Below are 54,648 nucleotides of genomic sequence, written 5' to 3'. Positions count from 1 at the left end.
TCTTCGCAACATCAGCCTGTGCTTCTTTTTTTGTCTTATACCCAGAAAACCACTTCTGTCTTCTTTTTCCTGTCTCTGGATCAGGTCCAATGTCGACCACAATACAATATTTATTTCCTCTTTTTCGAATATGTCCTTTCACTTAAAACACTCCTTCATTTGGTTTTGAATCATGTTGTATAAGTCTAGTTGTAATTTTGCTGCTATGAAAATTACAAAGTTGGACATATCAGCGATGGATACATTTTACCATATATGAACAAATTCAGTTATAGGATATGATTGTCAGTAGATGTTAAATAATAGTAGAATATTAATAGATTCAGATGAAGGGAGGGGAGAACATGGGAGAATTCACGAAAGACCCGGGTGGTCACAGAGTAATTGATCCTGGTGTAGGTTGGCATAACGAACCAGGCGGTGGTGGCTGGAAAGTAAGTTTAGACCCAGGAACGGGGATTTGAAAGATTAAAAAACACAGTGACAATCAGCACTGTGCTTTTTTGTTTACAGGAATCTACTTTTCAAGTTTATCTTCGTATGAAATCAATTATGCTAACCGCTTCTGCAATTGAATTCTATTGTGAATTTGCACAAGACGTTTTGTACATAATTCAGGAGTTACATGAAATATTTTGGACATATCAGCAATAACATTCTTTTCGGAAGGGATATAAGGTAACATATGCGCGGGAATTGCTGCATACCTGGTAAAACGTATCGCATCCCACTCTTGCAACTCACGAAAAGCTGCTGGCATTATTCCTTGCATACCAGCATGACGAAGAACATGGCAAAGCTCATGGAAGAATACTTCACGTTGCTGTTCTTGAGATAGGCGTGCGTCGAGAACAATCAACCTAATAAAATCATTCGCTATGTAGTATGAATCAATATTTTCTTTCAAAAGAACGATATTGCATTTGTGTGCGATTTTATCAATACATAGATCACTTGGTGTTCGTATACCGAGATTTTGATAAAATGCTGTAATCCAATCTTCTAGTAGAGTTGTTTGGTATGAAAAATTCAAGTATTTCACCTCATTGTTAAAAATAGGAACAGTTGTTCTTATTTTACTACAAAAAGAAAAGCCTGTTAAGGGCATGCGGTGTTACCGGTGAAATTAATTCAAGCCTAGTAAATCTTTTGTTATAATATACAAAATAGCATTCGGAAGGCGGGATGAATCATGCTGGAAAGTATACTAAAAAGAATTAAAAGGCTCGAAAATGTTTATTTGCATAGCAAAGCAGAACGCATGATATTTAAAAGAGAGTTAATGAATCCTAAGGTCCCTGAATGGGCTAAAGATGCATACGATGCCTATAAAGCAGCTGGATATGATTTTGATGAACGTGGGCAAAGTATGGATTTTTATAGGATTATTACTCTTCTTCATCAAAAGAAGATGTTGTGAGTAATGCAATTAATTGATCTGCTATTTCTTCAATTGCCATGTTGTCTGATTGTAAGGCAGTTATATCGGCTAGAGGAGGGCTGAATTTTTTCACTTCTTCATAGCCCACATTGTGCCAGATAGGTAATATTAAGTCATGTTTTTCAGATACGTTTCTTCCAACAAGTCCGTCAAGCTCATAATTTGTCCAACCTTTCCGAAAGAAGTGCTCAGATAATACGACTATACCGAATCGACATTTCGCCAAACCTTTATCAATAGAACGTCTTGTAGGTTTACCCCAAGTGAGTTTATATTCGTCATACCAAACTGCTACTCCAGAATCTTTTAAAAGGGCAGCCAATGGTTCAACAAATCCTTGTTTATCATCACTAGCATGCGAAATAAAGACATCATACTGTTCTTCATCGTGATTGAGATCTAGTTGAGATGTATGAATGTCGATAGCTTCTTTATACTTATATAATTCATCAAGTAACAATTGCTGATTTTGGTGTTGCTCTTGCTCCATCTGTGTTCTGGCGGCATTAGTTTGTTTAAGTGCTGCCATTTCTTTCTTCAATAGCTGCTCTTCATAACGGTGTAACTTTTTTTCCACATCCACAATCTTTTTGTTTAAAGTCGATTGCTCTTTTGTTGTTTTTTCTATGGTTTTATTTAATCGATCAAGTTTAGTTAGTTTACTTCTAATAGTTGACTGTGAAGATGTTCGACTAATTTCTTTTTTGACTTTCAAGATATCCTTTATAGTTTTTGCATAATCGTCCTGTTCTTTTGATAATTTTTTTCTTAAATTTGTTATGTTTGTTTTTGCTTTTCTGATATTACTTTGAGTAATTGAAATAGACACGTCCAGTTACCTCCAATGAAATGTATGTTCTGTTTTGTGATTTAAAAGAAAAGCCCGTGAAGAGGGCTTTTTTATTTGTAAAAATCTTTTGATTCATTAAAACAAAACCATTGAATTTCAATACTTTTGCTTAAGCTACTTTTGATTATTTTGTATTGCTTTAAATACGACATAATCAAAGTGCTTCTTAATTTCCTCAACATCCTCAGGTGAAAGATTTTTCCACTTTTCTATATCGAAAAATCCCATGTTATCTATACCGAGTTGTTGTATGTATTTGGTAATCTCTGTGAGGGAGTCGTAAGGTTTTTCTACATTAGAGGTGCTAGATGATGGGTCATCTGTTGTTCCTAATAAATAATCAGCTGATGTATTGAAGAAATCAACAAGTTTTCTCAATGTTTCTGTTTTGATTTCTCTATCTCCATTTTCGTAATTAGTATAAGCTTGGCGTGTAATACCGAGATATTCAGCGACTTGAGTGTGAGTTAAACCTCTACTCTCCCTCAATTTCTTTAATCTCTCTGTAATCATGAATTAACTTCCTTTCTATATCAACGTATACGTGATAGTAGATTCCGCAATACTGTAACTTTCATTATATAGCAACAAATAGTTGCATTGAAGGGGTGAAATGCATTTATTTCATAATTATAGTTCAAATGTCGATATTTGTCGTAATAAAAGTAACGAAATGTTGCACAATAACATTGACTGGCAACAATACGTTGCTTATAATCATGAGTATAAGGCAACGTATTGTTGCTTTAAAAGGAGGTGCAACCTTGAGAGAGCTAATGATAAAGCATCGCGAACATCTTGGTTTTACCCAAGATGACGTGGTAGAGCAACTCAAGAGAAAGTTTGGTATAGATATATCCCGTCAGTATTATGGAATGATTGAACAAGGGAAAAGAACACCTGGTTTAAAATTAGCGATGTCGATTGCTCAATTATTCAATTCTTCAGTGAGGGATATTTTTTATGATGTGCAGGCAACAAAATGTTGCGGTAATAAAGGTACGTCTACAACATAGCGTGTGACTGTTGATGTGGTGCTATGAATTTGTGTTAATTGCGAAGGGAGAGGTTAACATCATGAATCAACTTCAGGAATGGTATCGCATTATACATCTTCAAACGAAACTAATGGATATTACCTATGCGCTAGACAATGATCCAAATTATACAAAAGAAGATGCAGTTCAAGAATTATTGGAATTGGTCCAGAACTTAGACTGCGAAAAAACATATATCAAAGAGGTGAAGTGAACAAATGAGCTTAGACCAAGGCTTTAAAGATTCAGTCCGTGAAGTTATTCGTGAAGAAATTAGAGCAGCACTTGCTGAGTTTCAACAACAATCACAACCAAACAAAGTAATGCGTGTAAAGGAAGCGGCTGCTTATCTAAACATCGCCGTTTGTAGAATGTACGAATTAGCAAATCATCCGCAGTTTCCAGTCATCCGAGAAGGGCGCAAATTACTCTTTTTACAAAAAGATTTAGAAGCGTGGCTAGAAGCACAAAAGGAGAACCGTGACTTTGGTTGAAAGTACATTCAGTCTTTGTATGGTGGCGGTGTTTATCGTGTCATTCGTGGGTGGCGGAGCGCTATTAGGTACTTTTATTGAAAAACTCATCAACGAGAACGAACAGCTAAAGCAAGAAAATAATGAATTGAGAAAGGTGAGAAGAATATGAGCATTACAGCACCAGTTTTACCAAAAGACATGCAAAAGAAACAAACGTTAGATGAGTTCTTACAGCATTGCAATCAAAAGCAAATTGAAGCGCTAAGAACACATGATGTACATTCATTTTGCGAATGGATTAAGGAAGCACGCCTAGCGAGAAGAGAACTTGCAGCACTGTATCGAGCGAAAGATAAGCATGATGTGGAACGTGAAAGGGATCGTAAAAACATTCTCGGCATTATTCAACGGTTAAGGAGTCAGGGTGTTGATGCAAGTGTAGTGGAAAGAGCGCATTATATTACTCTTTGCGAGGAGGTGAGCTAGATGCAAGAAAACCCAATGTCCATGCACAACGGTTACGGTAAAGCGGATCCCCAAGAGCAAGAAGGAATCATGACTACTTCTATCGATGCTGAAAAGTTACAAAATGTAATCAGTCAAGCGGTTTTAATTTTACAGGAGTGTCCAGAAGATGCTGAACCTGATGATTTGAACGGGAGCATAAATGAAGCGTTGGAATTATTACAAAAGTATTCGGGTCAATAAAAAAGAACCCACGGCAATGGGTTCCCTTTAAAAATATAAGTTAGGTCTAGTATATCACAGAAAGCGAGTGGATAGAACATGCAAGCAAAAGTATTGGTTAACACACTCAACATGGATCACACCCAATGGTTGCAAGCACGTACGCGAGGCATTGGTGGTTCTGATGTTTCTGCTATTGCAGGTTTAAATCAATGGAAATCAGCGGTGCAAGTGTTCCTTGAAAAAACACAAGCGATTGAAAAAGAAGATGTGCAAAGTGAAGTGGCATACTTTGGTAATGTTCTGGAAGAAGTGGTGGCAAAAGAATTCTCCAAACGTACGGATTTAAAAGTGCAACGTAGAAATGCGATTCTTCAACATCCTGAATATCCGTGGATGTTAGCAAATGTGGACCGTTTGATTGTTGGTGAAAAAATTGGACTCGAATGCAAAACGGCGTCGGAATATTTAAAAAAAGAGTGGGAAGATGAAGAAGTTCCAGCGGCTTACCTCTTACAGTGTCAACATTATATGGCTGTAACTGGTTATGAAGCATGGTGGATTGCAGTACTCATTGGTGGTAATAAGTTTGTTCATAAAAAAATAGATCGCGATGAGGAATTGATTCAGTACCTTATCGATATTGAAAAAGACTTTTGGCTCAACAATGTTGAGAAGAATGAGCCGCCAATGTTTGACGGTTCAGATGCATCATCAGAATTACTTAAACATCTATATCCAGAATCCATTGCAGATAGCTTTGTAAGTTTAGGTAAACAAGAAGAACTTCTCATTGAAGCTCGCGATCAAGTAGAACGAGAAATTAAAGTACTCAAAGAACAAAAGGCAGAGTACGAAAACAAAATCAAAGCAAAGCTCGGTACCAATGAAGTTGGTGGAACTGAGAATTACAAAGTGCAATGGAAGTCATACACAACAGTTCGTTTTGACAGTAAACGATTTAAAGTAGAGCATCCAGATTTGTATGAGCAATATGCAAAAGAGTCTATAACAAGAAAATTCACGGTTAAATAAGGGAGGAAATAAACAATGGCAACTAATCAAGATGTGAAAAACCAATTAGCAAATCGTAAGGCAAACGCACCTGCAACACCGGATAAATTGGTTGAAGGTTATATGAAGAAAATGGCTCCACGTTTTGCGGAAGTCTTACCAAAACACATGAGTATGGAGCGTATGAGCCGTATTGCACTTACAACAATTCGTACAAATCCAAAATTATTAGAATGTGAAGTTCCTTCTCTTATGGGAGCTGTCATGCAAGCGGTGCAATTAGGATTAGAACCAGGTTTACTTGGTCACTGCTACCTCTTACCGTTCAAAAATAAAAAGCAAAACAAAATGGAAGTTCAGTTCATTATCGGCTACAAAGGGATGATTGATTTAGCAAGACGTTCTGGTCACATCCAAAGCATTTACGCGCATGCTGTTTATGAAAATGATGAGTTCGAATATGAGCTTGGTTTGCATCCACAACTAAAACATAAGCCATCATTCGGTGAACGTGGTGAATTTATTGGTGCTTATGCAGTCGCACATTTCAAAGATGGTGGGCATCAAATGGAATTTATGCCGAAAAGTGAAATTGAAAAGCGTCGTCAACGTTCAGCAGCAGCTAATTCAAGTTATAGTCCATGGGCAAGTGACTATGATGAGATGGCGAAGAAAACAGTGGTTCGTTACATGTTTAAATACCTACCAATCAGTATCGAAGTTCAGTCACAAGCGCAGCATGACGAAGTTGTTCGCAAAGATATCACAGAAGAACCGGAATTTATCGAAGCTGATCCAATTGAAGTGGAACAGTTAGTTGAAGAGAATGAACAAAAAGATTTCGTGATTGAAGGTGAGTAACAAATCAAAGGTGTTTCTCTCTCGCAAATTGTGGGAGAGAGCACAATCAAAAGATGAGTTGAAACAGTCGATTGCACGTTATATACAAACTGGTTATCCAGGTTATCGGATAGAGAAAGTCATTAAGGAAGATGGGGCATACATCGCGATTTGCACAAGGGGGTAGTAATAGTGTCAGATGTTAAATGGATTAAGCTATCAGTTAGTATGTTCGATGATGAAAAGATTCGCATCATTGAAAGTATGCCAGAAGCAGACACAATTTTAATTTGCTGGGTGAAGCTTTTATCACTTGCAGGAAAGACAAACGCAAATGGTTACATTTTCTTAGCAGAAAACATTCCGTATACAGATGACATGCTAGCCACGGTATTTAATCGTCCACTTAACACCGTACGACTGGCGCTCGAAACCTTTCATAAATTCGGAATGATTGAAGTGGATCAAGAGCATTACATCAACATTAAAAATTGGGGTAAACATCAAAGTTTAGACCGTCTGGATGAAATTAGAGAACAAGCACGGATTAGGAAGCGACGCCAAAGAGAACGAGAAAAACAAGCAGCTCTAAATCCACCACAAGAAGATGGTCACGTGACAGGTCACGAAAATGTCACGGACATAGAAGAAGATAAAGAATTAGATAAAGAAGAAGATAAAGATTTAAAAGATATAAAAGAATATAGTCCTGATAAACCTCAGGACCATGTACCTACTGAAATTCCATATCAAGAAATTGTGAAATATCTTAATTCTAAAGCTGAAACACAGTACAAATATACTTCTAAAAAAACCAAAGAATTAATTCACGCACGTTGGAAAGATGGGTTTACTTTAGATGACTTTAAAAAAGTTATCGATACAAAGGTAAATCAATGGATTAATGATCCGAATATGTGTGGTTACCTAAGACCTATTACATTGTTCGGTACGAAATTTGAGAGTTATTTAAATGAGCGACCAGCGCAAAGAAAAGGAACTTTTAAAGGAGGTTCAAAAAATGGAAGCCCTAAACAAAGTAATGACGAGGATTTTGAATACATCGGCTTGTGATGATAAGGAAGAAGGATATGAATGTCCGGATTGCAAAACGTTCATTCCTGCGGTTTCTGTAGAAGTGGCAGCGTTGAAAATAAAACGTAAAGTGTTTCCTACTTGTGAATGTGTAGTTGCAAAAGAAGAAGCGAGAATTCGGGAAGCACAAAACTTCGCGAAAAAGCGTGAAATCGACAAGTTATTTAGCATCAGTAATCTTGGAGAACGATTCAAGAAATCAACGTTTGAGGCGTTTAGAGAAAGAGAAGGATCTGCAACAGCTTCTCAAATTGCTCAAAAATACGTGAATGAATTCAAACAATGGAATGGTGAATCACTTATGATTTGGGGAGATCCAGGGAATGGGAAAACGCATTTGGCAGCCGCTATTGCAAACGAACTTTCGAAACAAGGATTTATTGTAGTGTTTCAAAGTGTGCCTGAATTGTTGCAACGTATTCGAAGTACTTTTAACAGCGATAACAAAGAAAATGAAACACAAATCATGCGTGCGCTTTTAGAATGTGACCTACTTATCTTGGATGATATCGGAGCTGAAAAGACTACTGAATGGGTAGAAGAAAAACTGTTCAATGTGATTGATGGTCGATATCGCAAAGAGTTACCGACGTTATATACAAGTAATTTGCAGCCGAAAGAATTGCAAAATCAGGTAGGGAAACGTTCGTATGACCGAATGGTGGAAACGAGTTTAACAGTTGCAAATAAAGCGACTAGTTACCGTCGCGAAATTGCCAAACAAAGATTACAAGCATTTGGAGGGTGAGGATATGAGCAACGTGTTGGTTGAGCAAAAGCGTGAGTTTTTGGATTTTCTTCTAAATTGCATTTTGAAAAGAGGAGAAGAAGGGTTTGCGCTCCTCTATACATTTAAAAAGTATATAAGCTTTTCAAACAGAATTCATTTTGTTGAAAATGCCAAGAAATATCCATATGGCATTGAGATTTCAGCGGAGTTTTCGGAAGGTAAAATGTTCGCATTCTATAAACCGAATTCAACTGGTACTGAAGGAATAGCTGTATATAACCATTTTAATGGGAGTGATGCTCCAATTTATATTCAAATCAATTTCAAAGGAAAATACAAAGAGCCGTTATACATGGAAGTGCTTGAAGATGATGAGTGTTCGATTGAAACACATATCGATGGGGAAGATCTTGATGAAATTAATGAGTTAATTAAATATAACCTCATCGACCACGCACTAGACACAAGAAACGAAGAGCTGTTCCGTAAGTTGATTGCGAATTAAGGGGGAGAAGAAGCCGTGAAAAACACTGGTATTGTTAGAAAAATAGATGAACTTGGTCGTGTAGTGATTCCAAAAGAATTACGTAAAATATTAGGGCTACATGATGGAACGGAATTAGAAATCCATGTAGATGGTAAAAATGTAGTTCTTGCAAAGCATGAGAAGGTTTGTGTAGTAACCGGTGAAGCATCCGATGCAAATATTGAGCTGTTCGATGGACAAGTCATTGTCAGTCAGAAGGGAGCTAAATTACTGTTTGATTCCATCTTTCGTGAAGGTGAAAAACGGGGGTGGTTGGATTGAGCTACCTCCTTTACAAATTCAAACTCACTACCATTTTCGAACATTGGCCGAACGAGAAAATTATTGTCGCAGAAACGGAAAGTAAAGCAAGTTATCTGTATTGGCAACAGTTCAGAACGAAATTTATAACAATGCCAATGCTTGAATTTATGAAGTTTGTAAAGTGCGAGAACGAAGGTGTTTTTGATATCAAGCGCATGTACAGCGCAGAAAAAGCTTTCAAGAAAATGCAGAATTTCAGAAACCTACACTTCGCTTACATGGGTATGCGAGTAAACGTAGCTGGCATGTGGGGTACGATCGTCGGAAACTGGAAAACTCATTTGTTCGTTTTGTTCGATGGGGAAATTGAGAAGCACAACTGTCATCCTTTTTGGGAAATTGCTTATTACGATGAGGAGGGCGAATTGGTTCGAAGCTACCAGCGGGGGGAATATGCGATGTAAATAAAAAAGGACGAACAGTCGTATCTGTCGTCCTTTATAGGAGAAAAATTATTCTGGATTAGAACTACGAATAACCAGAAAACGCGCTTTAAAACAGTGTTGTCAAAGATGTAATAATCTATGCAACAAAAACGCTTAGTCGGAATTCAAAACACCAAAATGGCTTGCATTGGTAACAGGCTCAAAACTAGTATATGTAAAATGAAAAATCTCATACAAAAAGCAGACAACAATTTTGGTTGTCTGCCAGTGAGTCGAATGAGTTAGCTAATTGTGATAAATTGCTTTCCCATTACAAGAAGAGTGAAGCTGCTAGTTCAAACAGCTTGTAAGTAGTCTTTTCGATATTTTAAAAAATATACAGAGAAAGCAGATAAGTGAAGAACCTACCTGCTTACTACTGTAAAAAAAGAAAGAAGTACCAGCCGTGGATTGAGCGGCTTGGAAGTAGTATGTATTGATTTGGAAAAATTATTCAAGGGGTGAAGAGAAGAATGGCATCGATAGTGAATAGTGTATGTGAAATAATTCGGTTAATGAGTGAAAAGAAAGTAGAACGCATCCAAATCACATACGAAATTGGAGATATCATCGAGCAGAAATGTAGACGTTGTTATTACAATCGTTCAGAAAAAGAATGTTTTAGTATCAGTGTTTGTAATAATTGCCCGACTGGCGAAGAATTACGCCAGTTGGGGAGGTATCTTGATACGCAGCAGAAAAATCGCGGTGGAAAACGAAAGGATGTTTTAGAATAGTTAGAATCATCAAATGGAATGCTGACACAAGTTCAGTTATGCCGGCACTATACCGATGTAGTTAAACTTGTGTCAGTCAATAATACTTGCCGGCTATTTATCACTAGTCTAAGGAAGAAAGAATGTTTTTTGCTGAGCGATATCTGATGTGAAGACAGCCGTTACATTTGAGTTTTTAAAATGTTTAGCTATGTCTTCACCAAGCAAATCTTTTACTTTCTTATATTGATTATCAGAAATAGGTGTTCTCCGGGTGTGATGATAATAAATTTCTTTATTAGACAGCACAGACTTTCTGTTGGCATTTTGAATTTTTTGTATGCCGTCACGACTATCAAGGTAAGAGATTTTAAATTCATCATTTGGGTTTTTTACACTTTGAATCGACTCTTTAAGTTTTTTCTGAAACTCGGTAAACCCTGGGCTTGTTGTGTTACTTAACCCTGTAGCGTATGTCATGTAAGGACCCCAGTACATATTGATATCAGCAACACCATTTTTGAATAAGACTGGGTAATTCTTAATAAATGAGATTTCACTATTTTCGCACACAAGAACCAAAAATTGATTTCCTTCTTTGTTTGAAAAGAAGATTTTAATTCTATGCTTTTTAAAGTCAAATACAATTTCTAGTATTTTATCAGAATTTATAGAGCACAATATTTCATATTCCTTTTGGAATTTCATTAAAAATACACCTCCTAACACTGCCAATGTTCGACATATAGGAATATAAGTCCTGCATGATTTTTAGAGAGAGGTTGAAGATTGAACAAAAACGCTATTCTAATACGAAATGAGGGAGTGAAATGGAGCAATTATCGATATTTGAAATAGATGAAACGAAAATTATGCTGTATGAAGTATTCGGAGCTAACAACTACCATCACGAGATTAAGAGTTATTACCTACACAACAATTACATGGGTGAGGTTAAGTATCTCTATATTAGAACAACAGATGACACGATTATTGATATGTGTTTAAGTGAGTTTCCAGAAGTGTTTGCTGTGTACGAGGGATTCACTGAAGCGCAGATCAAGGAGATTCACAGAGGAAGATTGTAAAAGCCACATTCAATTAGGGAAATCCTAGGCCAAGGAATGCATCATTAAAGATACTACTTTAGTAATATAATTGGTGATGCATTCCTAACATTAAGCCTTGTTGCACTTGCTATTTTATCTGCCCACCATGGATTCCTGAGAAAGTGCCAAGGCACCTAGGATTGTAGCTAAATGGAATAGCATAAGCATCATCTCCGTTACAAGTTTTTTCTTAACTAAGAAGTTAAGTACTTCAGAAATGGAGCAGGAAAGTGTGCCAGCATACAAGATGCCAACAAACCATCCTTTACTACCCAGCCACACTGGTAAGTCGGTCAGGAATGATTGAATCGAACAATCAACAGTTAAAACCAAATTTATTTATAAAAATATAATAATAGTTTCGTTAATTTATGTCAAATTTGTCATTTGAGAGAAAGTGGAAGCTGATATGCAATTTGATTTATTTCGCGAAATTGTAGTTAATAACTTGGCGGGCAGTAGCGAAGGGAGATAATAAATTTAAGAGAGTGGTTGTAATGTGGTTTGTAATAAGTTTTTTATTTTAAAAAGAAAGCCCCGAATCAAAAGGAAGATCAATTCGCATTACAAAATGCAGATTTATTGATATAATTAGAGTTAAGATGATTTATTATAGTTTGGTATTGAATGAGGGGGATACATTGTGAATTTTGAAAAAAAATTAGATGAGCTAGGAAGTGTAATTCAAAAGGGAGAAGAAATATTTGAATTATCACAAGAAAAATTTTTAAAGGAGTTTGCTATATTACCAAATGAAATTGCTGTTGGAATGCTTTTATTTAGGAAAGTAATTGAAAAGTTAGATGCGATATTTATTTTAATAGAAAATGGATCTGAAATGTCTGCAGAATCTATTACAAGAGATTTATTTGAAAATCTTCTATATTTGAAGTTCTTGTTAAAAAAAGATTATTTTGAAAGAAGGGCATTATCATATCAATACGCTGTTCTGGAGGATAAGTTAGATTTTTGTAATTTAGTTTCATCTAATCATAAAAGAGGACAAGGTATAAGAGATTATATTAACAAGGAGCTTCCTTTAAGACAAATACAAAAACAAAAAGAGATAGTAAAGAATGCAATGAATAAAGAATGTTATAAAAATATCAAAATCGAGTGGGAGCGTATAAAGAAAAAAGGGGGATACCCAAAATGGTACAGTTTATTTAAAGGACCTAGAACTATTAAAGAACTTGCAATTGATTGTAAATTTGAACCTGCTTATCATATCTTGTATAGGAATTATTCTAAGCAGGTGCACTCTGGAAATGCACTTGAACAAATTGGGAAAATGGAAAACGGTCTGATTGGGATAAAAGATTTAAGGGGAAATGAAAATTCGAATACTATTTTATTAAATGCAAGAAGTTTTGGCTTAAATGCCATAAGTGAATATGTAAATTTCTTCTCCTTGGAATCAAATAAAGAGTTAGCGGAATGGTACAAAGCTAATATAGAATTAATGATAAGATGAACGGAGGGGAACCGTATCGTATGAATCAATTGTCATTTTTTGAGGACATCGATGAAAAGGAGATGCGAAGACTTGTGGTGAAGGAGCTGAAAAACTACAAAGCATTGTGCGTCCGGATGAAAAATCAAGAAGAACAGGCTCAAGCTGGAGGTGTTGTTCTTTTTCCGAAAATGAAAGGTGACGATAAGAATCATGAGATACGTTTTAAACAAATTGAACGGACGTTACAGAATGCACTTGATAAAGATCAACTACAGATTATTGAGTTAAAGTATTTAGGGAATGAGAAAGTGAAAGATTCCTATGTTTATAATGAGTTGATGATGAGACGGGATAACTTTTATGAGAATAAAAAAGTAGCTATCCGTTTGATAGCTACTGCTTTAGGGATTATATAAACGCGTTTTAATTATAGTGAAAATGAAATTATGGGTTTTTGTACCGTTGAGATAGATTTTTATATAATGCGTGTGCCCCATCTACCTTTTGCTCTACCAAAAGGTAGAGCTTTTTGGACATTCCATAAATCTTAAGAGGCTGGATGGCTACTAATAAAATGTTTTATATTAATTTAGTTTGTTAAATTTTTTTCAGTAATTTCAATATAATATGAAAAAAATGCATGTGAAATATTAAAGATATAGGGTTTGTTTTATAGGTATATTAGAAGCTTTGAATGGAGGTGAAGAAATTTAATATGAAAGCTTTATAAAGCGATTAATCGAAAAATTAGGGAAACTAATAGTGTAAAGTGTTAAAATTATAATATATGAACGGAGGGGGGAGGGGATTTTATGGGGAAAAAGAAAACTGATTTACATTTAGACTTAAGTGATTTTAAAAAAGCACATACTTATAAAGAGTGTTTCCACAAAGATAAAGATTGTAGTAAACGCATTATAAGAGCTCATTCTATACAAGATAATAAGATATTAGTGGAAATTGCAGAAAATGGACTAGTGTTAATGTTCAGTGAGGATATAAACGAAAGTTCAAAATTGGATTATAAAATGGAACACATTGGTAGAAGAGTTGCTACAACTTTTAGGGGGTTTTGTAATACACATGATACGGAGATATTTTCTCCAATTGAAAATAAGAATTATTGTAATAGGAACAGGCAGCAGGAATTTATCTTCGCGTATAGGGTGTTTGCTAAAGAGTATCATACTCAAAAAACAGTTGTAAGTGCGATGGAAAAATTAGCTGATTATATTTATAAGGGTGAATTTGAAAAAATTAGTAAGAAATATAGTGAGAGACCGCCTTTAACTGATAAAGAAAGGATAATAAAGTGGTTTAATGTAAAGAGGCAATTGTTTGGTCCGGTAGAAACTCTAAAAAGAATGGAATTTTATAAGGAAAAAATGAATCGATATTTAGATACATCAGATTTTGAAAAAGTCATTTCAGATGTTATTGAATTTGATGAAGATTACCATATTGCGGTTTCTGCAATGACTTTCATAGAATTAGATTTACATAAAAATGTTATAAATGATTTAACGGATTTTTCTACTGAATTAGCTCCTTTATTTGTAACTGTTTTTCCGCAAAATGGAAAAACGTACGTTTTAATGAGTTATTTAAAAGAACACCAAGAAAAATATGAGTTTATCAAAAAACAAATTTTGAATCAGGATATAGAAGAGCAAAAGGTGATTATTTCTAATTTGATTGTATTTCATTTTGAAAATTTCGCTCTTTCCCCGAAGTTATGGAATAAAATACCTGGTGGGATGCAACAGAAAATTTGCGATTATCATAAAGAAGCTATTAGAGAGAAAAGGAAAGCAATTTTGAATGATAAAAATATTAATTTATTTGTTTAAAAAACTAGCGATTATACTGGATATTTTAGAAATAGATTTGTATGTAAAATAAAACAACATTTTAATTATTGTAGTTTTTACCGACAAAAAAGGGGACAATTTCGGGGGTTTTTCAAAACGAAATCAATATTACGCTATACCTATACAGTTCTTTGAAAGAAGAATAGTGTGGGGATAGCGTAGCCCCTTTATCAAAACGTTACTCGGTCGGAATGGACGGAGAAAGAAAAGGACGAAAAGACAAATTACATGTATATATCCAGCCACGATGCGTGAGTATCGTGGCTTTTGTTACTTATTATTCGGGGTATGTAAGACGGTAGATTTATAGTGCGAAAATTAAATGAATATAAGAAAAAGTATTTAATTAATAATTTGTAGGTATGCTTTTTCTTATATTCAGCAAGTGATTTTAATGCGATTATTAATTCAAATTGAGTTCAATTACTTTAAATTCATGAAGGTCCGTTAAGCAATCTACCATTTCCTTTTGGGTTGGGAGTGGCTGAACTTGTATATAATTTTCAGGATTGTATCTGTCAGTATGACTCTTGAATTTATATAGGAATGGTAAGCTATCAATTTTATGTGATGATAATAGATTTAAATATTTTTCAATGGAAGAGGATAAATCTTTGGCAATTTGAGATAGAGCAGATTGATATAATTGAGCCATACATCTATTAAATTCGTTAACAATATCAAGAAATAAGAATTTTTCCGGTAACTGTTCTAGTTCCTTCTGCAATTTTTTCCATTTGAAATCATTTTCTAATAAACCGTCCCTAACAAAAAAGGTTTTTAAAACCTTTTCTTCTTCTCCGTTGTTTTGAACTAATTGTCTTGAAATACTTCCAATTGGAAGGCCGGAATGTTGAGTATAGTTTCTAAGTTGATACAAAAAACGATAAGCAAAATAATTGTCGTATTCGGAAGTGGTATCAGTTTTCCATTCTTTGAATTGTTGTGAATGTTTACCGTATTTCTTTTTAATTCTTAGTTCAGTGTGCTCAATAAACATTTTAGCACTCGATAGATAATTTATAAGGAATCGATTTGTATGTAGACCTATATTTTTCGAGTTTGCAGATTCTTTATTCTGCGACAAAAAGTTTAATAAATCGCATTGATTATGTAGTGACATATCAAATAAGACTTTGATGCTTCTATAAACTTTTAATTCGTTAAATAAATTATCGAGTAATGCTTTTTCTAAATTTGAGAGAGCACCTTTAACTTCTAGTTCATGTTCCTTCTCTTTAATTGGTGTGCAGTTTGCGATAGAACATATCGAATAATCAGACTCCTTTCTAGTTATAAATATTATAACAAAATTATCTAGATTTTTGGATTTGACTTGTGTGTAAAATGTTATAATATATATTGGTTTATTATACCAATATATACAAGGAAGAGGAGAGAGTGTTATGTCAACAAAGACTTTAGCTGATTTTAAAGGTTATGAGGGAATTGCTATTCAAGTGAAATTCACTAAACCCGAATATTTAGAGGGATTTCTTGATGGGAAGTTATTTATGAATAACTTTAAGTATTTTATTGATTTAGAAAAGGAAAAGAAAGAAAAAGGACAGGGGGATAAGCTTGAAGCGGGTTTTGTGTTTAGAGGAACTAATATAACCTTACATTATGAAGGAAAAGAAATAGGTAAAGCAAAATCAGCTGAAGTTGTGGAACGATATTCAGAAGCAGAAAAACTTCCTATTTTTTGCTTGGCTAGATTTGAATCAAAGGATTTAAGTGTTGTAGAAGAAAGTGAGGATGGATTAAAGGTTAAGATTCAATTGTCTAAAGAAGACCAAGAAGCATTTCTAAAAGATTTTGGTCCCATTGCTGTAGTCTTACCTGGCGATTTTTACGATCGAATTTATAAAACGTGTAAAGAAAAGGAAATCGAATCTACTGCTGGAAAGGTGGCATACTTGGATTATGATTATCATGATTCTGGGAGAAAGAAGTTATTTGATGAAGGCTCTGTCGATATGTTCTTTTGGAAGGATGACTTCTTTAGATATCAAAGAGAATGTAGAATAGTTTTAACTGATACTTTTGTAGAAGAAAACCTAGTATTAGAGGTAGGAAGTTTGCGAGATAAAGCAATTGTATTAGATACGAAAGAATTTTTCGAAAACTTTATCTTTGATGTTAATTTTGAAGAAATGAAAGAATTAATAAAATAAAAAGCATCCAATTGGGGTGCTTTTTATTTTATTTAAGTGTTAAGTATAAGGGAGGCATGTGAAATGTAAATAGCAAAATAGATCCATGGTTAACTGAAGAAGAATTATTGCTAATTGAAGGATGGGCAAGAGACAGTCTTACGGATGAACAGATTGCATGAACATAGTCCCTTTATCAAAACGTTACCGAAGAACGGGCATGGATGGTAAGAATCCGCGATAAGAACAATTACATGTATATATTTAGCCACGGTTCGTGAGTGTCGTGGCTTTTGTGTTTTTTATTGAGCCTGGTATATTTGCTGGGTTGATTGGTGACATAAACGCTTCAATCTGAAAATATCGCATTATTAAAGTTTTTATATTAATAATATATAAATAATTTGAATGATAAATGAAAAGGTACTTATAAAAATGATAAAATGTGTAAAAGAGAGGAGAAATATATGGAGGAAAAAGATTTAGAACAACAAAGAAAGATTATAAGAGAAAGAATGCAAAAAGAGGCACAAAAGTTTTTTGAAGATGAAGAAAAAGTAAATCGATTTAGGAAAAGTATACAAGAACTACACGAAAATAATGCCGAATTTTACCGGGAACTTCAGAAAGTTATACAACCTATTACAAATACGTATCAGATTTTTTGGGAAGAAACGAGAAAATATATTAAAGGAATAATGGAAGCAATTGATTGGGGAGCAATTAGTGATGCTGCAGCAGAAACATTAACAGAGCTAGATACTTTTTTGCAAAAATACGAAGAGAATTATTGGTGTTTCGACTATGAAATTATGGATTTAATCGGTGAAGATGAAATTAATGAAGAAAGTATCATTGAGTATGTTGAAAGTAAACTAGAATCATACATAGCTGAAATAACTAAAGATCCATTATTTGAATTACATGTTACACTAATTAATGAGACATATGAGGCGTATAAATTAGGTTTGTACAAATTATGTGCTATGCCGCTTTTTGCCGTGTTTGAGCACATAATTGCTTCATGGCGTGAAGGGAATATTAAAGAAGGGGTTATAGAAATTAACAAAAAACCTAAATTACGTAGATTATTTAAAATAATCGATCCTGATAAGTTTAATGAAGTAGAACATGAACAGTTTAGTAAGATCTTTGCACTTTCAGTACTACGTATGTTTAAAAAAACTTTTGTTAATGTTCCGGAAAATCTATGCCAAAATTTAAATCGTAATTCATTGACACATGGTTTTCATGATTATAATTCAATTACTAAGGTGGATATATTGAAGTTGTTTCAATTGCTGAAGGCAAGTATGGTATTAAAATACTATGATATAAATGTAAATGAAAGATATAAAATAACTAAGTAGCTATTTAATATTGTTGTAGAACAAAAGCATCCATCAAGATGCTTTTTCTTTTGCACAAAACAAACGAACACAATGAATGAAAAAAGCAAGAATCAAATGATTCCTGCTTCATGGAGAACTTGGATTAATTTAGCGATAGCTAAAGTGAATCCTATAAGATCGAATTCTCGTCCTGAAATCCTAGTTCCATTTTCTAATTCTGTTTTTTTGAATTTCATTTTTATCCCCCCCTTCTAAAAAGATAGGCGCACTCGATGTAGGAGTTTTGGTCTACATGGGTATATACAAACTAGAAGGAGGTTCTCCACGAAAACTGAACAAAAAAAGATGGATTTTTTTAAAATAAGATTTTTTTCGTTAAAAAAGTATGAAACTTTTCAAAAGTAGCTATTTTTATTTTGTATAATAAATCTAAGGCGAATTGAAAGGGGATGTTGATGTGAAGAAAATAAAACGCGGTACTGAACCTTATTTTAAAACGTTAGGTGAACGAGATAAGAAAAGCTATATAGTTGTTGGACATAAAGATGGAATTGAACACCCTCTTGGTGAAGGGTTCAAAACGTTAAAGCAAGCAAGGATGTTCAACGATAAATACGCTCATGATAATCCAAAATGGCTAAATGAAAATGGAGATATAAGCGAACTTAATGTGAAAGATAAAAGAGAAAACGCTAAGAATCGTTGGCACGGAAATGCAACCGAAACAGCTTATAGTAAATATACCGATTTTAAAGATTGGAACAAATAAAAGTAGCGAATCCGCTGCTTTTTTATATTTTGAGAAGAGATTATCATGAGGTGAGTGAGAGATGAAAGGAAATTATCGGAAAATCGGTGGAGTGAAATACAAGGTAGTGCAAGTAAAAGGATTAGCTAGAGAACATGGTTTAATGGGGCAAATATTAAATGATGAATTAATTATTAAAATTGATGCAGATTTGCCAGCTGATCGCCAGGAAGAAACATTCATTCATGAAATGCTGCATGGTGTATTCTTTGAAGCAGGATATACAGAACAAGATGAAGATATGATTAATCGTGTGGGTAAAGTACTTTATCAAGTAATACAGGATAATCTTTGTTCTAGTAAAATGCCGATTGATTACAATGTTAATGTAAAAAGTGATACAAGTGATATAGATGTAGAAAAAGTTGTAAGAGAAGCGAAAAAACAATTGGATCGCTATCGGGACGGAATGTTATGAACAACCAACAATTCCAAAATCAAATAGCAGTGGCCAAAAGAGACTTAGAAATGACGGATGAACAATTAGCGCGTCATTTGAAAGTCTCTTTTTCTTATTACATGAAAATCGTGAAAGGTAAGGTGATTTTGCCAGTGATAAAACGTAAAGCATTTCTTGCGCGTATTGATGGGTTATATAAGAGGTGTGGGATGAAATAGCAATACGTACCTACACCAACTATTTAAGAGGGGGTGTGGTGGTGTGACGTGAGTAAACAAAAACACGAGTTAGCTGAACAGGATTACATGAAGAAAATGAAATATAAAGACATTGCTGAAAAATATGACGTTAGTCTTAATACAGTAAAGTCGTGGAAAAAGAGACATGGATGGAACCGAGAAGGGGTGCACACAAACAAAGAAAAAGGGTGCACACAAAAAGAGCAACCGAAGAAAAAAGGTGCACCCTATAAAAATGCAAATGCTGCAGGTAATCGGGGCAATACAAATCCTAAATGGGGTAACAAGAATGCAGTTGGTCATGGTGCGCCGGAAAGAAACGATAATGCAGTGAAGCATGGACTATTTCGTAAAATCATTCCACAAGATGATGAAGCTGCTATGGAACTGTTAGAAGAGATTGAAAGTGAAGATCCTATATCAATGTTATATACAATGATAAGGCTCAAGTACTTTAATATCTTAAATTCTCAACGTATTATGCATGTTCATAATGAACGTGATAAAACAAAAGAATTAACGGGAATCAAATACTATCTTAGGTTTGATAAAACAGAAGATGGTGATGAGATTATCGATGAAATTCCTGTTGAGAAGCAATGGACCATACAGCAAGCATGGGAAAAACAAGCGAACCTGCTTAATTCTCTTTCTAGAGCAATGAGTACATTAACCTCAATGATAGCGCGTTTTGATCAGTTAGCTCATGCTGATGATAAGCGCAGATTAGAGCTTGAGTTGATGAGTTTAGATATCGTCAAGAAGAAAGCAGAAATAACTGTTTTAAATGGTGATGAAGATGATGATAATGCAGAAGCAATTCAAGACTTCTTAGAAGCTACTGCTCCTGATCCAGAGAAAATCAAAGCGGTGTTTGGTGATATAAATGGCGAGGATTAAGAAGCGGAAAACCAAATCCTTTAAGTTTCAACCTTTTTCGGATAAACAATTACAGCTGTTATGGTGGTGGAGAGACCATTCTCCATATAAGGATCATGATATTGTAATTGCGGATGGAGCGATTCGATCCGGTAAAACAATATCAATGATATGTAGTTTTCTGCAATGGTCACAAGAAAAATTTAAAGGTGAGTCATTTATCATTGCTGGTAAATCAATTGGCTCATTAAAGCGTAACGTTATCAATCCGATGATTCAGATTCTTGCAGCGTGGGGATGGCGATATGATTACAATCGTTCAGAAAACTATCTGCAAATCGGATGGAATACGTACTACTTATTTGGTGCCAATAAAGAGAACTCACAGGATACGCTGCAAGGTTTAACTGCTGCAGGATCATTAGCAGATGAAGCAGCTCTATTTCCTAAATCATTTATAGATCAAATGATTGGGCGTTGTTCTGTCGATGGAGCAAAGGTGTTTATGAACTGTAACCCTGGTTCACCATATCACTTTGTAAAAACAGAGCTTATTGATAAGAAAAAAGAAAAGTTAGTTTGTCATTTGAAGTTCACAATGGATGATAATTTATCTCTTTCTGAGAAAGTGAAAGACCGATTTAAACGTATGTTTAGCGGTGTGTTCTATCAACGCTATATATTAGGCCTGTGGGTTATGGCAGAGGGTTTAATATACAGTATGTTTAATGAAGATGAACACGTTGTACCATCGCATCCAAGGAAATATGAGCAGTATTATATCTCCTGCGATTATGGTACACAAAACCCTATGGCATTTGGATTATGGGGACTATGTGGTGGTATTTGGTACAAAGTGAAGGAGTACCATCATGATGCGCGTAAAAAGAATGTGCAGAAAACAGACGATCAATATTATGACGATTTAGTGGAGTTTGCAAATGGCTTAACCAAACGTATTATCGTGGACCCTTCTGCAAGCTCGTTCATCATTTTACTGAAGCAAAAAGGTTGGAAAGTGAAGAAAGCGAAGAATGATGTGTTAGATGGAATCCGAAATGTAGCCACTTCATTAACAACCGAATTAATAAAAATTTGCGATTGTTGTAAAGAAACACTGCGTGAGTTCTCTTCTTATGTATGGGATGAGAAAGCGACAGAACGCGGTGAAGACAAACCAATCAAGCAAAATGACCACCAAATGGATAGTGACCGTTACTTTGTGAATACAATTCTATTCGGTAATGTAAAAGCGAAAGCAGTACCATCTCTATATTAAAGTGAGGTGAAATAATGAAAAGGTCAACTATTAGAATGTCAGTTAACAATCCAACCAGCGATGTGATTAGAGAAATAATTAAACTACATTCCACTTCAAAAAATACTACTTTAAGTCTGTACAATCGCTATGACCAAGATGGGTTGGAAATACAAAAACGTTCTATGCCGGACCCGAAGAAGCCGAACAATAAGTTACCGCATGACTATCGAGGATATATTATTAATCAATCAGTCGGTTATTTATTTGGTAAGCCGATTTCATATCAAATCGATAAGATGAAATACGATGAACAAAAGCATCAAACGTTTACTAGGCGCCTTGCTGAGTTTAATACACTTAATGCTATGGATGATTTAGACAGTGAGTTAGGAAAAATAACCAGTATTTGTGGTTATGCTGCGAGGCTTCTATACGTTGATACAAACGGCATCGAGAGAGTTATGAATCTAAATCCTTGGGAAGTTGTATTTATCCAAGATAAGAATGAAATTAGTCATGTTATCCGTTACTATAAGGTTCCTATCATTGTAGGTAATGAACAAAAGGAACGCACGAAAGTAGAGTGGTATGACTCTAAAGATATTTATTTTTTCATTGAGAATGAGGATGGTAACTTTGTTGTAGATCAAGAAGATAATAAATATGTAAAATCACATATGTTTGATTACGTTCCAGTTATCCTTTTCCAAAATAATAACGAAGAAAAAGGCGACTTTGAAAAGGTAGAAGCTTTAATTGATGCGTACGACAAAAACCGTAGTGATTCAGTGAATGAAGTAGAGACATTTGCTAATGCATATATGAAATTTAAAGGTACAACAGTTGACCAGGAAGTAATTGATAACGCAAAGCAAACAGGGGCTTTTGAAGTTCCTGAAGATGGCGATGTGGATTTTATCACTAAAAATGTCAACGATAATTTTGTAGAAAATACACGCAAGAACTTGAATGAGGATATACACAAGTTCTCTGCATCTGTTGACATGGCAGATGAGAAGTTTTCTGGTTCTGCGCAAACAGGAGAAAGCCGTAAGTGGAAACTTATTGAGCTTGAGAATAAAGCTGGAACAAAAGCGCGTAAGTTTGGCAAAGGGCTTCGTGAACAGTTCAAAGTTCTTTGTAGTGCATGGACAAAGAAAGAGATTCATATCAACTACTTAGATGTTTTCTGGGAGTTTAAAAGGAACCTTCCGATTGATCTCTTATATGTTGCTGATTTCGCATCAAAATTAAAAGGTATTCATAGCGACAGAACAGTTTTGGAGCAAATACCTTATATCGATGATGTAGACTACGAGTTGCAGCTGATGGTAGAGGAAAAAGAGGGGGCAATTGATTTAGATAATTTACCACCGGATGATGAAGATGAAGAAATTGAGTAGGTGATTGCACATGAATCTGTTTGACATCTTCAAACTGATTAATCGCCGTATTGGTCAATTAATTAAAAAAGCAGAACGGGCGATTGCTCGTCAATATGCGAAAACATTAGTTGAGATTAGAAAACTGATGGCAGAGCAATATGAGAAGTATGAGCAGAACGGAGAGTTAACACTTGAAGAAATGCTCAAATATGATCGGCTGAAAAGGCTGAACAAACGGATTAACTGGATTATGGGAGTTAATCATAACGAAGTCAGTAAACAGATGACTAAAGTGTTAGGAGAAGTATATAAAGATGGATACTACCTAACAGCATGGGGCGTGGAAACAACTACACGTACCAAACTAGGATATGCATCCGTGAGACCAGAGTCACTTACTGCAATGCTACAGAATCCAGTAGCAGGATTGACATTGAAAGCTCGTTTAGAAAAGAATCGGGCAGATATTATTCATAAGATTCAGCAGGAAGTCACACAAGGCTTACAGGAGAATGAGACATATGCTATTATGGCAAAACGCTTAAAGGATTCATTAGAAGGCGATGTTGTCAAAGCTACTCGTATTGTTCGTACTGAGGGACACCGCGCTCAGGAAACTGGAAAGTATCAAGCCGCTTCCCACGCTACTAAAAACGGCGTAATCATGGGGAAACAATGGAACACGTTAGAAGATGAGCGTGTAAGACCAAGTAAAGGGAAAAAGTCCATTGCGAACCATAGAAAGTTAAACAATAAAATTATTGAGATGCATGAGTTGTTTGATGATGGATTAAGCAAAGGACCAGCACCCTCATTACTATCTGCTGCTGGCTCGTCAATTAATTGTCGTTGCTTCCTTACTTATTCAGTCATAAGAATAGAAAAATCGCAGCATAAGGAACTGGAGAATATGGCATTTGAAGAGTGGGAGAAAGAAAGTTTAGTATCTTAATACTGAATGAGTAGCACGTACTTAAACGAGTAGGTGTTTTTTTATTGTCTATTTGTCCTAAGTATGACGGTAAACTGCTAAAAACATTGAACTTCAATAGGGGCTCAATAAGCAACTATGAAGGGCAAGGAGGTTATTCTGAAATGAAATTACCATTATATAAAAGAGCATATCAGCCGGTTTTAAGATTAAGGAACATGCAATATTTTAGTGACCCTACTCCAAACCCGGAGCCAAACCCTACACCGGCACCAGAACCAAATCCAGAATCACTGCAAATCACACTTGAAGCAGTTCAGTCGTTTGTAAATGAAGATGATAGTGGGAAGAAGTGGTTACAATCGCTCACTGATACACGAGTAACAGATGCTATTAAAACATACGAAACCAAAACACTTCCAAAAAAGATTGAAGATGAAATTGCAAAACGATTCCCTGCTGAAACTGAAGATCAAAAACAATTACGTAATCTGAAACAACAGTTTGAACGATTAGAAGCAGAAAAGCAGAAAGAGACTCTTAAAAACAAAGCGTTATCTATCGCTACCGAAAAGGGGTTACCTACAAAGTTAGTTGACTACTTTATTGGGAGTGATGAAGAAGCGACAGTTCAAGGTCTTGGTACGCTTGAGGAAGTATTCTCATTAGCTGTGCAGCAAGCTGTTGAAGAAAAGTTTAAACAAAGTGGACGTGATCCGAAGCCACCGGGAGATCCAGGGAAACCATTAACAAAAGAAGCTATTGAAAAAATGACTCCTGATGAAATTAATGCGAATTGGGAGCAGATTGAAAATTACTTAAAAGGACAATAGGAGGCGTTAATCTATGGCAATTAATAATTTTATCCCAACAATTTGGAGTGCGCGTTTACTTCAAAATTTACAAAAGACACTAGTATTTGGGCAGCCAGGAGTTGTTAATCGAGATTATGAAGGAGAGATTAAAGCTGCTGGTGATACAGTGAAAATCAACAACATTGGTAAAATAACGGTGGGTAACTATACAAAGAATGGAAATATGAGTGATCCAGAAACATTAACAGACGCTACTCGTAATCTTGTTATCGATCAATCTAAATTCTTCAACTTCCAAATTGATGATGTTGATAAAATCCAACAAAACCCTAAGTTAATGGATGAAGCAATGAGAGAAGCTGCATACGCTTTACGAAATCAGGCAGATTTGTTTATTGCATCTCATTATGTAGAAGCTGCTCATGTAATTGGTAATGATACTACACCGGTTGTTCCAACAAAAAACGATGCATATGAATACCTTGTAGATTTATCAGTGAAGTTAGATGAAGCAGATGTACCAGAACAAGGGCGATGGGTTGTTCTGCCACCTTGGTATGAAGGTATGATGTTAAAAGACGACCGATTTGTAAAAGCAGGAAACTTACCTTCTGATCAGCGTTTATTAAATGGTGTAATCGGACAAGCTGCTGGCTTCCTTGTATTAAAATCTAACAATACGCCAAAAGCAGGAACTGGTGCAACTGAGAACTCAAAAATTATTGCTGGGCATAATATCGCTTGGTCATATGCAGAGCAAGCAACTCAAGTTGAGGGGTACCGTCCTGAGAAGCGATTCGCTGATGCGGTGAAAGGCCTTCATCTATATGGTGCGAAGGTAACGCGTCCAGAAGCGTTAGCGGTATTAAGTGCAAAACGCGCATAAAAAATTACCATAAGAGGGCTTATTTATAGCTCTCTTATTCTCTTTTTAGGAGTTGATATGATGTGGATTCAAAATAATAAGACTGGTCACGTTTGGTGCGTATCAGAGGAACATGGAAGTCGATTGTTAAAAAATGAAGACTTCATCCTGTTTGATGAACCAAAAAGCGATTTAAACGATTTAACAGTACCGGAATTAAAGAAGTTGGCAAAAGAGCGAGGACTAAATAATTACAGCGGCTTAAAGCAAGAAGAGTTAATTAAGCTTCTAAGCGGTGAATAATTAAAGGGGGCGAGCTGGTGGCATTAACAGATGAACAATACAGAGCCGGGGCGATTGCTCATATCAATGGTTTTTGTTCGCCGCAATTCACAGATGGGTCTTTACCTCCTGATGTTGAAATTGCTATAGATATGATTGTGAAATCGATGAAAGAAAGTCAAAATGTTGCGAGCCAATCACTTGGTGATATGAGTAAAAGCTTTTTTGAGGGTGCAACCTACAGGTCGGCTTTAAACTTTCTAAAACCATACATGAAAGTAAGGTTTAGATAATGGGTGTAACTATTAGAAGTACCAATAACAGCAAGCGTTATAAAAGAGCGTTAGAAAAGCTAGGAAAAAAGGAAATAAAGGTTGGCATTTTTGGTGAGGACAATTATGAATACGGAAATAATGCGGATTTAGTTACTATTGCTGGAGTGCATGAGTTCGGTACAACGATTGTCCCTAAAAAGGCTCAATTTCTAACGATACCATTGGTTCCGGAAGCGAAAAACAAACGCGCTTCTGATTTTCCTGATCTTAAAGCAATTGGATTAGAGGATGGTAGTGGAGTATTAGCAAGAGTTAACGGTGATAAAATCGAACCTGTTTTTGCTTTACTGAAATCTGTCACTATACCAGAGCGCTCCTTTATCCGAACAGGATTTGATAATAACGTTGATAAAATTGGTGACAAAATTGATATGTTATTTACGGAAGTTATAGAGCTGAATATTGATCCGGATGTATTTACAGATATGATTGGTATGGAATTCGCTGGTATGATTCAGCGCCATGCTAGGACTGTATCGAGCCCACCTAATGCTGCATCTACAAGAAATGTAAAAGGTTCATCCAATCCTCTGCATGATTCCGGCCGCATGATTGGTGCCATCCGACACGAGGTGGAATAGTGATGAGTGGAAAAGCGTTTCAATTTGCTGATTTCGTAGAAGAATTTCAAGTATCGTTTATTGTTCATGTTAAGGGGACAAAAGGAGATTATGACGATAATGGTAAATGGATTCCAGGTGCAAAAGCACAACCACAGCACATGATAGGCATCATTCTTCCTCTTACAACGGATGAATTGCAAAAGGAAGCAAATGGTACCTATACGAGAAAAGACCGCAAGATTTACACATTAGCACCGTTAAAAATAGGGCAGAAGATTGAATATAAAAAGCAAATGTATACCATCGATGCAAACAAAGATTATGAAGATTATGCAGATGTATATATGTACTATGCGAAGGGGGTAGACGGGTGAACGTAAAAGAATTACGAGCCGTTTTAATCCCTGCTATCAATAAGCATTGTGCTGCTCCTATAATTATGGCCGATCAAATGGGTGAGAGACCGAAAGTGCCACATGCAACGTACAAATTAACCACGCCATACGGAAAAGTAGTCGGGCAGGCAGAAGAAACTGGTGTTGTTATCAATGGTGAGTATAAGTTACAGAGATTAAGTGATTACAAAACTACAATCTCATTCACTGCTTATGCGATGGATGATGACGATTCTGTTGCATTAGCGGAGAAGATATATGACTGGTTCTCCTTTGCTGGAATAGACGTACTGCAAAGTATCGGGGTAGCAGTAGCCGATCAGACCGATGTCATTAACCGTGATGCATTTGTTATAGAAGATTATGAGCGCAGAAACGGTTTTGATGTCATTTTAAGAGTGCCTCATCAGCAGCTAAAAGACGTTGAGTCGGTTGATGATGTTGAGATAACAGAAGGAGGAATTTCTCATGGGTAATCGTTACGTTAATGTAACTATCACGAGACAAACAAAAGCGGTGAGCCAAAAAGGATTTGGTTTACCGCTTATTTTGTCTACAGATAAGAAGTTGGACTACAAAGAATATACGGATATTGCTGGAATTGGTACGGATTACGGTACAAATTCAGCGACATATAAAATGGCATCCGCTATTTTAGGACAAACACCAAGGCCAGAAAAGATTGCGGTACATGGTGTTGCTTATGTAGCAGCTACAGGGAATCCAACTGAATTAAGCGCTGCTTTAAACGAGTTAGTTAAGAAGTACAATGACTTTTTCTACTTACATTGCTCACTTCAAACTGATCCAGTTATTACAGAATTATCGAAATGGATTAATACACAAGAGAAGTTTTATTTCGCATCGACAGTTAATAAAGCTTTGGCGAAAACATTAAACTCACAAAACACCGTTATTATGGTGCATCCTGCTCCTGATACGTATCCAGCAGCGGCTTGGGTGGGTGTATGTGCTCCACAATCAGTTGGCTCTTATACATGGACATTTAAAAACCTTACTGGTATTGCACCTGCTGAGTATGATGATGCAGTTATTGGAGAAATCGAAACAAATAATGCATCCACTTATATTACTGAAGGTGGAGTAAACATCACATCAAAAGGTGTTACAACAACAGGAGAATACATCGATATTCTGCAAGGTCAATATTTCTTAAAAGCTCGAATGATAGAAAATGTATTCGGATTATTAGTACGTTCTTCTAAGGTTCCTTTTACGGATGCTGGAATTGCGCTTGTTGTGGCTGAATTAGAAAAAACGTTAAAAGAAGGTGTGAAACAAGGTGTTGTCGCTACAGATGCAGCTGGTAATCCGCTTTATAGTATTGAAGCACCAAGTCTTGCAGAGATAAGTGGAAGTGATCGTGCAAAACGTACGCTTCCTAATTTAAAGTGGAGAGCAACTATTGCAGGTGCAATTGAGGACGTAGACATTTTTGGTGAATTACAACTTTAATTCCTAAAAGGAGGTTTATAGATTATGGCAGAGTCTTATGATCCAAAGAAAGTAAGTGTCATTGTAGATGGACAATTTATGGTGGGCTATATGGATGGTACGTTTGTAAACTGCGAAAAGAATGAAGATAATTTTATTCCTCATATTGGAGCGCATGGCGATGTAACGTTTGCAAAAAGCGCTGATAATACAGGGACGATTACCATTACATTAAAACATACATCTTCTTCATTACCATTTTTACGAAAATTATCAAAAGAAGATCGTGACATTCCGGTTCAAGTTATTGATGCGAATAATAGTAAATTTAAAGCCGGTGGCAATGAAGCGCGTATTCTCAAAACACCTAGTACGGAGTTTGGTTCTGAAGTAAGTGGTGTTGAAGTACCGATTTATGTAGCAGACTATTCAGCGGAATAAAAATAGATAAATAGAGAGGGGCCTATAACATGGCAGAAAATAAAAAAACAAAAACACACATTAGTAAAGTTGAGAAGAAAGAATATCTATTCCAAAAGGTAGTGCCGTCTACTTGGTTGGATATTATGGACGAGGTAGATGAGAACAAAGCGACTAGACGTAGATCGCTTTATACAGCAGTACTAGAAAATATTGTCGTACAACCTAAAGTAACATTGGATGACTTTGATAATTCAGCCGAATTAGACGACGTGGTGTTATCAGCAATCCGATTTCAACAAGGAAAATAAGGAATTACGGGAGCTTGCTGGCATTGAAAGTGTTGACAAGCTCTATATTCAAAGAGCAGCAAGGTTTTGGTGGGCGCATGTAATTGCTGCCCACTACAACATTAGTCCCCAGGAAGTGAAAACATGGGATGCAGAGGATGTTATGGAATCTTTAGCTGCGATCGGCATAACGGAAAAGAACACGAAAAAGAATATGCCGAAAACCCCAAAATAAAGGGGCGTGAAGAATGGGAACATTACGTGAGTTACTAGTCAGTATTGATTTTGATAATGTAAATACAGCCATCTTGGATCAAATAGAACGAGATGTTGATGATATAGAAGATGCTCTTGAGGCAATGGGAAATGAAATCGATGAAGTAATGGGTGAATTTGCTGGAATTGCAGCAGTTGGTAGTGCTGCATTTGATGAAATCTCTTCAGAAGCACATAGCGCAGCAAATGCAATCGATGAAATAGGCGATGAAGCACAAGGAGCGGCTGCTGGTTTAGCAGAAATGGCAGCGGTTGGAGATGGAATGCTAGATGGAGTTGAGAGTCAAGCAGATCAAACAGCCCGTGCATTGGATGAAGTAGGCGATCAAGCAGGTGAAGCTTCAGCAGCGTTGGTTGCAGTAGGGGCAACGGGTAGTGCATCCATGCGAGAACTAGAAAGGGCGGCTCAAAGTGCAGCAAGAGAAGTGGATAATGTTGGTGATGAAGCCCAAACATCAGCTTTAAAAATAGGACTCATCGCAACCGCAATTGTAGCATTAACCGCGGTTGGTTCGGCTGCTATTGCTCCGCTTGTCGCGGGAATATTAGCATTAGGTGCATCATTTGGAGCGGCAGGTATTGGTGCTGCTGCATTTGGTGCTGTTTCTGTTTCTATATTAGGACAAGTATTTGAGAAAGCTGATGAGGTCGCCAAACTTGAGGAAAAGATAGCAAATGCAGATACCGCAAAAGAAAAGTTGGCGGCACAAAAAGAACTTGCAGCAGTTTATGAAAAGATGGGCGCAGCACAAAGAGGGGCCGTAAAGGATTTACAAGCATTTAAAGATTTCTGGGGAGAATTTACAAAGCAGTTTGAAAAACCTGTATTTGAATTGTTCAGTCAAGGATTAAAAATGGTTCAGGGAATATTGACGGGGATGGCTCCCACAATTTCGAATGTTGCAGATGTATTACTCGCTTTAATGAGAGATGCAAATAGTGCAATAGAATCTGGTGGATTGAAACCGTTCTTTGAATGGCTATCGATTAATGCAGCAGATGCATTAGATACATTCGCTCGAGCATTCGGAAATGTTTTTGCTGGTGTGTTTTCATTAATGCAAGCTTTCTCGCCATTAGGTGCAAGTATGGAAGAAGGGTTATTAAGTTTAACCGAAAAGTTTAAAAATTGGGCAGCTACAGTTGGCTCGTCAGATGGATTTAAAGGCTTTATTGAGTACGTAAAAACAAATGGACCTGTTCTGATGGAAGTATTAGGAAACTTGGTTGATTTCATTGTAGATGTCGGTGTAGCTTTAGCTCCACTTGGCGAGAAATTACTAGGACTACTTAATGATTTAACAAACTTCCTAGCTACTTCAGAAGGGGTGCAAGGGTTCTTCCAAATGCTATCTGATATAGGAATAAGCATTATAGACAATTGGGGTCCGATTTCTGATATTCTGATTAGTTTAGCAGCTGGTGTAGGGGCATTTAAGTTAGCCATGTTAGGTATGGAAATCATCGGTGTGATAAATACATTGATGATGGCATGGCGAACAGGTACATTGATGCAAACTATCGCACAGTGGGGATTGAATGCCGCGATGTGGGCAAACCCTATTACGTGGATCATTGCAGCTATTGCAGCCCTGATTGCTATAGGTGTACTACTTTATCTAAACTGGGATACAGTAAAGGCAAAAGCGCTTGAATTGTGGGCTAGTTTAAAAGAAAAGTGGGAATCTATAAAGTCTGATACGATGGAAAAATGGAATGCCGTGAAGGAATATGTGGGTACAGCCATAGATGAAGCGAAAACGAAGGTTGTTAACAAAGCACAAGAAATTTGGCAAGGGATAGTTGATAAATGGAATTCGGTGAAACAATCCACGCAGGACACTTGGAATTCTATAAAAACAGCCATAAGTGATGCCATGAGTAGTGCCGGGGCAGCTATCAAGGATTTCTTCAGTCCGCTGTTAAACTTCATCGATAAGGCCAAAGGCGCCTGGGATGGATTTGTTGGTAAAATAACCAGCTTTAAAATGCCTTCATTTAGTTTTCCGTCATTGCCATCTTGGTTAGGTGGCGGTGGTGCAGATGGAAGCCATGCTACAGGTCTTGCGCAAGTACCGTTCGACGGTTATTGTATAGCCGCTTAATAGAGAAATCTATTTTGAAAAATCGGGTAAAATCGGTAAAAGGCTGAGATGCTAATGCCGAGGTAAACGAGAACACCACTCGTCACCGTAACGCGTAGTAGGTGAGCGATAAGGGAGCAATAATCCTACCAAGAGTGCCCGACATCCTAACATGAAAGATGAGGGTGAAAACGTACGCTGAACTTACACAAATATGAAGTGTAAGAACTAGAGGATAAAAAGCCTTTAGGATAACAAATTGTATCGAGCGATACTTCATAAAGATGAAGCGGTACTAACTGCCCGTCAATCTAATGCATTACGAGATGCGGGGATTTTAGGAACAACTGGATCAAGACCAACATTAAACCTTGAAAAAGATGGTCCATCACAAGGCAGTAGCGGGGGTGGCGGTGGAAGTTCATCAGGAACTACATTCGCACCGCAAATCGTTATTAATGTTAACGGTGGTGGAGATAGTGCGGATACAATTGCACAAAAAGCAAAAGAAGCAGCAAAGAAAGCATTAGAAGAGTTTTGGAATGACATGAATCTAGCAACATAGGTAGGTGGTTTTATGCCAAAAGCAAAGCTAGGTGACATTATTTTGGATACCGTTTATGACGAAAATCCAAAGTATGGTGTAAAAGTAACAGAGCACCCAATCGAGGGTGGAGAGTCAATTGCCGATCATGTAGAAAGAGAAACCGATAAGATGGACATAAGCGGTATTCTCACGGGGCCAGAAGCTTCAGCAAAATTAAGTAAGCTAATTCGCTATCAAAAGCAAGGCAAGATTATGGATTATGTATACCGTAACGGTGTGTATGGTGTTGTTATCGAAAGTTTCAACACCTCACACGGTGCGGAAATAAAAGGCGGTTTGAAATTCAGCATGACTTTAGTGTCAGTACGAATTGCTAAACCGTCTGTTTTAGCTGAAGGCATGCAAACAAAGGCTATATCTTCAGCAGGACGTAAACAACCTACAGGGTAGGTGGATATTATGCATATTGAAATTATAAAAGAAGAAATTCCATACCGTTTTGAAATGGAACTAGCAAAAGAATTATTTACATTTGAAGTCCATTACAATAAACGGTATGACTTTTTTACAATTGGAATCGAAAAAGATGGCCAGGTAATTGTAGTAGGTGAAAAGGTAGTGTTAGATTCACCTTTATTTTATGCATTAAACGATAAGCGACTTCCTAAAGTGACAATTACTCCTAAAGATAATAGCGGTAGCGAAACACGAATTACCTTTGAAAACTTAGGTGAGACTGTGCTATTAGAGATTGGGGGATTATTATGAGTATGTTATGGGGGCGCAAGTATGAAGCGGTTATTGGAAATACCATCTTTAAAAATGAAGATTTTACTATAAATTTTGATGTTCCATTTGATGATGGAGCTGATCCAAATATATCTGAAATTGAAATATACAATTTGAAAGATTCAACTATTAACAATATACAAGATAGGATGCCAGTCATATTAAATGCTGGTTATCAATCCGATGTAGGGGCTGTTTTAGTTGGATATGTAAGAAATCCACGTACGGAATGGAGTGGCGTGGATAAGATTACAAAAGTGAATGTCATTGATGTAAATGATAAATGGATGGAGCAATGGGTGGATAAAGCCTATGTAGAAAACATCACAGGGAAGCAGGTATTAAGTGACCTAATCAGCATGAGTGGTTTGCAGATTGGGTCTTTTATTTTGCCCACAAACGTTGTATATAAGAATGCTAAAACAGTGAAAACAATGCTTGGTCAGGCAATCGTTGAAGTAGCTAAAGATTGTGGAGCAAAAGTGCATGTGAATCGTGGAAGTATCTTTATTCGAGATAAATTTGATGGAGATAGAATTGGTTTTATCTTGGATAAAGAGCACGGATTAATTGGTACACCTTCACCAATCGAAACAAGTTATGAAGTGGGTATTGATGAGAACAAAAAGAAAATTGTAATGAATGGATACAAGGTAGTATCACTGCTCCATCATCGCATTACAACGGATAGTATTTTGCAAATTAAATCAAAAACAGCAAATGGTATATTTCGAGTAGAGAAAGGTCGTCATAAGAGTAACGGCAATACGTACTATACCGAAATGGAAGTGTATCCAGTATGAGAGAAGCGAATGATTTTTTTCGCCGATTTAAAGAAAAAATGATTGGTAGCTTAAATACATGTGCAATCGGAAAAATAGAAAACTATGATCCAGTAAAGCTAAAAGCCGATGTGAGGATATTACCAGGCGAAACATTAATTAAATCTGTTCCCGTTGGAATACAACAAACAGCAGGGTTTTTTATAAGAATGCCATATAAACGCGGAGATACCGTTCTAGTGGTGTTTGCGCAAAGGGAAATAGATAACATCATGTATGAAGCGAATAACCCCGCAAGTCAACGTATGCTCGCGGTAGATGATGCGGTTGTAGTATGTGGAATTAATCTTTTTACAAATAATTTACCTTCTGAGGATACAGACAAGCTTCTGATTGGCGAAAAGTCTGGTGGAGCAACAATTGCTATTGGTGAAGGGAAAATCATCATGAAAGGCATTGTTGAAGTAAATGGATCACAAATCGGATAAGGAGGAGGTATATGAAAAACTTATATATCAATCCTGCTACAAACGATATTGAGTTAGATGGACAGAATTCTTTCAAAATGGTGGAAGGTGATGACGAGCTAGTGCAAGCTGTAGCGGTAATTTTTAAAACCGCAAAGGGTTCATGGTTCTTAAATCCAAAAGGGCATGGTTTTGATCGTACTACAGTGCAAGCGAAACACTATGACAAGGACTTAGTTACTACAGCGTTATTCGAAGCGGCTTTTCAAGATGAACGAGTAGAAAATATACAAGATATCACATTTGATTATGATAAGGAACATCGTAAGCTTTCTGTCGATTTTAAATTCACGAAAAAAGGAACGGAAGAAGTGTTGGAAGGGAGGGTGTAATGCATGTTAACAGCTGAAGGGTTTGAGCGTAAACGGTATGCTGATTTTATTAAAGAGATGGAAGAACAAGCTCGTAAATTCTGGGGAAACGATGTGGATTTATCAGAGCGTGGTCCATTGGGATTATTTATTAAAAATATCGCTTTTGCAAGAGCAGAAGAGAATGAATTAGCAGAGTCGATTTATTATAGCGCGTTTTACTTTACGGCAGAAGGAGTAAGTTTGGATTATGTCGGGAAGAATCGTGGCTTAGAACGGTATAGAGCAACTGCTGCTATCGGTGTTGCACGATTCAAAGTGGAACCGGGTACCATCGTAAAACTAGGGACAATTATTGCTACGAAAAATGGAACCGAATTTGTGACTACAGAAGTCGGACGCGATGATTATCGAAACGGTGTAGTTGATGTAAAGATACAAGCAGCTATTCCAGGAATTATAGGTAATGTACAGGTTAACACCATTACTGAAATTATAACGCCATCGGTAGGGGTAAATAGCGTTACAAACGTAGAGCAAACACGTTATGGGCAAGAAGAAGAAACAGATTTAGAGTTTCGCAGAAGATATGCAAATTCTTTCTCGACTAGATCTTCAACGCCAGATGGCATCCGTGCAAGGTTGCTGCAAGATGTACCTGGTATTCGTACAGCGATTGTTTTTAGTAATACGGATGATGTTCCTGATTCTGAGGGACGACCACCAAATAGCATCGAATGTGTAGTGTACGGCGGAGATGATGATGTAATTGTTAAAACAATCTTAGCTGCAAAACCTGGTGGTATACGTGCATATGGGAAAAATCAATTCACGGTTAAGGATGAAGGTGGAAATGAGCATGTAATTGCTTTTAGTAGAGCAAGTGATCAACCAGTATATGTTCGTGTAACCGTATATCGTGATGGAGAATTCCCTGCACTAGCAATGGGTGAAAAAATGATTGAAACAGAAGTTATAAAATACATCGGTGGTCTTGATGCGAATGGAGTTAGATACACTGGTTTAGGAATGGGAGACGCGATTGTTACAGGGAAAATCGCAGCAAATGTTTTTGCAAATGTAGTTGGTGTGAAAGATTGTATAGTAGAACTCTCAAAAGATGGTGGCTCAACATGGACAAGTTCCAATATAGGTATCGGTCGTTTTGAAATTCCAAATACTGACTTTAATAAGGTTGTGGTCAACTTTGTCTGATGTATATAAAAAGATAATGAGTCGAATAACCGATAATTATAATCGTAATGAAAATAGTAATATCTCAAAAATGATGAAGCTTGCAGCGAACCACATACAAGAAAATGAAGAGTTACTGCAGCAAATAAGCGAGTGGCGTGATATTGATCAGGCCGAAGGAGTAACGCTTGATTACATGGGGCGAAACATTGGACAGGATCGTATGGGGTTTGATGATGCTACGTTTCGTGTTCTGCTAAAATCGCGTATCATTCGGAATAACTCGGATGGGTCGATTCCAACTATTTTGAAATTCTTGTCATTTATTTTAGGGGTAGATAAGCAGTATATAAAAATACAAGAGAAATGGAGAACAGGACGACCAGTTGGGATGTATATCGAAATTGATATAGAGTATGCCATTGCTATTGGTATTCCATTAGAGGAATTCGGATATATCGTCAATTCTCTCGTAGTTGGTGGCGTACATGTTGATTTGCATTACATTGGGTCATTTATGTTCTCTGACTATATAGACAAGGTGCAAGATGAGGATAAGGAACATGGTTTTCAAACGATGGGACTTGTATCGGGCGATGCTTATAACCGTGGGGAGTTTAGATTTGGCTCAATTGATGAAGAGGTGCAAGAAAAAAGGGGGCTATCTAGCACTGATACGGAACGAGGTGGGCGATTCGGGGGTTATTTTAAGATTAATGGATTTAAAGACGATACAAAAGATGCATTATTACCTTGGTAAAGGAGAGTAATATGATGGCAGAATTTAAAAAGAGCCTCCCTATATGGAACGCCACTGGAGTTGAACCACCACTCTCCAAAGCGGAAAGAGGATGGAAAGTAGACGAACGCCCACCAGCAGATTATATGAACTACTTGCAAAATAGAACGTATGAAGCAATTAAGGAATTACAAGAGAATGCAGTGCATAAAGAAACGATCGGAAGTATTCAAAGCGATATAAATACAGCTAAACAAGGTGTAGAAGAGAATACCAATCGAATAAAGATTTTACAAGAGCAAATCACTACAGGTGGAAGTGGAGTCTTATCCTATAATACTTTATCCGAATTGCAAAGTGCTTTTCCAAATGGTAGTGATAAACCAGTTTGGATTGTATCTGAAAACAGTTGGTATTATTGGGAAGGTACGAGTGCACCAGATACCAAACCGCCAAACATAACTGCTTCTCCTAATGGTGGCACATTCTCCAGTTCGCAAAGTGTGACATTAATAGCAGATGAAGCAGCGACTATTTACTATACATTAGATGGGAGCACACCTACAACGGGTAGTGCTATTTATAATGCGCCTATTACTATTAGTACCACTAAAACATTGAAATTTTTCGGGAAAGATTCAGCAGGGAATGTTAGTGCTGTACAAACTTTATTATTTACCATTAATACAGGTGGTGGAGATACTACGCCACCAATTGTAACTGCAAATCCAGTTGCAGGAACTTACACTAGCACACAATTAGTTGCTTTATCAGCAAATGAAACAGCAACTATATATTACACGCTTGATGGTAGTACACCGACAGTGAATAGTGCAGTGTATACATCACCTATTTCCGTAGCTAACTCACTTACACTCAAGTATTTGGGTAAAGATACTGCTGGTAATATCAGTTCTGTACAAACGGCTGTTTATACGATTAATAAAGAAACAACACCAGGAACAGTTCTTTTTGAAGATACATTCAACCGTCCAGATAGCCCAACTTTAGGAGTATCAGATAGCGGGCATACATGGACTAACTATACTAGTGTTAATGGTACAGTTTTACTGGGGATTAGAAATAATATGGCATATTCTTCAGGTGGAACATATGCTAATGCCCTTAATAAATTCAGAAGATTTACAACAAAAATCATTCCGACAAATAATTTTGTAATTGAATCACAAACAAGGTCATTACCATCGGGTTCTGGTGATTCTATGGCTATTTGTATAAGAATGGCGTCCGATGATGCGGATATGTTATATCTATTAAAGCCCGTTTTAGGATTACCTACGAGTAAATACTCTCTAGTCAAGATACCTAAGGGGGGGAATGCCTCCACAATAGTAACCGGCACTTCTTTTGTAGGAGAGAATGACGCAATTAAAATTGAAAACTATTCGGACGGGTTAATTAAAGTATTTGTAAACGATGTATTAGAACTAACGGCGACCGATACATTTGCAATGCTACCTACTACAACGGTAGGAATCGGCGTTAACGCTAACATTGTCGGACTTGGATTCGATAACTTTAAAGTAACTGCTCTTTAATTATAGATAGGGGGAATATATATGGCATGGAAAAAAGGTAGCGGCGGAACAGGAGCAACTGGACCACAAGGACCAATGGGACCAATGGGACCACAAGGACCGGCAGGACCACAAGGACCGAAAGGGGAGTCGGGAAGCGGCGGGACGGGTGGCGGTGGAAACGTAGCGTCTATTTATGAATATTATATACCGGATGCAGAAACAGGGGCACACATCGCCGGCGGTCGCGTGTATAGAGGTTGGACAGTAGAACAATATTATGCTGAATTCGACCGTATGGTGACGGATTTTCCTAAGTACGTGAAAAAAGAAACAGCGCCATATAAAGATATGTCAGGAACTTATGATTTACACCGTTGGATTTTTACACCGGAAGATGGATATGACAAAACTATTTACATCGGTGCAGGTGTGCACGGATCTGAAATGGCGGCAAAATGTACTATAACTAGGATATGTCAATTAGTGACGGAAGAATGGGAGAAGAAACCTCACCTTGCCTATTTGAGAAAAAGGGTTCGAATGGTTATCATTCCAGTCATTAACCCGTGGGGACACGCTCATAATACCCTGGTGAATTCAAATGATTCTGCAAACGGTGGAAACGGGGTTGGTGTTAACTGTAACCGTAACTATGACGGTTTTTGGTTTGGTCCAGTCACTTCTATAGGTGCGGATCATAACGGTTCGGGTCCATTTTCAGAGAACGAAACAAAATGGGTACGTGATACAATCCTTGCATACGGGCCGGAAAATTTTCATTATGCGTTTGATTTTCATGATAGTGCAACAGCTTCGGTACAAGGTGATTTTTGGATTAACTATAATACATTTCATAAAACAGCATTGCAACAAACGCGTCCTTTGGTTTGGTATCTAGCAAAGAAATACATTACGGACAGACCACCGTTTATATGGCATGACAAGGACACGACGACTTCGGGTGTATTTCCAGTTTGGGCAGGACGTACAATGGGAATACCGGCAAGTACGGTGGAGGGTTCGTATGAGGGAATTGGAACAACGTTTGACGGACCTTTCATGACTAAAATGATAGATATATATTTAAATGCAATCTTAGTTAATACGATCGCAAACCATAAAGCGCCAATACTCAAAAGTAATAAAAAATGGTTCGAATTAGAATGGTGGAAAGCCGGTGGAGAGTGGGCATTTAATCAGGGTAATGATTTTAATAGAATTATTCCTATGTGGGATGGTTTAGCAACTAAGTATTCGAAGTACATGAAAAAAAGTTCAACCTCTGTAACGAGTTCCGACGGAAAAGCCGTACATCATTATATTTTAGCGCCGCAAAGGGGATATAAAAAGACCGTTCTTATTGTCGGGGGACGTACCGAACCGAACAAAGAGCCATTTAATTTTTCAATCGCTATGTTAAGACTAGCTGAGTTGTTATGTAAATATGCGAATCACGATGAACACCTACTTTATTTAAAAGAAAACGTGAGAATCGTATTCGTTCCATATTTAGAGCATACGACCAAATATCTTAATTCAGCTGGTAATTTTGCAGCAGATGGAACGCCTACATTATCCCAGGTCAACATCTCGAATATTGTGAGTATCATGGATACGATTGGAACAATTGACGGAGTGATCTATCAGCGTGAATTAAACAAAACGGATATATACGCAGCAACGACAGACGACTCTTTTGTCCTCCCGGTCCAGGATACGACAGATCGAGCTTATGTTGAGAGCTATGTCGATTATTTATCCGAAAAGGGCCTAGTCGCGGAGTTACTAAAAAACGAGACGAATTCATTTGGTAACTATGTATTCAATAAGCGTGGAATCAATTGTGTTCGAATCGATACAGGACTAGATCACAAAATGTATGAGTTTAAAAAGTATCAATTCGATGATCAATTCACAGACACAGCTGTCTCTGTAGATACTTATTTGAAATATAATCACGAGATTGCAAGAAGAGTAAATAATATTGTAAACATCATTAAGCTGATGATAAAAGAGTAGCTAGAAGGAAGCTGCTCTTTTATTTTTGAATTCAAGGAGGGTTTGTATGGTTAATTTTGTAAAACAACTACCCGAATGGAAAAGTAAAGGTGTGGAACCACCAACAGATTTGAAAGATACAGGATGGAAAGCAGCTCAGAGACCCCCGGCTGCTTATTTTGATTGGTTCTTTAATCGAACGTATGAAGCGTTAAAAGAATTGCAGGAAGGGGCGGCGCAGAAGGTTACACTTGGTGATTTGCTCACTTTAAAAACGCTTAGTAAAGATACGATTGTGGCAGCTATTAATGAAATTAAAACGCAACTTGATAAGGACTTATCTCCAAGTCGTGATGGAGTAAACGTAATTTTAAAGGATGTAGGTGCTTACTTCACTACGGATAATGTGGAAGCTGCCCTACAGCAAGTAGGACTTAGCTTAAAAAACACAAGTCAAAGCATTACTACATTAACGCAAAACCTAACTGCGTTATCTGAAAAACAAACTCAAGATATTACTACGTTATCTACTAAACAAACTGAAGATGCTGATGCGCTGAATAAAAAAATAACAGCGAATACAACGAATATCACTGATTTGACAACGAAAACAACGGAAAATACAAAAAAAATAAATGATCAGTCAGAATCGTTGAGTAAATACAAGTCTAACAAAGATGATTTAGGGATTTTTAAAACAATCGAGTGGAAAACAAAGAGTGGATCGTTAAGAATAAAATCCGTTCTTTCTAATCCGGATGCAGATGGTACTTATCAAAAGCAAACGGTAACGAAATACGCAGACGATGGTGTTACTGTTAAGTCAACGGATGTGTATACATTAGTTCCCGATATAGACGGAGATATTGCAAATGAGGTGTTGCTGTAATGCCATATTTAGAAGATCACGGAATAGGTGCAGCAGGAAGTAAAGGTATAGAGCTGATACCTAAAGGTTATAGTACCCCGAGACTAGTTGGACAAGGCGCATTTATAGCATATCGTTTAGGTGTAGGGCAGACAGTGGCCTACCTAAGAAGAGATTATAATTTGTGCGATAGTATTGATATTGCCACAGGCACAAAGATTGCTACTACTACGACAGTGAATTTTCCGTTTATTCTTTGTGACGAAAACGATGATTTAATATATAACTGCGCTTATACTAATGGCACTCGGTTTGCAGCGTATGATAAAAGATTCGCTAAAGTTTGGGAATGTACAGAGTTAGCGAATTTTAATGGCAGTGCATTGCTCACAAAAGACTATATTTTTGCTAACTACGATAAAGGTGTCGTTAAAATCGATAGACGTACAGGGGCTGTTATAACGAAAAAAGATATAGTAGACCGATTAAACGTGGATAAAGGTGTATGGGGATGTAACGAAAATCAAAATCAAATTGTATTTATGAATTCAATTGGCATATCTATTATTTTGAATGCAAACGATTTGTCGGTTATAAAGCAATTTGACACATCAGAACTCTTTGTAACTGGCAGCGAATATATGTATGGGATAGGTATTTTAAATGGTATATTACATGTTTTTCAAAGAGGGCTATCTGGTACGAAAATACACCATTCAGGATTTGATTTAACTCAAACCAGTTTCGGATTGAAGGATAGATTATTTAATTATTTCATGCCAGGGTTTATGAAACAAGACGAAACATTACCGCAAACTGTGCAAACTTATAATAAATCGATTGTCGTAACAGCAACCGGAATGTTGCACATCATTCAATATAAAAATGGTGTAATGAAAAATATATCTTTAGCAGATAGTAAAAATTATTATTTACAAGCAAATAAACGTTTATATTTGAATTTCGATGGTATGGACAAGTTAACGCATTACGGGAAAATAATACAGTAGGAGGTTTATTCATGGCCATTCTATTTTTAGGTGAACCAGATGCAAATGGAATTGCAGTTGTCAGCTCGATTGTATATCAAAGTAAATATCTAGATGAAGAAACGAAAGCTCAAGGAATAGAAGTTAGTAATGTTCCACCTCTAACTGATCCTGTAGGGAAATTGATGGTGTTACGTTATAACATCATGTTAAGTGAGTTTGTGGTGGAGTATATTGACCGACCGATTGAACCCGAAAATATAAATACTGAACAAAAGTAAACGTGCAGAAATGCAGGTTTTTTTATTTTGGAAAGGAGAGGAACAATGGATCGTATTGATGTAATGAGTAAATCATTTGTAGTGTTTTTTGGAGGTTTTTGTGGGTACTTCTTCGGAGGGTGGGATGCTGTTTTGAAGGTTCTAGTGATTTTAGCGCTAATCGACTATCTAACAGGCATGATTGCAGCAGGATATAATGGCGAATTAAAAAGTAAAGTTGGTTTCAAAGGCATCGCTAAAAAAGTGGTGCTTTTTTTATTGGTTGGAGTAGCTGCACAAGTAGATGCTGCAATCGGTAGCAATAGTGCTATTCGTGAAGCGACAATCTTCTTCTTTATCGGAAATGAGTTACTTTCGCTTTTAGAAAATGCAGGACGTATGGGGATTCCTTTACCTTCAGCATTAACGAATGCGGTTGAAATTTTAGGTGGCAAACAAAAACAAGAAGAGAAAAAAGGAGATGTTGAATAATGAGAGTATCGAGTCATAGAGGACATAACGAGATTGTGCCCGGAGCTAACTATGGTAATCGTAAAGAACACCTTTTAGGAGATCAAACTAATGGAGACTTTATTAAGAAGTTACGTGCATTAGGTCATTCTGTAGAAGACGATACAGACAATGTGGGTCGCACAAAGAACGCCGTTGTAGGTAACCAAGTTAGGAATATCAACGACAGACCGAATGATGTAGGATTTGCCTGGCATAATAATGCCTCTGATGGTGATGGTCACGGAGTAGAAGTTCTCTGTTATTCTGAAAAGGAAGCACCTATGGCAGCGCGTATTTCAGCGGAGATTGCAAAGCGTACTGGATGGAAAGACCGTAGAGCTAAGGTACGTCCGGATGTTGGAGTAATTCGTTCGAGTAACTGTCCATTTTTCCTCATTGAAGCAGGATTTATAGATAACGATGGAGACATGGCTAAATGGAATGTGGACGCGATTACCTCAGCGGTAATCTTTGCCTACTTTGGACAAGAATGTGGAGGAACAAGCCCAAGTGTCGCGCCTACTCAGCCAACTAAACATAACATTATCCAAACAGGTGCTTTTTCACCGTATGAAACGCCTGATGCTATGGGAGCATTAACTTCTTTAAAAATGACAGCTACATTCATTTTACAATCTAATGGACTAACGTATTTTGTTACTGAACCAACTAGTGGTACACAATTAAATGGTATGAAAGACTGGCTAAATAAAAAAGGCTGGTATTACGAAGAGAAGTAAAAATAAGAGCCGTCATTTGACGGCTTTTTTTATTTATTCAATATTAAACGGGGTCAACTGGACTAAACTGCCTGTTCAATACCGTATTCCCTTGCTGAATCACACCCGCAAAGTTTATGCCCCATGTGTTTATAGTAACTGGGGAGTGAGGGTCTTGTGGTGATGCAGGGTCGCCTGGGGAGTAAGGGTCTGCTGGACGCGTCACCCGAACTACGTACGTAGGGTCTTGCGGTCGTGCCGGGTCACCGGGGAAAAACACTCTTACACTAAACAGTTGCCGTGGTGGAATCGTAAATGTTACTGGACCAACAAACGGATTTACGCCTTCAGGCTCACAATAGATACATCCCCCGTTACCATTCCGCACAGTATCATCTGAACCTCCATTATCATCGTTAATTAACTCCCCACAAAGATATCCATAAGAAGGGTACACGTCACCATCGCAAGTATCTTGATAATTCTGTACCGCTATAGTTACAGCTTGCGGTTCGTCTGTTTGATTGAACGCAGATACTTGTACGAAGTCGGTATTTGCATTACGGAATAAAGGACCGGATGTGTACGTTTGGTAGCGAGGTTCACAATGACAATCACAGTCGCATTTACGGTGGTGGTTACGCTTCTTTCTATAACACTTATGTGAACGATCATAATAATAATTTGACATATTAATTACGTACCTCCTTTCGTTTTAGTACATGCTATTCGGAGAGGAGGCGGAGGGATTGGACCATATAGTAAGTAACCGTAAAGCAAGCCGCCTCTGTAAAAGGAGGCGGCTTTTTTTATGTAGTAGCCTATACACTGAACATCAAGTATCTTTTATGTTTAATCGGAAATTTAATTGTCGAAATAAATATATTTGTACTCATCAACTCTTCGTAGTTTTCTTTGTAATACTAAGTTGTTATATTCTGCAATCCATTCGAGGTCTTCATGGAAGTCTTCCATAAGATCTTTATGTTCTCTCCATAAGAATTTCAGTTGAGATTCCCATCTTTTTTTAGTATACCCAGGCTCCATACTCATATGGGTTTTATTGTCTAAATAATCTCGTATGTCTTCAGTGCTAATAATTACTTCTTTTAACCCTGAAGAGGTAGTGCGAAAGAATGTCCGATAATTAATGTTTGAATCTGTTTTATAGTCTAACCAACAGTCTTCAAAAACAGGGAAATTTTTGTTATGTGGTAATTCTATAAATCCATAATACTCATTATGTTTTGTGTGTTTACATAAATCCTCTTCGTTATATTTTATTTTGTTATTAAACCCTAAACTTCCTAAGAATTTAAAAACTAGATACATAATAATACAAATTGGGCCTAATAACACTATTAAAGAAAACAAACCTGCTAATGCTGCTCCATTTGCTCCATGCATAAATCTTATATCTCCTTTCGTAGTTCTGCATTATATAATTTACCACATTTTTCATAAAAAAGTCTTCTAAAAGAACACAAGTTCGTATATAATAAGAACAAATGTTCTATTAAATTAGGAGTGATTACTTTGTACGATTATTCTCTTTTTCCTAAACGGATTATATTATGCGTCGATTTACGTAGCTTTTACGCGTCCGTCAGTTGTATCAAAAGAGGATTAGATCCGAGGTATACAAAACTTGCCGTAGTAGGAGACGTGAATCGTAGCGGTTCGATCGTTTTAGCAGCAACTCCGCCACTTAAAGCGCTAGGGGTTAAGAAGATGGCTCGATTATATGAAATACCGAAAAGGCCGGACATACTTATCGTTAATCCAATCATGCATACATATATTAAATGTTCGAACTACATTACGAAACTAGCGTTACAATACGTGGCACCCGAAGACTTCCATCAGTATTCCATAGACGAATTCTTTATAGATATGACGGCTTCTTTACATTTATTTGCGGATACCCCTTATGAATTTGCGTTGAAGCTAAAATATGAAATATACGATAAGACTCGTATCGAATGTACTATCGGCATTGGTCCGAATTTACTAATGAGCAAGGTAGCGATGGACATCGAAGCGAAGAAGAACGCTAACGGAATAGCACAGTGGACATATGACGATATACCCGAGAAGTTATGGAGTATTAGACCGCTCAGTAAATTTTGGGGTATATCGTATAAAACGGAAACGAAGTTAAACCGGAAAGGTATACATACGATAGGTGACTTGGCGAATTATCCGCTGAAATACCTGAAGCAGAATTTCGGTGTGATCGGTGAGGAGCTCCATTTACATAGTAACGGCATAGATTTCAGTCGTATATCGGAAAAGCATGTACCAGCGGAAACTTCTATCGCTAAAAGTCAGATACTATTACGTGATTATACGATAGATGAATTTCCCATTATTTTGTTAGAACATATCGAGGAAGTTTGTTATCGATTGCGACGACAACATAAACTCGCTCAAACCGTCTATTTTTCCGTTGGATATAGTAAAGGTTACGGTGGGGGCAGAGGTATACGAAAATCACATACGTTAAGTCGACCGACTAATCTAACGATGGATATCTATAACGTTTGTACATATTATTTACATACACTATATACTGGCGAACCGATTAGGTCAGTCAGTATATCATTAACGAATTTAGTAAGCGAAGGGGAAGAACAGATTTCGCTATTTGATAACGTAGTACAACGTGAGAAAGAAATGCGACTAACACAGGTCATGGATGAAATCCGTACTAAGTTTGGTAAGAATAGCATATTACGGGGCGTTTCCTATACGAAAAATGCAACCGCGAGATATCGAAATACATTACTAGGGGGACACAAGTCATGAATAATACAAAACACGCTAATATGCCGAAGGGGAGGGGGATGGTAAAGTGGACTCCGTTTGCAAGCATGCCGGAGCAATTCGCAGGTATTCGAGAGATTATTAAGGAGAACGCGAAAGTACCTAGACCTATCGTTACAAAGGACGCACAAGAACGAATTGAAAATCGATTGCTCATTTCGTTACTAGGCGAAGAGGAGTTACTTATTACATATTACGAGGACGGTTACATACTTACAAATTACTTTACCATTGTGGATATCGATCCTTTAGAAAAGGTTATTATCTGTACGGACGCTTTTCGGAATAAACATACATTTAAATTTATCAATATTATTGACGTAGAGTAAACGTACACTAAAATCCTTTATACTAGCTTAACGATGACTTAACGCTACCCTGGTAAACTTAGTTGTGTAATTATTACATAACGACAAAGGAGCCGAAATATGACACGCCCCCTATACGAAATATCAATGTCAGGTTACGAAGAACTAAAGTGGTATCCTATCGAAGTGAAGCGAGGAAAGCAGACGTTTCATTTTGAAGTATATCGTTCAGGTAATGAACTATCCGTATTTTACATCGATGAATTAGGAAGGAAACGTGCGGTAACAAGTACGGAGGAGTTAACATTGATGTTGGTAGTCGACGAAGAAAAGAAGCGATTTAGGAAATTCGTAGGTAATTCTGAATGGATATTGTTAGACGGGGTGTGTGCCGATAGAGGGATGACGAAAGAAGAAATAGCTGCTTATTTATATGTGAAGGCGCATGTGCTGGAAGATATGGAAGAGAAATGAATGCAAAAAGAAAACCGCCTTAATTATATTTGATGATAAAGATAATTCTTTTTGTTCTTTATATTTATATGATATGATTTTTGGGTAAATAAAAAAGCAGGGATGGTTATACAGTATGGGATTGGATATAAGCTCTTTGAAAGATTTTTTTCCATTCGGCAGCGCTATGTTGGGTGCTATAACAGGTGGATGTATTACATACAGCTTATCGAGAATAAAAGAAAAAAAAGAAATCACTAAGAAGCAATTAGAATCTTTATTTGAGTTGCAGAAAATTAACTATAAGTTGCTTAGTAGCTTCACAGATTGTCTAATGATATTAGACAGGTATGTTTTATTGCCTACAAAAATAGAAGATTACGATGGGGATAAAGCGGCTAGAAGAATAGTGGAATGTTCGAACGAGTTAGCTGATTTGTATGTGGCGTCACTAAGCCACGCTGTACATATTAATAAAGATATATTTAAACTTGTCAAACAAGTACATGATGATACAAGGTTCCTTTTTGTGAAAATCCAAAAATCAAATATAAACGAAGTGAGGGGCATAGTAAAGACGTATTCTCATGAAAATAGAGGTGCATTAAGTACCGCTATAAGTCACATAACCCTGTTACAAAATACTTTAATGCAAATGGAAGCAGAGTATGTGAATCGGTATATTCAATGAAAATTGTATAATTATTTTTTAAAAATTTAGTGCCGACTCTTTTGGAGTCGGCTTTTTTATTTATTCCGTATTAAACGGGGTCTGTTGGGCTAAACGGCTCAGTTGGAATAAACTGCCCGTTCAACACAGTATTCCCTTGCTGAATTATCCCCACAAAGTTAATGCCCCATGTGTTTATAGTAACTGGGGAGTGAGGGTCAGCTGGAATAACAGGGTCTGTTGGTTTCGTCACCCGAACTACGTATAAAGGGTCAGTTGGTTGATGCGGGTCAGTGGGGTGAAACACCCTTACGCTAAACAACTGTCGTGGTGGAATCGTAAATGTAACGGGTCCAACAAATGGAGTTACTCCTTCAGGCTCACAATAGATGCATCCTCCGTTGCCATTCCTATTGCTCAATTCATCATCTGAACCACCGTTATCATCGTTAATTAACTCTCCACAAAGATATCCATAAGAAGGGTATACATCACCATCGCAAGTATCTTAATAATTCTGTACCGCTATAGTTACAGTTTGCGGTTCGTCTGTTTGATTGAACGCAGATACTTGTACGAAGTCGGTATTTGCATTACGGAATAAAGGTCCAGATGTGTACGTTTGGTAGCGAGGTTCATAATGCCATTCACAGTCGCATTTACGGTGGTGGTTACGCTTCTTTCTGTAACACTTATGTGAACGGTCATAATAATAGTTTGACATATTAATCACACAGCTCCTTTTTAGTACATGCTATGCGAAGTATAAGAGGGAGGATTGGACAATAAATGGTAGATGTGTTGAAAGTGAAAAGGGAGAGTGAATAGAAAAGACACCCTAAGGTGCCTTCCTCCGACTTCATAACTACAATTTATGTAGTGGAGTATCATGTTAATTTTTCATGAATATAATGTGCGTTCTGACTATTTATTGGACAAGCGGGGATAAGCATACAAGAAAAAATGTTGCCTTTGCATTATATGTAATAAATATAATAAGTAAAGGAGTTTGACTGTTTATGTCATCCAATTATAGAAAACACTTCAACCATTGTGATATGCCTTGCGCATTTCCAGTTCCTATTCCAGGAGATCAAGGAATTACAGGGTCAACAGGACCAACGGGACCAACAGGACCAACAGGACCAACAGGACCTACTGGAATTGGAACACCAGGACCTACCGGGCCTACTGGGATTGGAACACCAGGACCTACTGGACCTACTGGGCCTACTGGGCCTACTGGGCCTACTGGGCCTACTGGACCTACTGGGCTACAATCAGCATTTAGAGCAAATAAAATTGATAATCAAGCGTACAATACTGCTAATACTTTTGTTACTGTCACCTTTACAAATGAACAATTCGATTTACGAAATGAATATAATGGCGTTACAACATTTATTCCTAGAGAAAATGGAGTATACCAAATTAATGCCGAAGTTCTTTTTTTGCCTACAGATACAGATACACTATATAGCTTTGATATGGCAATAATCGTAAACGATGGCATCTTTAATGCAGCGGTTGCTGCTGATTTTATCCAAAACATTACCGGCTCAGTTCAGACTTCAACGTCCGCTATATATGGTTTAACATCATTAAGTATTGTGACTGTCATTTTTCGCGCTTCTACAACTGGTACATTAACATTTTTTTCCGGTACTAGAGCATCCCATTTTGATGCAGCAAGATTCCCTTCTCCATAAAATATTTTTCTAGTCATTCGTATTTCATATCATCTCAAATTTATTATGCGATATGCTAAATAGAGAGATTAGATAAAAAACGTTAATACGAATAAGATATTAGACAAGTATTACGAGGAATGAAAAAAGACGCTAAAATAATTGCGTCTTTTTTATTGTTATTATTATTCAAATCTATATTTTATCGATTTAAATAATCTGTAAGGAAGTCCTCGGCTTCTTTCTTTATTTCTTCCGGAGTCATTTGGTCTATTGGCTTGTAATTTCCATATTTATCATAGTTGGCTGAATCTTTTTTAGGGTCATAAGTAGGCGGTGGTATTTGTTCCTTAGGTGCAGCAGGTTCTTCTTTTTTGGGTGTTGTTGTTTTTGGTATTGAATTTGGTGCGCTTGGTGTAGTGATTTGTTTTCCATCAATTTCGCGTAATAAAGGGAAAAGTTCTGTGTATTTTCTTGCAGATTGTTTCATCAAATCATGGCCCTTTTGAAACGCATTTACATCCCTATACGCTAAGGCGTCTTTCATAATAAAAGATGCATCTAAGAATCCTTGCATTGCTTCTACCATCGTACTATGTAGCTTGCTGTACTTATTAGGTGCGTTAATCGACATCATATCATTGGATACTATTTCGAATCCTCTTAAAATATTAATTATTTCTTTTCTCCATTCTTCATTATCCATTTGTATAGATCCTGAATTTACAGTTTTTAAGTACGCAGTTGTATACGGATCGATATCATTAAATGACTTGTCGAGTTTTGTTCTATATTCAGAATCGGATAAGACTTCTTTTTTATCGTTTGTATTACTAGCGGTTGTTTCAATTGAACTTGATTCTTCTTCCTTTTTAACAGTATTATTTTCACAGCCAACCGTTAAAATTCCAAGAATAGAAGTAATAAGTAATAGTTTCTTCACACACATCACCCCTAATTTTATTTATGTCAGAGAGTAAAATAAAAGCACTCTTTCGAGTGCCTTCAACTATTCAACTTTAAGTTTAATTTCTTTTCCAGCTATACCACCACGAGCTTTTAATACTAACCCTTGTACGTCTTTAGGCACATCAAATACGATTTTACCTGTTTGTGATAGTCCAGGATTTAGTTTTTCTAACAAGAATTTAGAATTACCGCCATTTGCTACATTCAGCTTAATTTGAGCAGCAGAATTACTTGAAAACTCACGTCCTTGGTTATCCTCTAATTTAAAGCTATTACTACTTAATGTGATGGCATCTTTTTGGTTATTCGTAAGTGTTAGTTCCACGACTTTAAAAACCCCTTGAGCTTTTTCATTAATGTGCTCTGTTCCCACCGATTCTAAAGTTTCAACGGATCCAACAGCAATTTTAACGTTGGAGGATTCACCTTCTTTAGAAAGCTCTTTAGGTTCCTCTTTTTTAGCTTCTTTTTCTTTCTTCGGAACATCTTTTTTTGTTTCTTGTTTCGGGTCAGTAGATGCTTTTTCTTTTGGATCATTACTACCATCAACGACTGCAGCAATAAAAATAATAACTACGATTGCTATTACTCCTAAACACCCAAACTTAAAAATTTTCACCGAATATCCCCCTAGATATGTATTGGTAACGCAATATAGATTATATCAAATTATTCGGAATATTTTACAAAAAGTTACTAAATAAAAAGATTTTTGTAAGAAAAAAGCCAACTCATAAAAGAGAGTTAGCTTCATGAATTCATCATATGAATGAGCTTATCGCCATCGATTAACTCAATATTTTTATCCGCGGCGTATTGCCTTGCATTCTTATTGAAATTGCTTAGTGTAACGAAATATCCTCCAACAGCCTCCGCATCTACAATAGCGCTATGAAGCTTCTGAATAAACGGTCTTCCGATGGAGTTTTTTGTATAGCGTTTTACTTCAACGAATTTCATTTCTTGCCCTTTATAAAGAATGATGTCTTTCCCGCCATCGTTAGAACCAGAAGTTACTTGGACCGTATAACCGAGAGTGCGAAAGAAATCAGCTACAAAGTATTCGAATTCCCGCGGATCCATTACTTCTAAATTTTTACGAGTTGCATTTTGTCTAATTCGTTCAGTCCTAATTTCTTCAGGTGTTACTTCTGGACCTTTTGTTATTGCACCGATTAGAAAAACAATTACAAGCAATGCTATTGCCCAAATCATGCAATTCACCTCAGTATGAGTATGTCCAAATAGTGTTTATTCTATTTCTTCCTCGGTCCATATTTTTTCTACAGGTAATTCCAAAACTTTTGCAATACGATACGCAACTGGGAGTGTAGGAGTAGCCCCTTTAATTAGGTTTGTCATGGTTGAATTGGAAATTGAAGCTTCTTTAGCAATGAAGCTATACTTAATGCCTTTACTATCTAAAATTTCTTTTAAGTGACTTTGCATAATACTTTTACCCCCTTACAAAAAAAGTACTAGGTCTTTATGTTATTTTTTCGCTTGGACAGGCAAAATCCTTCTTTCTACGTCATATACCTTTATCAAGACCACGAGGAATACCAAGTGGAATCGAGGACACCAAGAAGGGAGAGGGCGCATATGCGTTGGCAATATTCACATTTAAACGAAACACCTTACCTGTATTCATCAAAGGAATTGAGAACTATGTATAAGAGTTCAAGTGGTAAGAAAGAAACAAACGCCATCGTGGACCACATGGAAAGACATGAGGTTTTTAACAATCGTGAGTATAAAGGATATTACCGTTTATCGAACGATATTATGGATGATTTATGTGAAGATAACGATGAAATATTAGAGTGGGGAGATCTCATCAATGAGTATCAACCGATTATGACAGCGAAGGGATTACAACTCATTCGAAAAGAGGGATTCAAATGACAATCGTAGGAGAAGTGATGGTTGTATGGACGGCAACTGGCTTGTCAGTAATTACGATGAAAGTCGCGGAGAAAATGGGGCAGAGTGTTCCACATTGGCTTCCACGTATGACCATGTACACAACGCTTACAGGCTCGTTCTTGTATCTTCTACGTTATGTTCTTTTCGCGTTTCTATAAGGGAACACCAACCTGGAATTACAGGACATTTACTTGTCGTTGAGATAAAGCATGTACGGGAGTCTTCCAAAAATAAGGGATATATACCCTTATAAAGGGTATATGGGGAGTGGAGAAAATGATTGAATTATTACTCGTTCCAGCTGCAGGTTTGACGGTGGCATTATTCGGTGAAAAGTTCAAAAGAAAAAATGATGATAAACGAAAGATACAAGTGTTTTTTGAAGTAGCAGGTATTGCGATTAAAAGAAACAACTCGGAAAAATTACAATACCCGAAGTTCCAAAAGCAAATAGAGGATGATCGTAGTACGACTTATGTATATACCTTGCCACTTGGTATGCCAAGTAAAATTATTCAAAAGGTTGAGGACGTTGTTTCTGAAGGATTAAATAAACCAGTACGTATTCAGTACGATAATTATAAATTGAACATTCGTGTATTCCGCAGAGAGATACCGAAGAACTGGTCATGGTCAATGGATTTAGTAACGAAAGGGAAATGGCGTATTCCAGTTGGCCAGAGTTTAGAAACAATTGTTTACCACGATTTTGATGAAACACCGCACATGGCTGTAGGAGGATTAATTCGTATGGGGAAAACAGTCTTCCTTAAAAATATGTTTGCTTCCTTATCATTAGCGAATCCAGATCATGCTCATTTTTATTTAATTGATTTAAAAGAAGAAGGACTCGAATTTAGCGAATATAAGAAACTGAAACAAGTTGAACAGATCGCAGAAACATCAGAGCAAGCACATGGCATGCTCTTAAAAGTAATGGAGAAAATGCATGAACGTGGGAAGTACATGAAAGAACGTGGCATCAAGAATATTGTTCACACGAAAGAAAAGGACCGGTATTTCATTGTAGTGGATGAGGGAGCAGTACTCGCACCTGCAAAAGGGCTACCGAGAGTTCATAATAAAATGTTGGAAGAGTGCCAATACATGCTTAGTCACATTGCGCGTGTAGGTGGAGCACTTGGGTTTCGTATTGTCTTCTGTACGCAATATCCAACAGGAGATACATTGCCAAGGGTAGTCAAACAGATGGCGAATGCAAAACTTGGTTTCCGTTTGCCGACCCGTACTGCATCAGAAGTTGTCATTGATCAGTCCGGATTAGAGCAATTACCATCTATTCCAGGAAGAGCTATATATATGAAGGAAAACTTCACCGTATTGCAAGTGCCGTATATCGATGACAAGGTCATGTGGAAACATCTAAAAGAATATGAGGTGGAAAAACATGAACATCCAGAGCCACATGAAAATCAATCGTCAGATGGCGATACTTGCGACGATTAGAAATCTTCAGTTTGCTACAAGAAGACATTTGATGAGTGTGCATGATATGGGTGGTATCCGAAACGCAAACCGTATTATGGGAGATTTAAAACCATACATGAGTAAAACGATGCAAGGGAAAGAATACGTGTATTACCTCAATAAAGAAGGTCACGCCATGTTCGGTGATGATGGAAAAGTAGTATCGAGAGGAAAACTAGCTCATGCACTTTTACGGAATGAAGCGTGGTTACATTTATTTTGTCCTGATGATTGGCAGATAGAAACGAATATACGTTATATAAAGAACAAGGAAAAAAAGAAAATTATTCCTGATGTGAAGTTTCGCGATGAAGAAGGAATACTTCATGCAGTTGAGATAGATCGCTCACAGAAAATGAAAGTGAATGAAGAGAAGTTGAAAAAATATGAAGAACTTACACAAATTTATAAACAGAAGCATAACGGGAAAATGCCAGTGATTCATTTTTTTACGGTGACAAAATACAGAGAGAAGAAATTAGAAGAGTTAGCAGCTAAGTATGACGCGTTTGTGAAGGTGTATGTGATTACAATTATATAAGAGCGAAATAAAAAAGAACAGTCCTTCTGTAGTGACATATAGCGTTACAACTCTTTAGAAAACAATTCTAGTTCATCAAAAATCGATAGGTTCATATCAAAAACGCCATCCTTTCCTATGATTCTACAGAAAGAATAACGTTTTTTTCGTTTTATGGATACAATTTCTCTTTAGCTTGATGGTGATGTGGCGAGACCCCACATCCATCAACTTA

At 36.9% G+C, this 54,648-nt stretch carries 78 protein-coding genes and 1 pseudogene (1 of these 79 only partly in view); 64 read left to right on the top strand and 15 right to left on the bottom strand.

What is annotated here, in order from left to right:
- Both DN410_RS03100 and DN410_RS03095 read right to left on the bottom strand, forming a co-directional pair.
- Positions 1-142 carry the 5' end (the start) of a site-specific integrase gene (locus tag DN410_RS03100; RefSeq protein ID WP_149175292.1) on the bottom strand. The gene continues 968 nt to the left of window position 1, outside the view, so only the first 142 of its 1,110 coding nucleotides appear in the window; its start codon is at positions 140-142; the stop codon falls past the left edge of the window.
- Between the two features lie 408 nt (positions 143-550).
- Positions 551-1,042, bottom strand: a complete 492-nt coding sequence (locus DN410_RS03095; protein ID WP_255446646.1) for an ImmA/IrrE family metallo-endopeptidase — start codon at positions 1,040-1,042, stop codon at positions 551-553.
- A 150-nt stretch (positions 1,043-1,192) separates the two neighbouring features.
- Between DN410_RS03095 and DN410_RS03090 the strand changes: the two genes are divergently transcribed.
- Entirely contained in the window at positions 1,193-1,420 is a 228-nt protein-coding gene (locus DN410_RS03090; RefSeq protein WP_149175290.1) for a hypothetical protein, read from the top strand.
- Here the strand turns inward: DN410_RS03090 and DN410_RS03085 are convergent.
- Both DN410_RS03085 and DN410_RS03080 read right to left on the bottom strand, forming a co-directional pair.
- Positions 1,389-2,270: a toll/interleukin-1 receptor domain-containing protein gene (locus DN410_RS03085; protein WP_149175289.1), complete on the bottom strand. Its 882-nt coding sequence runs from the start codon at positions 2,268-2,270 to the stop codon at positions 1,389-1,391. The two genes, DN410_RS03090 and DN410_RS03085, sit on opposite strands and share 32 nt — an antisense overlap.
- A gap of 135 nt (positions 2,271-2,405) precedes the next feature.
- Positions 2,406-2,804 (bottom strand): helix-turn-helix domain-containing protein, encoded by a 399-nt coding sequence (locus DN410_RS03080; RefSeq protein ID WP_149175288.1) that lies wholly within the window; start codon positions 2,802-2,804, stop codon positions 2,406-2,408.
- Between the two features lie 263 nt (positions 2,805-3,067).
- Here DN410_RS03080 and DN410_RS27815 point away from each other — a divergent pair, with 263 nt between their 5' ends.
- The 15 genes and pseudogenes from DN410_RS27815 to DN410_RS03020 all read left to right on the top strand — a co-directional run.
- Positions 3,068-3,307: a helix-turn-helix transcriptional regulator gene (locus DN410_RS27815; protein ID WP_218947459.1), complete on the top strand. Its 240-nt coding sequence runs from the start codon at positions 3,068-3,070 to the stop codon at positions 3,305-3,307.
- A gap of 61 nt (positions 3,308-3,368) precedes the next feature.
- Entirely contained in the window at positions 3,369-3,542 is a 174-nt protein-coding gene (locus DN410_RS27810; protein ID WP_179958567.1) for a hypothetical protein, read from the top strand.
- 4 nt (positions 3,543-3,546) lie between these two features.
- Positions 3,547-3,822 (top strand): helix-turn-helix domain-containing protein, encoded by a 276-nt coding sequence (locus DN410_RS03070; protein ID WP_149175286.1) that lies wholly within the window; start codon positions 3,547-3,549, stop codon positions 3,820-3,822.
- 19 nt (positions 3,823-3,841) lie between these two features.
- Positions 3,842-3,973 carry a hypothetical protein gene (locus DN410_RS28280; protein ID WP_255446645.1) on the top strand — a complete coding sequence of 44 codons (132 nt, stop codon included), beginning with the start codon at positions 3,842-3,844 and terminating at the stop codon, positions 3,971-3,973.
- On the top strand, positions 3,970-4,290 hold the full coding sequence (locus tag DN410_RS03065) for a hypothetical protein (protein ID WP_149175285.1): 321 nt from the start codon (positions 3,970-3,972) through the stop codon (positions 4,288-4,290). Before DN410_RS28280 ends, DN410_RS03065 begins: the two co-directional genes overlap by 4 nt.
- Positions 4,291-4,512, top strand: coding sequence for a hypothetical protein (locus tag DN410_RS03060; RefSeq protein WP_149175284.1), 222 nt, complete (start codon positions 4,291-4,293; stop codon positions 4,510-4,512). It abuts the gene before it with no gap.
- Positions 4,513-4,590: 78 nt separating this feature from the next.
- Positions 4,591-5,526 (top strand): YqaJ viral recombinase family nuclease, encoded by a 936-nt coding sequence (locus DN410_RS03055; RefSeq protein ID WP_149175283.1) that lies wholly within the window; start codon positions 4,591-4,593, stop codon positions 5,524-5,526.
- A gap of 15 nt (positions 5,527-5,541) precedes the next feature.
- Positions 5,542-6,366: a recombination protein RecT gene (recT, locus tag DN410_RS03050; protein WP_149175282.1), complete on the top strand. Its 825-nt coding sequence runs from the start codon at positions 5,542-5,544 to the stop codon at positions 6,364-6,366.
- Positions 6,359-6,532, top strand: a complete 174-nt coding sequence (locus tag DN410_RS28130) for a hypothetical protein (protein ID WP_218947461.1) — start codon at positions 6,359-6,361, stop codon at positions 6,530-6,532. Before recT ends, DN410_RS28130 begins: the two co-directional genes overlap by 8 nt.
- A 5-nt stretch (positions 6,533-6,537) precedes the next feature.
- The gene (locus DN410_RS03045; RefSeq protein ID WP_149175281.1) at positions 6,538-7,419 is read left to right on the top strand and encodes a phage replisome organizer N-terminal domain-containing protein; all 882 of its coding nucleotides are present in this window, start codon (positions 6,538-6,540) and stop codon (positions 7,417-7,419) included.
- Positions 7,367-8,188: an ATP-binding protein gene (locus tag DN410_RS03040; RefSeq protein WP_149175280.1), complete on the top strand. Its 822-nt coding sequence runs from the start codon at positions 7,367-7,369 to the stop codon at positions 8,186-8,188. Before DN410_RS03045 ends, DN410_RS03040 begins: the two co-directional genes overlap by 53 nt.
- Before the next feature lie 4 nt (positions 8,189-8,192).
- Positions 8,193-8,675, top strand: a complete 483-nt coding sequence (locus DN410_RS03035; protein ID WP_149175279.1) for a YpiB family protein — start codon at positions 8,193-8,195, stop codon at positions 8,673-8,675.
- A 15-nt stretch (positions 8,676-8,690) separates the two neighbouring features.
- Entirely contained in the window at positions 8,691-8,978 is a 288-nt protein-coding gene (locus tag DN410_RS03030) for an AbrB/MazE/SpoVT family DNA-binding domain-containing protein (RefSeq protein ID WP_149175278.1), read from the top strand.
- The gene (locus tag DN410_RS03025) at positions 8,966-9,424 is read left to right on the top strand and encodes an MFS transporter (RefSeq protein WP_255446644.1); all 459 of its coding nucleotides are present in this window, start codon (positions 8,966-8,968) and stop codon (positions 9,422-9,424) included. Before DN410_RS03030 ends, DN410_RS03025 begins: the two co-directional genes overlap by 13 nt.
- 536 nt (positions 9,425-9,960) lie before the next feature.
- A pseudogene (locus DN410_RS03020) lies at positions 9,961-10,170 on the top strand (hypothetical protein); the annotation flags it as partial.
- 120 nt (positions 10,171-10,290) lie between these two features.
- Here DN410_RS03020 and DN410_RS03015 read toward each other — a convergent pair.
- A complete protein-coding gene (locus tag DN410_RS03015) occupies positions 10,291-10,869 on the bottom strand; it encodes a hypothetical protein (RefSeq protein WP_149175276.1) in 579 nt (192 codons plus the stop codon).
- A 122-nt stretch (positions 10,870-10,991) separates the two neighbouring features.
- Here DN410_RS03015 and DN410_RS03010 point away from each other — a divergent pair, with 122 nt between their 5' ends.
- The 4 genes from DN410_RS03010 to DN410_RS02995 all read left to right on the top strand — a co-directional run bounded on the left by DN410_RS03010 (position 10,992) and on the right by DN410_RS02995 (position 14,576).
- Entirely contained in the window at positions 10,992-11,249 is a 258-nt protein-coding gene (locus tag DN410_RS03010) for a hypothetical protein (RefSeq protein WP_149175275.1), read from the top strand.
- Between the two features lie 664 nt (positions 11,250-11,913).
- Positions 11,914-12,744, top strand: a complete 831-nt coding sequence (locus DN410_RS27800) for a DUF5677 domain-containing protein (protein WP_179958566.1) — start codon at positions 11,914-11,916, stop codon at positions 12,742-12,744.
- Between the two features lie 20 nt (positions 12,745-12,764).
- Entirely contained in the window at positions 12,765-13,142 is a 378-nt protein-coding gene (locus DN410_RS03000) for an ArpU family phage packaging/lysis transcriptional regulator (RefSeq protein WP_149175274.1), read from the top strand.
- 396 nt (positions 13,143-13,538) lie between these two features.
- Positions 13,539-14,576: a hypothetical protein gene (locus DN410_RS02995; protein ID WP_149175273.1), complete on the top strand. Its 1,038-nt coding sequence runs from the start codon at positions 13,539-13,541 to the stop codon at positions 14,574-14,576.
- Between the two features lie 424 nt (positions 14,577-15,000).
- Here the strand turns inward: DN410_RS02995 and DN410_RS02990 are convergent, their stop codons facing one another.
- Complete coding sequence (locus DN410_RS02990) at positions 15,001-15,720, bottom strand: hypothetical protein (RefSeq protein ID WP_218947458.1); 720 nt, start codon at positions 15,718-15,720, stop codon at positions 15,001-15,003.
- A 283-nt stretch (positions 15,721-16,003) separates the two neighbouring features.
- On the opposite strand from DN410_RS02990, the gene DN410_RS02985 reads away from it, so the two are divergent.
- A complete protein-coding gene (locus DN410_RS02985) occupies positions 16,004-16,774 on the top strand; it encodes a hypothetical protein (protein WP_149175271.1) in 771 nt (256 codons plus the stop codon).
- A gap of 446 nt (positions 16,775-17,220) precedes the next feature.
- The gene (locus tag DN410_RS02980; protein WP_255446643.1) at positions 17,221-18,123 is read left to right on the top strand and encodes a hypothetical protein; all 903 of its coding nucleotides are present in this window, start codon (positions 17,221-17,223) and stop codon (positions 18,121-18,123) included.
- A gap of 92 nt (positions 18,124-18,215) precedes the next feature.
- Here DN410_RS02980 and DN410_RS28275 read toward each other — a convergent pair whose 3' ends face one another.
- A complete protein-coding gene (locus DN410_RS28275) occupies positions 18,216-18,341 on the bottom strand; it encodes a hypothetical protein (protein WP_255446642.1) in 126 nt (41 codons plus the stop codon).
- Positions 18,342-18,562: 221 nt separating this feature from the next.
- Between DN410_RS28275 and DN410_RS02975 the strand changes: the two genes are divergently transcribed.
- From DN410_RS02975 to DN410_RS02815, 33 genes are all read left to right on the top strand, one after another.
- Entirely contained in the window at positions 18,563-18,874 is a 312-nt protein-coding gene (locus tag DN410_RS02975; protein ID WP_255446641.1) for a hypothetical protein, read from the top strand.
- A gap of 61 nt (positions 18,875-18,935) precedes the next feature.
- Entirely contained in the window at positions 18,936-19,331 is a 396-nt protein-coding gene (locus DN410_RS02970) for an ImmA/IrrE family metallo-endopeptidase (protein ID WP_179958565.1), read from the top strand.
- Entirely contained in the window at positions 19,328-19,531 is a 204-nt protein-coding gene (locus DN410_RS02965) for a hypothetical protein (protein WP_149175269.1), read from the top strand. The genes DN410_RS02970 and DN410_RS02965 overlap by 4 nt, the downstream gene beginning before the upstream one ends.
- Before the next feature lie 87 nt (positions 19,532-19,618).
- A complete protein-coding gene (gene terS / locus DN410_RS02960; protein ID WP_149175339.1) occupies positions 19,619-20,452 on the top strand; it encodes a phage terminase small subunit in 834 nt (277 codons plus the stop codon).
- On the top strand, positions 20,439-21,710 hold the full coding sequence (locus DN410_RS02955) for a PBSX family phage terminase large subunit (protein WP_149175268.1): 1,272 nt from the start codon (positions 20,439-20,441) through the stop codon (positions 21,708-21,710). Before terS ends, DN410_RS02955 begins: the two co-directional genes overlap by 14 nt.
- A gap of 14 nt (positions 21,711-21,724) precedes the next feature.
- Positions 21,725-23,095: a phage portal protein gene (locus DN410_RS02950; protein ID WP_218947457.1), complete on the top strand. Its 1,371-nt coding sequence runs from the start codon at positions 21,725-21,727 to the stop codon at positions 23,093-23,095.
- Positions 23,096-23,105: 10 nt separating this feature from the next.
- Complete coding sequence (locus DN410_RS02945) at positions 23,106-24,029, top strand: phage minor head protein (protein WP_149175267.1); 924 nt, start codon at positions 23,106-23,108, stop codon at positions 24,027-24,029.
- 143 nt (positions 24,030-24,172) lie between these two features.
- The gene (locus DN410_RS02940; protein WP_149175266.1) at positions 24,173-24,841 is read left to right on the top strand and encodes a DUF4355 domain-containing protein; all 669 of its coding nucleotides are present in this window, start codon (positions 24,173-24,175) and stop codon (positions 24,839-24,841) included.
- A gap of 13 nt (positions 24,842-24,854) precedes the next feature.
- Positions 24,855-25,709, top strand: a complete 855-nt coding sequence (locus tag DN410_RS02935; RefSeq protein ID WP_149175265.1) for a phage major capsid protein — start codon at positions 24,855-24,857, stop codon at positions 25,707-25,709.
- A gap of 60 nt (positions 25,710-25,769) precedes the next feature.
- Entirely contained in the window at positions 25,770-25,991 is a 222-nt protein-coding gene (locus DN410_RS02930; RefSeq protein WP_218947456.1) for a Rho termination factor N-terminal domain-containing protein, read from the top strand.
- A 17-nt stretch (positions 25,992-26,008) separates the two neighbouring features.
- Positions 26,009-26,263 carry a head-tail connector protein gene (locus DN410_RS02925; protein ID WP_149175263.1) on the top strand — a complete coding sequence of 85 codons (255 nt, stop codon included), beginning with the start codon at positions 26,009-26,011 and terminating at the stop codon, positions 26,261-26,263.
- A 146-nt stretch (positions 26,264-26,409) separates the two neighbouring features.
- Positions 26,410-26,886, top strand: coding sequence for a hypothetical protein (locus tag DN410_RS02920; RefSeq protein WP_218947455.1), 477 nt, complete (start codon positions 26,410-26,412; stop codon positions 26,884-26,886).
- 2 nt (positions 26,887-26,888) lie between these two features.
- On the top strand, positions 26,889-27,242 hold the full coding sequence (locus DN410_RS02915) for a hypothetical protein (RefSeq protein ID WP_149175261.1): 354 nt from the start codon (positions 26,889-26,891) through the stop codon (positions 27,240-27,242).
- Entirely contained in the window at positions 27,239-27,739 is a 501-nt protein-coding gene (locus DN410_RS02910; protein ID WP_472926179.1) for a phage neck terminator protein, read from the top strand. The genes DN410_RS02915 and DN410_RS02910 overlap by 4 nt, the downstream gene beginning before the upstream one ends.
- On the top strand, positions 27,732-28,739 hold the full coding sequence (locus DN410_RS02905; RefSeq protein ID WP_255446640.1) for a DUF3383 family protein: 1,008 nt from the start codon (positions 27,732-27,734) through the stop codon (positions 28,737-28,739). Before DN410_RS02910 ends, DN410_RS02905 begins: the two co-directional genes overlap by 8 nt.
- Positions 28,740-28,763: 24 nt before the next feature.
- A complete protein-coding gene (locus DN410_RS02900) occupies positions 28,764-29,159 on the top strand; it encodes a phage structural protein (protein WP_149175259.1) in 396 nt (131 codons plus the stop codon).
- A 29-nt stretch (positions 29,160-29,188) separates the two neighbouring features.
- Positions 29,189-29,449 carry a hypothetical protein gene (locus tag DN410_RS02895; protein ID WP_088060391.1) on the top strand — a complete coding sequence of 87 codons (261 nt, stop codon included), beginning with the start codon at positions 29,189-29,191 and terminating at the stop codon, positions 29,447-29,449.
- A gap of 227 nt (positions 29,450-29,676) precedes the next feature.
- On the top strand, positions 29,677-31,809 hold the full coding sequence (locus tag DN410_RS02890; RefSeq protein WP_149175258.1) for a phage tail protein: 2,133 nt from the start codon (positions 29,677-29,679) through the stop codon (positions 31,807-31,809).
- A 238-nt stretch (positions 31,810-32,047) separates the two neighbouring features.
- Entirely contained in the window at positions 32,048-32,353 is a 306-nt protein-coding gene (locus DN410_RS02885; protein ID WP_149175257.1) for a hypothetical protein, read from the top strand.
- A 12-nt stretch (positions 32,354-32,365) separates the two neighbouring features.
- Positions 32,366-32,785, top strand: a complete 420-nt coding sequence (locus tag DN410_RS02880) for a phage baseplate protein (protein WP_149175256.1) — start codon at positions 32,366-32,368, stop codon at positions 32,783-32,785.
- Between the two features lie 9 nt (positions 32,786-32,794).
- On the top strand, positions 32,795-33,103 hold the full coding sequence (locus DN410_RS02875) for a phage baseplate plug family protein (RefSeq protein ID WP_149175255.1): 309 nt from the start codon (positions 32,795-32,797) through the stop codon (positions 33,101-33,103).
- Positions 33,100-33,927, top strand: coding sequence for a phage protein (locus DN410_RS02870; protein ID WP_149175254.1), 828 nt, complete (start codon positions 33,100-33,102; stop codon positions 33,925-33,927). Before DN410_RS02875 ends, DN410_RS02870 begins: the two co-directional genes overlap by 4 nt.
- Positions 33,924-34,394, top strand: coding sequence for a Gp138 family membrane-puncturing spike protein (locus tag DN410_RS02865; RefSeq protein ID WP_149175253.1), 471 nt, complete (start codon positions 33,924-33,926; stop codon positions 34,392-34,394). Before DN410_RS02870 ends, DN410_RS02865 begins: the two co-directional genes overlap by 4 nt.
- Before the next feature lie 11 nt (positions 34,395-34,405).
- Positions 34,406-34,765 (top strand): contractile injection system sheath initiator, encoded by a 360-nt coding sequence (locus DN410_RS02860; RefSeq protein WP_149175252.1) that lies wholly within the window; start codon positions 34,406-34,408, stop codon positions 34,763-34,765.
- 3 nt (positions 34,766-34,768) lie between these two features.
- Positions 34,769-35,959, top strand: a complete 1,191-nt coding sequence (locus DN410_RS02855; protein WP_149175251.1) for a baseplate J/gp47 family protein — start codon at positions 34,769-34,771, stop codon at positions 35,957-35,959.
- 16 nt (positions 35,960-35,975) lie between these two features.
- Positions 35,976-36,698 carry a baseplate wedge 1 family protein gene (locus DN410_RS02850; protein WP_218947454.1) on the top strand — a complete coding sequence of 241 codons (723 nt, stop codon included), beginning with the start codon at positions 35,976-35,978 and terminating at the stop codon, positions 36,696-36,698.
- A gap of 14 nt (positions 36,699-36,712) precedes the next feature.
- Positions 36,713-38,236 (top strand): chitobiase/beta-hexosaminidase C-terminal domain-containing protein, encoded by a 1,524-nt coding sequence (locus DN410_RS02845; RefSeq protein ID WP_149175249.1) that lies wholly within the window; start codon positions 36,713-36,715, stop codon positions 38,234-38,236.
- Between the two features lie 21 nt (positions 38,237-38,257).
- Positions 38,258-40,237 (top strand): M14 family zinc carboxypeptidase, encoded by a 1,980-nt coding sequence (locus DN410_RS02840; protein ID WP_149175248.1) that lies wholly within the window; start codon positions 38,258-38,260, stop codon positions 40,235-40,237.
- A 46-nt stretch (positions 40,238-40,283) separates the two neighbouring features.
- On the top strand, positions 40,284-41,105 hold the full coding sequence (locus DN410_RS02835) for a hypothetical protein (RefSeq protein ID WP_149175247.1): 822 nt from the start codon (positions 40,284-40,286) through the stop codon (positions 41,103-41,105).
- The gene (locus DN410_RS02830; protein ID WP_149175246.1) at positions 41,105-42,094 is read left to right on the top strand and encodes a hypothetical protein; all 990 of its coding nucleotides are present in this window, start codon (positions 41,105-41,107) and stop codon (positions 42,092-42,094) included. Before DN410_RS02835 ends, DN410_RS02830 begins: the two co-directional genes overlap by 1 nt.
- A gap of 11 nt (positions 42,095-42,105) precedes the next feature.
- A complete protein-coding gene (locus DN410_RS02825) occupies positions 42,106-42,354 on the top strand; it encodes a hypothetical protein (protein ID WP_149175245.1) in 249 nt (82 codons plus the stop codon).
- A 45-nt stretch (positions 42,355-42,399) separates the two neighbouring features.
- Positions 42,400-42,825: a phage holin family protein gene (locus DN410_RS02820; protein WP_149175244.1), complete on the top strand. Its 426-nt coding sequence runs from the start codon at positions 42,400-42,402 to the stop codon at positions 42,823-42,825.
- The gene (locus tag DN410_RS02815; protein WP_149175243.1) at positions 42,825-43,586 is read left to right on the top strand and encodes an N-acetylmuramoyl-L-alanine amidase; all 762 of its coding nucleotides are present in this window, start codon (positions 42,825-42,827) and stop codon (positions 43,584-43,586) included. The genes DN410_RS02820 and DN410_RS02815 overlap by 1 nt, the downstream gene beginning before the upstream one ends.
- 43 nt (positions 43,587-43,629) lie before the next feature.
- Here DN410_RS02815 and DN410_RS02810 read toward each other — a convergent pair whose 3' ends face one another.
- Positions 43,630-44,256: a sodium:proton exchanger gene (locus DN410_RS02810; RefSeq protein ID WP_149175242.1), complete on the bottom strand. Its 627-nt coding sequence runs from the start codon at positions 44,254-44,256 to the stop codon at positions 43,630-43,632.
- Between the two features lie 173 nt (positions 44,257-44,429).
- Positions 44,430-44,972: a hypothetical protein gene (locus DN410_RS02805; RefSeq protein WP_149175241.1), complete on the bottom strand. Its 543-nt coding sequence runs from the start codon at positions 44,970-44,972 to the stop codon at positions 44,430-44,432.
- Between the two features lie 129 nt (positions 44,973-45,101).
- On the opposite strand from DN410_RS02805, the gene DN410_RS02800 reads away from it, so the two are divergent.
- The 4 genes from DN410_RS02800 to DN410_RS02785 all read left to right on the top strand — a co-directional run bounded on the left by DN410_RS02800 (position 45,102) and on the right by DN410_RS02785 (position 47,843).
- Positions 45,102-46,373, top strand: a complete 1,272-nt coding sequence (locus tag DN410_RS02800; RefSeq protein WP_149175240.1) for a Y-family DNA polymerase — start codon at positions 45,102-45,104, stop codon at positions 46,371-46,373.
- Positions 46,370-46,720, top strand: a complete 351-nt coding sequence (locus DN410_RS02795; protein WP_149175239.1) for a YolD-like family protein — start codon at positions 46,370-46,372, stop codon at positions 46,718-46,720. Before DN410_RS02800 ends, DN410_RS02795 begins: the two co-directional genes overlap by 4 nt.
- A 99-nt stretch (positions 46,721-46,819) precedes the next feature.
- Complete coding sequence (locus DN410_RS02790; protein ID WP_255446639.1) at positions 46,820-47,173, top strand: hypothetical protein; 354 nt, start codon at positions 46,820-46,822, stop codon at positions 47,171-47,173.
- 115 nt (positions 47,174-47,288) lie between these two features.
- The gene (locus DN410_RS02785; RefSeq protein WP_149175238.1) at positions 47,289-47,843 is read left to right on the top strand and encodes a hypothetical protein; all 555 of its coding nucleotides are present in this window, start codon (positions 47,289-47,291) and stop codon (positions 47,841-47,843) included.
- 70 nt (positions 47,844-47,913) lie between these two features.
- Here the strand turns inward: DN410_RS02785 and DN410_RS02780 are convergent, their stop codons facing one another.
- Together DN410_RS02780 and DN410_RS02775 are read right to left on the bottom strand one after the other, a co-directional pair.
- The gene (locus DN410_RS02780) at positions 47,914-48,243 is read right to left on the bottom strand and encodes a hypothetical protein (RefSeq protein WP_149175237.1); all 330 of its coding nucleotides are present in this window, start codon (positions 48,241-48,243) and stop codon (positions 47,914-47,916) included.
- Between the two features lie 87 nt (positions 48,244-48,330).
- Positions 48,331-48,546, bottom strand: a complete 216-nt coding sequence (locus DN410_RS02775) for a hypothetical protein (protein WP_179958564.1) — start codon at positions 48,544-48,546, stop codon at positions 48,331-48,333.
- 295 nt (positions 48,547-48,841) lie between these two features.
- Here DN410_RS02775 and DN410_RS27795 point away from each other — a divergent pair, with 295 nt between their 5' ends.
- Positions 48,842-49,531: a hypothetical protein gene (locus tag DN410_RS27795; RefSeq protein WP_179958563.1), complete on the top strand. Its 690-nt coding sequence runs from the start codon at positions 48,842-48,844 to the stop codon at positions 49,529-49,531.
- 181 nt (positions 49,532-49,712) lie between these two features.
- On the opposite strand, the gene DN410_RS02765 is transcribed toward DN410_RS27795, so the two are convergent.
- The 4 genes from DN410_RS02765 to DN410_RS02750 all read right to left on the bottom strand — a co-directional run bounded on the left by DN410_RS02765 (position 49,713) and on the right by DN410_RS02750 (position 51,928).
- The gene (locus DN410_RS02765; protein ID WP_149175235.1) at positions 49,713-50,453 is read right to left on the bottom strand and encodes a hypothetical protein; all 741 of its coding nucleotides are present in this window, start codon (positions 50,451-50,453) and stop codon (positions 49,713-49,715) included.
- A gap of 66 nt (positions 50,454-50,519) precedes the next feature.
- Positions 50,520-51,098, bottom strand: a complete 579-nt coding sequence (locus tag DN410_RS02760) for a DUF4352 domain-containing protein (RefSeq protein WP_149175234.1) — start codon at positions 51,096-51,098, stop codon at positions 50,520-50,522.
- Positions 51,099-51,229: 131 nt separating this feature from the next.
- Entirely contained in the window at positions 51,230-51,694 is a 465-nt protein-coding gene (locus DN410_RS02755; protein ID WP_149175233.1) for a restriction endonuclease, read from the bottom strand.
- Between the two features lie 36 nt (positions 51,695-51,730).
- The gene (locus DN410_RS02750) at positions 51,731-51,928 is read right to left on the bottom strand and encodes a helix-turn-helix transcriptional regulator (protein WP_149175232.1); all 198 of its coding nucleotides are present in this window, start codon (positions 51,926-51,928) and stop codon (positions 51,731-51,733) included.
- A gap of 153 nt (positions 51,929-52,081) precedes the next feature.
- On the opposite strand from DN410_RS02750, the gene DN410_RS02745 reads away from it, so the two are divergent.
- From DN410_RS02745 to DN410_RS02730, 4 genes are all read left to right on the top strand, one after another.
- A complete protein-coding gene (locus tag DN410_RS02745) occupies positions 52,082-52,384 on the top strand; it encodes a hypothetical protein (protein WP_149175231.1) in 303 nt (100 codons plus the stop codon).
- Complete coding sequence (locus tag DN410_RS02740) at positions 52,381-52,563, top strand: hypothetical protein (protein WP_149175230.1); 183 nt, start codon at positions 52,381-52,383, stop codon at positions 52,561-52,563. Before DN410_RS02745 ends, DN410_RS02740 begins: the two co-directional genes overlap by 4 nt.
- Before the next feature lie 118 nt (positions 52,564-52,681).
- Complete coding sequence (locus DN410_RS02735) at positions 52,682-53,872, top strand: FtsK/SpoIIIE domain-containing protein (RefSeq protein WP_149175229.1); 1,191 nt, start codon at positions 52,682-52,684, stop codon at positions 53,870-53,872.
- Between the two features lie 31 nt (positions 53,873-53,903).
- Positions 53,904-54,434: a replication-relaxation family protein gene (locus tag DN410_RS02730; RefSeq protein WP_255446648.1), complete on the top strand. Its 531-nt coding sequence runs from the start codon at positions 53,904-53,906 to the stop codon at positions 54,432-54,434.
- The last annotated feature ends 214 nt before the right edge of the window (positions 54,435-54,648 follow it).

The sequence above is a fragment of the Bacillus sp. SH5-2 genome (assembly GCF_008368905.1).
GTDB classification, from domain to species: domain Bacteria; phylum Bacillota; class Bacilli; order Bacillales; family Bacillaceae_G; genus Bacillus_A; species Bacillus_A luti.
Note: the sequence above shows the minus strand (reverse complement) of the source record. Positions and strands in the feature narration are given on the sequence as shown.

What these genes read in the sequence shown, in the direction of transcription:
- DN410_RS03090 (WP_149175290.1), top strand. Translation starts at nt 1,193, where the DNA reads ATGCTGGAAAGTATACTAAAAAGAATTAAAAGGCTCGAAAATGTTTAT.
- DN410_RS03080 (WP_149175288.1), bottom strand. Translation starts at nt 2,804, where the DNA reads ATGATTACAGAGAGATTAAAGAAATTGAGGGAGAGTAGAGGTTTAACT.
- DN410_RS27815 (WP_218947459.1), top strand. Translation starts at nt 3,068, where the DNA reads ATGATAAAGCATCGCGAACATCTTGGTTTTACCCAAGATGACGTGGTA.
- DN410_RS27810 (WP_179958567.1), top strand. Translation starts at nt 3,369, where the DNA reads ATGAATCAACTTCAGGAATGGTATCGCATTATACATCTTCAAACGAAA.
- DN410_RS03070 (WP_149175286.1), top strand. Translation starts at nt 3,547, where the DNA reads ATGAGCTTAGACCAAGGCTTTAAAGATTCAGTCCGTGAAGTTATTCGT.
- DN410_RS28280 (WP_255446645.1), top strand. Translation starts at nt 3,842, where the DNA reads ATGGTGGCGGTGTTTATCGTGTCATTCGTGGGTGGCGGAGCGCTATTA.
- DN410_RS03065 (WP_149175285.1), top strand. Translation starts at nt 3,970, where the DNA reads ATGAGCATTACAGCACCAGTTTTACCAAAAGACATGCAAAAGAAACAA.
- DN410_RS03060 (WP_149175284.1), top strand. Translation starts at nt 4,291, where the DNA reads ATGCAAGAAAACCCAATGTCCATGCACAACGGTTACGGTAAAGCGGAT.
- DN410_RS03055 (WP_149175283.1), top strand. Translation starts at nt 4,591, where the DNA reads ATGCAAGCAAAAGTATTGGTTAACACACTCAACATGGATCACACCCAA.
- recT (WP_149175282.1), top strand. Translation starts at nt 5,542, where the DNA reads ATGGCAACTAATCAAGATGTGAAAAACCAATTAGCAAATCGTAAGGCA.
- DN410_RS03040 (WP_149175280.1), top strand. Translation starts at nt 7,367, where the DNA reads ATGGAAGCCCTAAACAAAGTAATGACGAGGATTTTGAATACATCGGCT.
- DN410_RS03035 (WP_149175279.1), top strand. Translation starts at nt 8,193, where the DNA reads ATGAGCAACGTGTTGGTTGAGCAAAAGCGTGAGTTTTTGGATTTTCTT.
- DN410_RS03015 (WP_149175276.1), bottom strand. Translation starts at nt 10,869, where the DNA reads ATGAAATTCCAAAAGGAATATGAAATATTGTGCTCTATAAATTCTGAT.
- DN410_RS03010 (WP_149175275.1), top strand. Translation starts at nt 10,992, where the DNA reads ATGGAGCAATTATCGATATTTGAAATAGATGAAACGAAAATTATGCTG.
- DN410_RS03000 (WP_149175274.1), top strand. Translation starts at nt 12,765, where the DNA reads ATGAATCAATTGTCATTTTTTGAGGACATCGATGAAAAGGAGATGCGA.
- DN410_RS02995 (WP_149175273.1), top strand. Translation starts at nt 13,539, where the DNA reads ATGGGGAAAAAGAAAACTGATTTACATTTAGACTTAAGTGATTTTAAA.
- DN410_RS02990 (WP_218947458.1), bottom strand. Translation starts at nt 15,720, where the DNA reads ATGTCACTACATAATCAATGCGATTTATTAAACTTTTTGTCGCAGAAT.
- DN410_RS02985 (WP_149175271.1), top strand. Translation starts at nt 16,004, where the DNA reads ATGTCAACAAAGACTTTAGCTGATTTTAAAGGTTATGAGGGAATTGCT.
- DN410_RS02980 (WP_255446643.1), top strand. Translation starts at nt 17,221, where the DNA reads ATGGAGGAAAAAGATTTAGAACAACAAAGAAAGATTATAAGAGAAAGA.
- DN410_RS28275 (WP_255446642.1), bottom strand. Translation starts at nt 18,341, where the DNA reads ATGAAATTCAAAAAAACAGAATTAGAAAATGGAACTAGGATTTCAGGA.
- DN410_RS02970 (WP_179958565.1), top strand. Translation starts at nt 18,936, where the DNA reads ATGAAAGGAAATTATCGGAAAATCGGTGGAGTGAAATACAAGGTAGTG.
- DN410_RS02965 (WP_149175269.1), top strand. Translation starts at nt 19,328, where the DNA reads ATGAACAACCAACAATTCCAAAATCAAATAGCAGTGGCCAAAAGAGAC.
- terS (WP_149175339.1), top strand. Translation starts at nt 19,619, where the DNA reads ATGAAGAAAATGAAATATAAAGACATTGCTGAAAAATATGACGTTAGT.
- DN410_RS02955 (WP_149175268.1), top strand. Translation starts at nt 20,439, where the DNA reads ATGGCGAGGATTAAGAAGCGGAAAACCAAATCCTTTAAGTTTCAACCT.
- DN410_RS02950 (WP_218947457.1), top strand. Translation starts at nt 21,725, where the DNA reads ATGAAAAGGTCAACTATTAGAATGTCAGTTAACAATCCAACCAGCGAT.
- DN410_RS02945 (WP_149175267.1), top strand. Translation starts at nt 23,106, where the DNA reads ATGAATCTGTTTGACATCTTCAAACTGATTAATCGCCGTATTGGTCAA.
- DN410_RS02940 (WP_149175266.1), top strand. Translation starts at nt 24,173, where the DNA reads ATGAAATTACCATTATATAAAAGAGCATATCAGCCGGTTTTAAGATTA.
- DN410_RS02935 (WP_149175265.1), top strand. Translation starts at nt 24,855, where the DNA reads ATGGCAATTAATAATTTTATCCCAACAATTTGGAGTGCGCGTTTACTT.
- DN410_RS02930 (WP_218947456.1), top strand. Translation starts at nt 25,770, where the DNA reads ATGTGGATTCAAAATAATAAGACTGGTCACGTTTGGTGCGTATCAGAG.
- DN410_RS02915 (WP_149175261.1), top strand. Translation starts at nt 26,889, where the DNA reads ATGAGTGGAAAAGCGTTTCAATTTGCTGATTTCGTAGAAGAATTTCAA.
- DN410_RS02905 (WP_255446640.1), top strand. Translation starts at nt 27,732, where the DNA reads ATGGGTAATCGTTACGTTAATGTAACTATCACGAGACAAACAAAAGCG.
- DN410_RS02900 (WP_149175259.1), top strand. Translation starts at nt 28,764, where the DNA reads ATGGCAGAGTCTTATGATCCAAAGAAAGTAAGTGTCATTGTAGATGGA.
- DN410_RS02895 (WP_088060391.1), top strand. Translation starts at nt 29,189, where the DNA reads ATGGCAGAAAATAAAAAAACAAAAACACACATTAGTAAAGTTGAGAAG.
- DN410_RS02890 (WP_149175258.1), top strand. Translation starts at nt 29,677, where the DNA reads ATGGGAACATTACGTGAGTTACTAGTCAGTATTGATTTTGATAATGTA.
- DN410_RS02880 (WP_149175256.1), top strand. Translation starts at nt 32,366, where the DNA reads ATGCCAAAAGCAAAGCTAGGTGACATTATTTTGGATACCGTTTATGAC.
- DN410_RS02875 (WP_149175255.1), top strand. Translation starts at nt 32,795, where the DNA reads ATGCATATTGAAATTATAAAAGAAGAAATTCCATACCGTTTTGAAATG.
- DN410_RS02870 (WP_149175254.1), top strand. Translation starts at nt 33,100, where the DNA reads ATGAGTATGTTATGGGGGCGCAAGTATGAAGCGGTTATTGGAAATACC.
- DN410_RS02865 (WP_149175253.1), top strand. Translation starts at nt 33,924, where the DNA reads ATGAGAGAAGCGAATGATTTTTTTCGCCGATTTAAAGAAAAAATGATT.
- DN410_RS02860 (WP_149175252.1), top strand. Translation starts at nt 34,406, where the DNA reads ATGAAAAACTTATATATCAATCCTGCTACAAACGATATTGAGTTAGAT.
- DN410_RS02855 (WP_149175251.1), top strand. Translation starts at nt 34,769, where the DNA reads ATGTTAACAGCTGAAGGGTTTGAGCGTAAACGGTATGCTGATTTTATT.
- DN410_RS02850 (WP_218947454.1), top strand. Translation starts at nt 35,976, where the DNA reads ATGAGTCGAATAACCGATAATTATAATCGTAATGAAAATAGTAATATC.
- DN410_RS02845 (WP_149175249.1), top strand. Translation starts at nt 36,713, where the DNA reads ATGGCAGAATTTAAAAAGAGCCTCCCTATATGGAACGCCACTGGAGTT.
- DN410_RS02840 (WP_149175248.1), top strand. Translation starts at nt 38,258, where the DNA reads ATGGCATGGAAAAAAGGTAGCGGCGGAACAGGAGCAACTGGACCACAA.
- DN410_RS02835 (WP_149175247.1), top strand. Translation starts at nt 40,284, where the DNA reads ATGGTTAATTTTGTAAAACAACTACCCGAATGGAAAAGTAAAGGTGTG.
- DN410_RS02830 (WP_149175246.1), top strand. Translation starts at nt 41,105, where the DNA reads ATGCCATATTTAGAAGATCACGGAATAGGTGCAGCAGGAAGTAAAGGT.
- DN410_RS02825 (WP_149175245.1), top strand. Translation starts at nt 42,106, where the DNA reads ATGGCCATTCTATTTTTAGGTGAACCAGATGCAAATGGAATTGCAGTT.
- DN410_RS02820 (WP_149175244.1), top strand. Translation starts at nt 42,400, where the DNA reads ATGGATCGTATTGATGTAATGAGTAAATCATTTGTAGTGTTTTTTGGA.
- DN410_RS02815 (WP_149175243.1), top strand. Translation starts at nt 42,825, where the DNA reads ATGAGAGTATCGAGTCATAGAGGACATAACGAGATTGTGCCCGGAGCT.
- DN410_RS02810 (WP_149175242.1), bottom strand. Translation starts at nt 44,256, where the DNA reads ATGTCAAATTATTATTATGATCGTTCACATAAGTGTTATAGAAAGAAG.
- DN410_RS02805 (WP_149175241.1), bottom strand. Translation starts at nt 44,972, where the DNA reads ATGCATGGAGCAAATGGAGCAGCATTAGCAGGTTTGTTTTCTTTAATA.
- DN410_RS02795 (WP_149175239.1), top strand. Translation starts at nt 46,370, where the DNA reads ATGAATAATACAAAACACGCTAATATGCCGAAGGGGAGGGGGATGGTA.
- DN410_RS02790 (WP_255446639.1), top strand. Translation starts at nt 46,820, where the DNA reads ATGACACGCCCCCTATACGAAATATCAATGTCAGGTTACGAAGAACTA.
- DN410_RS02785 (WP_149175238.1), top strand. Translation starts at nt 47,289, where the DNA reads ATGGGATTGGATATAAGCTCTTTGAAAGATTTTTTTCCATTCGGCAGC.
- DN410_RS02775 (WP_179958564.1), bottom strand. Translation starts at nt 48,546, where the DNA reads ATGTCAAACTATTATTATGACCGTTCACATAAGTGTTACAGAAAGAAG.
- DN410_RS27795 (WP_179958563.1), top strand. Translation starts at nt 48,842, where the DNA reads ATGTCATCCAATTATAGAAAACACTTCAACCATTGTGATATGCCTTGC.
- DN410_RS02755 (WP_149175233.1), bottom strand. Translation starts at nt 51,694, where the DNA reads ATGATTTGGGCAATAGCATTGCTTGTAATTGTTTTTCTAATCGGTGCA.
- DN410_RS02750 (WP_149175232.1), bottom strand. Translation starts at nt 51,928, where the DNA reads ATGCAAAGTCACTTAAAAGAAATTTTAGATAGTAAAGGCATTAAGTAT.
- DN410_RS02745 (WP_149175231.1), top strand. Translation starts at nt 52,082, where the DNA reads ATGCGTTGGCAATATTCACATTTAAACGAAACACCTTACCTGTATTCA.
- DN410_RS02740 (WP_149175230.1), top strand. Translation starts at nt 52,381, where the DNA reads ATGACAATCGTAGGAGAAGTGATGGTTGTATGGACGGCAACTGGCTTG.
- DN410_RS02735 (WP_149175229.1), top strand. Translation starts at nt 52,682, where the DNA reads ATGATTGAATTATTACTCGTTCCAGCTGCAGGTTTGACGGTGGCATTA.
- DN410_RS02730 (WP_255446648.1), top strand. Translation starts at nt 53,904, where the DNA reads ATGAGTGTGCATGATATGGGTGGTATCCGAAACGCAAACCGTATTATG.